Source organism: Micromonospora sp. NPDC005161 (assembly GCF_053599855.1).
Genome location: NZ_JBSFYQ010000045.1, coordinates 1 through 49,544 on the forward strand (window position 1 = coordinate 1; position 49,544 = coordinate 49,544).

Annotated in this window: 32 protein-coding genes, 4 pseudogenes and 1 riboswitch; of the genes and pseudogenes, 23 read left to right on the top strand and 13 right to left on the bottom strand. The window is 68.2% G+C overall.

All coding sequences use genetic code 11. The features are described 5' to 3' along the window. Nucleotides 1-396 (bottom strand): annotated as a pseudogene (locus ACWD5O_RS30570) (hypothetical protein); the annotation flags it as partial. Nucleotides 397-411: 15 nt separating this feature from the next. Next, nucleotides 412-900, bottom strand: a complete 489-nt coding sequence (locus ACWD5O_RS30575; protein ID WP_450087458.1) for a hypothetical protein — start codon at nucleotides 898-900, stop codon at nucleotides 412-414. Between the two features lie 252 nt (nucleotides 901-1,152). On the opposite strand from ACWD5O_RS30575, the pseudogene ACWD5O_RS30580 reads away from it, so the two are divergent. Beyond that, nucleotides 1,153-1,377 (top strand): annotated as a pseudogene (locus ACWD5O_RS30580) (IS6 family transposase); the annotation flags it as partial. A gap of 48 nt (nucleotides 1,378-1,425) precedes the next feature. On the opposite strand, the gene ACWD5O_RS30585 reads toward ACWD5O_RS30580, so the two are convergent. Further along, the gene (locus ACWD5O_RS30585) at nucleotides 1,426-2,652 is read right to left on the bottom strand and encodes an IS110 family transposase (protein ID WP_450087459.1); all 1,227 of its coding nucleotides are present in this window, start codon (nucleotides 2,650-2,652) and stop codon (nucleotides 1,426-1,428) included. A gap of 250 nt (nucleotides 2,653-2,902) precedes the next feature. Here ACWD5O_RS30585 and ACWD5O_RS30590 point away from each other — a divergent pair. Next, nucleotides 2,903-3,340 (top strand): annotated as a pseudogene (locus ACWD5O_RS30590) (IS6 family transposase); the annotation flags it as partial. Here ACWD5O_RS30590 and ACWD5O_RS30595 read toward each other — a convergent pair. Continuing rightward, the gene (locus ACWD5O_RS30595) at nucleotides 3,315-3,734 is read right to left on the bottom strand and encodes an SDR family NAD(P)-dependent oxidoreductase (RefSeq protein ID WP_450087489.1); all 420 of its coding nucleotides are present in this window, start codon (nucleotides 3,732-3,734) and stop codon (nucleotides 3,315-3,317) included. The pseudogene ACWD5O_RS30590 and the gene ACWD5O_RS30595 overlap by 26 nt on opposite strands. A 75-nt stretch (nucleotides 3,735-3,809) precedes the next feature. Between ACWD5O_RS30595 and ACWD5O_RS30600 the strand changes: the two genes are divergently transcribed. The 10 genes from ACWD5O_RS30600 to ACWD5O_RS30645 all read left to right on the top strand — a co-directional run bounded on the left by ACWD5O_RS30600 (nucleotide 3,810) and on the right by ACWD5O_RS30645 (nucleotide 16,158). Next, a complete protein-coding gene (locus ACWD5O_RS30600) occupies nucleotides 3,810-4,541 on the top strand; it encodes a helix-turn-helix transcriptional regulator (RefSeq protein WP_450087460.1) in 732 nt (243 codons plus the stop codon). Between the two features lie 175 nt (nucleotides 4,542-4,716). Further along, entirely contained in the window at nucleotides 4,717-6,042 is a 1,326-nt protein-coding gene (locus ACWD5O_RS30605) for an ABC transporter substrate-binding protein (RefSeq protein ID WP_450087461.1), read from the top strand. Nucleotides 6,043-6,044: 2 nt separating this feature from the next. Continuing rightward, entirely contained in the window at nucleotides 6,045-7,007 is a 963-nt protein-coding gene (locus ACWD5O_RS30610) for a carbohydrate ABC transporter permease (RefSeq protein ID WP_450087462.1), read from the top strand. Nucleotides 7,008-7,024: 17 nt separating this feature from the next. Then, the gene (locus ACWD5O_RS30615; protein ID WP_450087463.1) at nucleotides 7,025-7,864 is read left to right on the top strand and encodes a carbohydrate ABC transporter permease; all 840 of its coding nucleotides are present in this window, start codon (nucleotides 7,025-7,027) and stop codon (nucleotides 7,862-7,864) included. After that, nucleotides 7,861-8,964 carry a serine hydrolase domain-containing protein gene (locus ACWD5O_RS30620; protein WP_450087464.1) on the top strand — a complete coding sequence of 368 codons (1,104 nt, stop codon included), beginning with the start codon at nucleotides 7,861-7,863 and terminating at the stop codon, nucleotides 8,962-8,964. The genes ACWD5O_RS30615 and ACWD5O_RS30620 overlap by 4 nt, the downstream gene beginning before the upstream one ends. 17 nt (nucleotides 8,965-8,981) lie before the next feature. Further along, a complete protein-coding gene (locus ACWD5O_RS30625) occupies nucleotides 8,982-10,118 on the top strand; it encodes an ABC transporter ATP-binding protein (protein WP_450087465.1) in 1,137 nt (378 codons plus the stop codon). 6 nt (nucleotides 10,119-10,124) lie between these two features. Beyond that, the gene (locus ACWD5O_RS30630) at nucleotides 10,125-11,255 is read left to right on the top strand and encodes a mandelate racemase/muconate lactonizing enzyme family protein (protein ID WP_450087466.1); all 1,131 of its coding nucleotides are present in this window, start codon (nucleotides 10,125-10,127) and stop codon (nucleotides 11,253-11,255) included. Nucleotides 11,256-11,292: 37 nt separating this feature from the next. Then, entirely contained in the window at nucleotides 11,293-12,120 is an 828-nt protein-coding gene (locus ACWD5O_RS30635; RefSeq protein ID WP_450087467.1) for an alpha/beta fold hydrolase, read from the top strand. Next, complete coding sequence (locus tag ACWD5O_RS30640) at nucleotides 12,117-12,935, top strand: aspartate dehydrogenase (RefSeq protein ID WP_450087468.1); 819 nt, start codon at nucleotides 12,117-12,119, stop codon at nucleotides 12,933-12,935. Before ACWD5O_RS30635 ends, ACWD5O_RS30640 begins: the two co-directional genes overlap by 4 nt. Nucleotides 12,936-13,314: 379 nt before the next feature. Then, the gene (locus ACWD5O_RS30645) at nucleotides 13,315-16,158 is read left to right on the top strand and encodes an FAD-binding and (Fe-S)-binding domain-containing protein (protein WP_450087469.1); all 2,844 of its coding nucleotides are present in this window, start codon (nucleotides 13,315-13,317) and stop codon (nucleotides 16,156-16,158) included. 422 nt (nucleotides 16,159-16,580) lie between these two features. On the opposite strand, the gene ACWD5O_RS30650 is transcribed toward ACWD5O_RS30645, so the two are convergent. Together ACWD5O_RS30650 and ACWD5O_RS30655 are read right to left on the bottom strand one after the other, a co-directional pair. Beyond that, nucleotides 16,581-17,660, bottom strand: a complete 1,080-nt coding sequence (locus ACWD5O_RS30650; protein WP_450087470.1) for a transposase — start codon at nucleotides 17,658-17,660, stop codon at nucleotides 16,581-16,583. Between the two features lie 204 nt (nucleotides 17,661-17,864). Beyond that, entirely contained in the window at nucleotides 17,865-18,275 is a 411-nt protein-coding gene (locus ACWD5O_RS30655) for a MarR family winged helix-turn-helix transcriptional regulator (protein WP_450087471.1), read from the bottom strand. A 171-nt stretch (nucleotides 18,276-18,446) separates the two neighbouring features. On the opposite strand from ACWD5O_RS30655, the gene ACWD5O_RS30660 reads away from it, so the two are divergent. The 3 genes and pseudogenes from ACWD5O_RS30660 (at nucleotide 18,447) to ACWD5O_RS30670 (ending at nucleotide 21,013) form a co-directional block, all read left to right on the top strand. After that, complete coding sequence (locus ACWD5O_RS30660) at nucleotides 18,447-18,860, top strand: transposase (protein WP_450087472.1); 414 nt, start codon at nucleotides 18,447-18,449, stop codon at nucleotides 18,858-18,860. Nucleotides 18,861-19,047: 187 nt separating this feature from the next. After that, a pseudogene (locus ACWD5O_RS30665) lies at nucleotides 19,048-20,312 on the top strand (IS110 family transposase). A gap of 143 nt (nucleotides 20,313-20,455) precedes the next feature. Next, a complete protein-coding gene (locus ACWD5O_RS30670) occupies nucleotides 20,456-21,013 on the top strand; it encodes a DDE-type integrase/transposase/recombinase (protein ID WP_450087473.1) in 558 nt (185 codons plus the stop codon). A gap of 131 nt (nucleotides 21,014-21,144) precedes the next feature. Here the strand turns inward: ACWD5O_RS30670 and ACWD5O_RS30675 are convergent, their stop codons facing one another. The 6 genes from ACWD5O_RS30675 to ACWD5O_RS30700 form a co-directional block, all read right to left on the bottom strand. Then, nucleotides 21,145-21,804, bottom strand: a complete 660-nt coding sequence (locus ACWD5O_RS30675) for a hypothetical protein (RefSeq protein ID WP_450087474.1) — start codon at nucleotides 21,802-21,804, stop codon at nucleotides 21,145-21,147. A gap of 28 nt (nucleotides 21,805-21,832) precedes the next feature. After that, nucleotides 21,833-21,953: riboswitch (SAM riboswitch) on the bottom strand. 103 nt (nucleotides 21,954-22,056) lie between these two features. Next, nucleotides 22,057-23,646 (bottom strand): protein kinase domain-containing protein, encoded by a 1,590-nt coding sequence (locus ACWD5O_RS30680; protein ID WP_450087475.1) that lies wholly within the window; start codon nucleotides 23,644-23,646, stop codon nucleotides 22,057-22,059. A 105-nt stretch (nucleotides 23,647-23,751) separates the two neighbouring features. Continuing rightward, entirely contained in the window at nucleotides 23,752-26,934 is a 3,183-nt protein-coding gene (locus ACWD5O_RS30685) for a type I restriction endonuclease subunit R (RefSeq protein ID WP_450087476.1), read from the bottom strand. Between the two features lie 6 nt (nucleotides 26,935-26,940). Further along, entirely contained in the window at nucleotides 26,941-28,170 is a 1,230-nt protein-coding gene (locus ACWD5O_RS30690; protein WP_450087477.1) for a restriction endonuclease subunit S, read from the bottom strand. Nucleotides 28,171-28,214: 44 nt separating this feature from the next. After that, on the bottom strand, nucleotides 28,215-30,260 hold the full coding sequence (locus ACWD5O_RS30695; protein WP_450087478.1) for a type I restriction-modification system subunit M: 2,046 nt from the start codon (nucleotides 30,258-30,260) through the stop codon (nucleotides 28,215-28,217). A 53-nt stretch (nucleotides 30,261-30,313) separates the two neighbouring features. Further along, nucleotides 30,314-32,446, bottom strand: coding sequence for an N-6 DNA methylase (locus tag ACWD5O_RS30700; RefSeq protein ID WP_450087479.1), 2,133 nt, complete (start codon nucleotides 32,444-32,446; stop codon nucleotides 30,314-30,316). 318 nt (nucleotides 32,447-32,764) lie between these two features. On the opposite strand from ACWD5O_RS30700, the gene ACWD5O_RS30705 reads away from it, so the two are divergent. The 5 genes from ACWD5O_RS30705 to ACWD5O_RS30725 all read left to right on the top strand — a co-directional run bounded on the left by ACWD5O_RS30705 (nucleotide 32,765) and on the right by ACWD5O_RS30725 (nucleotide 45,444). Then, nucleotides 32,765-35,227, top strand: coding sequence for an AAA family ATPase (locus ACWD5O_RS30705; protein ID WP_450087480.1), 2,463 nt, complete (start codon nucleotides 32,765-32,767; stop codon nucleotides 35,225-35,227). Next, a complete protein-coding gene (locus ACWD5O_RS30710) occupies nucleotides 35,224-35,607 on the top strand; it encodes a hypothetical protein (RefSeq protein WP_450087481.1) in 384 nt (127 codons plus the stop codon). Before ACWD5O_RS30705 ends, ACWD5O_RS30710 begins: the two co-directional genes overlap by 4 nt. A gap of 276 nt (nucleotides 35,608-35,883) precedes the next feature. Then, on the top strand, nucleotides 35,884-39,195 hold the full coding sequence (locus ACWD5O_RS30715; RefSeq protein ID WP_450087482.1) for a hypothetical protein: 3,312 nt from the start codon (nucleotides 35,884-35,886) through the stop codon (nucleotides 39,193-39,195). Then, nucleotides 39,192-44,120: a DEAD/DEAH box helicase gene (locus ACWD5O_RS30720; RefSeq protein WP_450087483.1), complete on the top strand. Its 4,929-nt coding sequence runs from the start codon at nucleotides 39,192-39,194 to the stop codon at nucleotides 44,118-44,120. Before ACWD5O_RS30715 ends, ACWD5O_RS30720 begins: the two co-directional genes overlap by 4 nt. Before the next feature lie 439 nt (nucleotides 44,121-44,559). Beyond that, complete coding sequence (locus tag ACWD5O_RS30725; protein WP_450087484.1) at nucleotides 44,560-45,444, top strand: hypothetical protein; 885 nt, start codon at nucleotides 44,560-44,562, stop codon at nucleotides 45,442-45,444. Between the two features lie 205 nt (nucleotides 45,445-45,649). On the opposite strand, the gene ACWD5O_RS30730 is transcribed toward ACWD5O_RS30725, so the two are convergent. Continuing rightward, nucleotides 45,650-46,243, bottom strand: coding sequence for a DNA-binding response regulator (locus tag ACWD5O_RS30730; RefSeq protein WP_450087485.1), 594 nt, complete (start codon nucleotides 46,241-46,243; stop codon nucleotides 45,650-45,652). Nucleotides 46,244-46,348: 105 nt separating this feature from the next. Between ACWD5O_RS30730 and ACWD5O_RS30735 the strand changes: the two genes are divergently transcribed. The 3 genes from ACWD5O_RS30735 to ACWD5O_RS30745 all read left to right on the top strand — a co-directional run bounded on the left by ACWD5O_RS30735 (nucleotide 46,349) and on the right by ACWD5O_RS30745 (nucleotide 49,342). After that, nucleotides 46,349-46,636: a hypothetical protein gene (locus tag ACWD5O_RS30735; protein ID WP_450087486.1), complete on the top strand. Its 288-nt coding sequence runs from the start codon at nucleotides 46,349-46,351 to the stop codon at nucleotides 46,634-46,636. A gap of 105 nt (nucleotides 46,637-46,741) precedes the next feature. Continuing rightward, entirely contained in the window at nucleotides 46,742-48,838 is a 2,097-nt protein-coding gene (locus ACWD5O_RS30740) for an AAA family ATPase (protein ID WP_450087487.1), read from the top strand. A 36-nt stretch (nucleotides 48,839-48,874) separates the two neighbouring features. After that, the gene (locus ACWD5O_RS30745) at nucleotides 48,875-49,342 is read left to right on the top strand and encodes a hypothetical protein (RefSeq protein WP_450087488.1); all 468 of its coding nucleotides are present in this window, start codon (nucleotides 48,875-48,877) and stop codon (nucleotides 49,340-49,342) included. The last annotated feature ends 202 nt before the right edge of the window (nucleotides 49,343-49,544 follow it).

Here is a 49,544-nt window from a genome sequence, read left to right on the forward strand (position 1 = left end):
CACGAACATCGCCGCCGCCAACCGCCACCACGCCCGCGACAGCAAGCGACCCCTGGCCCTACTCGGCATCACCTGACGACTTTGCCGGGACCCTGGGTGGGGACCGGCGAGATGCTCGGTCCCCACCACCAGCCAGCCATCGGACTCGAACTGCCACAGGACTGCGGGCGGGTGCCGGTCGATGGCCCCGGTTGCCGCCAGCTCGTAGCGCAGCGACCGAACGCTCAACTCGCCGGTGGCCGCTTTGACGAAGACTTTTCCGGCTGGTCCGGTGACCGTCGAGGCGATCTCCGCGTGGTTGCCACTGGAAGCCGGGGTGACGTCAACGGCTCCGCCGACCCGTTCGGCGATCCCTGTCGTGACACTTTCCGGCAGAGCGGTCCAGTGGCTAGGCATCGATTCTCTTCTCTGCTATTTGCCGGGCTGAGGCGGGTTCGGCGGACAGCAGGATTCGGCCTCGCCACCCCAGAATTCCATGTCGACCCGGTAGCCGGTTTCGTGCAGCGCCGCGAGTGTGTAGGTGATGGCGGTGCCGTCCTGCATGGCTTCGGTCAGGATCGGCCGGTGGTGCACGTAGTGGCCCGCGATCTGGTTGCAGGCGGCGGTGTAGGGCTCACTGATCTGGAGGGCGGCGTGCCAGACAGCGTCGACCGGCCGGGTCGGGACGACCCGGTAGGACTCGCCGGTCGGCAGGAGCATCCCGAAGTCGGTCCTGCCCACGCGATCGGCGTATGCCTTCAAGAAGACGAGGAACTGCCCGACCGCGCGCTCGGCGTAGGTCTGGGTTACCTCCTGTCTGGTAGCGAAGTAGCGGGTGATCTTGTTGAAGACTTCGGCTGAGACGAGGGTGCAGGGATCTGCGGCGATCGTCGTGGCCGGCCTGTCTGCGGTGATACTCAAAACTCCTCCTTCGTCCTGTGCGGATCAGCGAGGAAGGCGCCATCGCGTCACCTTCGAAGCTGAATCGCGTCCGTTCATTCGGTGTCGCGGAGCGATCATGATTCGCGGAGGACTCGCGGCATGCTCGGTGCGGAGGTCCCCTCACCCGCCCCCAGTAGCGACAGCGCATGGTCACCGGCACCGTTGCATTGAGCGTTGGCAAGATCGAGGCAGGCTTGAGCAGTGAAGTCATCTACCCGGCCTGACCCGTGGCTGCCTCCGACGTCCGCGTTCGCCGGCTTCCGGTTCCCGCCCGAGGTGATCGTGGTCGCGGTGCGCTGGTATCTGCGCTTCAACCTGTCCTATCGCGACGTTGAGGAGTTGCTGGTCGAACGCGGCGTGGAGGTCGACCACGTCATGGTCTACCGCTGGATGCAGCGGTTCACGCCGCTGCTGGCCGACGCCGCCCGATTCTGCCGCCACTCGCCTGGTGACAGGTGACATGTCGATGAGACGTACGTCATGACATCCCATGAGCTTCTGTTGTCAAGCAGCGGCTTGTAGATCTTGCTGGTGGTGTGCCCATGCGGTGGTTTCGTCATAGGTGACGGCGGTCTTGAGGCAGCCGTGCAGGATGCCGACCAGGCGGTCACCGAGCTGGCGTAGCGCGGCGTGGTGGCCGACGCCGCGGGCGCGCAGCTGGTCGTAGTAGGCGCGGGCGCCGGAGGAGGCGCGTGGCGCGGCGAACGCTTGGCGGCCCAGCGCGTCGATGAGCCGATCGTTGTGCACGTAGCGGGCCAGCACGGTCTTCTTCTTGCCGGATTGGCGGGTGATCGGGCTGGTCCCGGCGTAGTTCTTGCGTGCCTTCGCATCGGCGTAGCGATTCTTGTCGTCGCCGAACTCGGCGAGCACCCGGGCGCCGAGAATGATGCCCAGACCGGGCTGACTGAGGTAGATCTCAGCGTCCGGGTGCTTGCCAAAATGCGCCTCGACCTGCTCCTGCATGCTTTGGATCTCGGTGTTGAGGGTGCTCAGGATGGCCACCTGAGCGCGTACGGTGGCCCCGTAGGCGGCGGTCACCACGGCCGGCTGGCCCAACTGTTCGGCGCGCAGGGCAGCCTGGATCGCCTGGGCCCTCTCAGCGTTGTTGCGGCGGCGGGCGTGCTTGAGCGCCGCGGTGATCCGACCCTTGGTCAGCCGGCCCGCTGAAATCGGATCGGGTGCGGCGCCGAGCAGCTGCAGCGCATCCGGGGCGGTCAAGTCGTCGAAGGCGGCCAGCGCAGCCGGGAAGAACTCCCGCAGAGCGTGGCGCAGCCGCAGCGTGTGCCTTGTGCGCTCCCAGATCAGCGTCGTGTGCGCCCGGGTGACGACCTTGACCGCCTCCGCTTCGACGCTGTCGCCGGCGATCGGGCGTAGCTGATGGCGGTCGGTGCGGACCATGTCGGCCAAGGTGTGCGCGTCGCGGGTGTCGCTCTTGCCGCCGGACACACTGTGGCGCTCGCGGTAGCGGGCCACCTGCAACGGGTTGACCGCGTAGATCTGGTAGCCGGCCGCGATCAGCGCCTGCACCCAACCGCCGCGGTCGGTCTCGATGCCGACCACCACCTGCGCCGGCTCGTCATCCTCCCCGACATGCTCGCCGATCATCGCGTGCAGCCGGGCGATCCCCGCCGCGCGCTCCGGCAGCTTCGCCCTGCCCAGCACCCGCCCGGTCTGGTCCTGCAGCTCGACGTCGTGGTGCTCCTCGGCCCAGTCATCGCCAACGAACCGCAATCCCTTGCTCCCATCCATAGTGGACGTCATGTCCGCGGTGGCCTGCGGGAGAACTACCAGCAACCTAATGAACAAGTGCTCACGCCAGAGTCAGCGGGCACGACATCCCATCAGCGCTCTGGTCTCCCGACCACCAGCAGGGGCACGATCTTGACATAGGACTGCAAGCGTCCCGGTCAACGGAGTGCTCACCCACCGGCGGCTACCGGAGCGGAGTCTGCCCGAAGGTCGACCCGGTAGCTCTCATTAGGTCAACGGCGTATGGCGCTACGTGTACCGGGCGGTCGACCAGTACGGGCAGGTCAGCGCCGTGCTCGTCGCGGCCCGTCGGGACGCTGGCGCCGCCTCGCGGTTCTTCCGCCGGGCGCTGTCGACGTTGAAGGTGACACCCGCAGAGGTGGTAACCGACGCCGCCGCGGTCTACCCCGGCGTGCTGGATGAGCTGATCCCGTCCGCGTGGCACCACGTCGAGCAGTACGCGAACAATCCGATCGAGGCTGATCACAGCCAGCTCAAACACCGGTTGAGACCGATGCGCGGGCTGCGGACGGAGAAGACAGCACAGGTAATCATCGCTGGACACGCGTTCATGCAGAACCTCCGACGCGGACACTACGAACTCGCCGTCGACGCCCCGCCCGCTCTGCGGGTAGCCGCGGCGTTCACCGAACTCGCCCAGGCGATCTGACCTCGGACCGAGAAGGGCTCAACACGTCCGCCGATCCCTCAACGCAACGGCGCCACCCGGCGCGGTGCATGGTCGAATGGCTCACCGAGATGTTGACGATGCGACCGCCGCCGGCGGCCAGCATCCGCGGCGTGACCTCCCGCGCCACCAGGAAGTAGCCGGTCAGGTTGGTCTCGATCACCGCACGGAAGCCGGCGGCCGGCACCTCCCAGAAGCCCTGCGGGTGCGTCATGAAGCGCGGGTTGACCGTGCGCATGCCGATCCCGGCGTTGTTCACCAGCATGTCGATGCCGCCGAGCCGCGACCACGCCTGGTCGACCGCCCTGGTCACCGACGACCCGTCTCGCAAGTCCAACTCGATGCCGACCGCCCCCGGCAGTTCGGCGGCAAGCAGGGATTGTAGATTCCAGGTTAGACAGGTCGTCTAAAGGCTTGACCATTTGACTTGATGTTGGTTAGCGTGCCTGCCATGCAGACGGAGCAGCCGCACGAGGGCTCATCACGATCGGACGGGCGTAGCCGGCAGCGTCCGGGCGTCGTGCCGTCCGCGGTGAAGTCGCCGCGTACCCCGGACGACTACTTGGAAACGCTGCGACCTCTCCTCGAGCCGATGTCAAAGGCGCTCGGCAACAGGTGCGAGATCGTTCTCCACGACTTCCGGCAGCCCGAGCACTCGATCGTGGCGATCACCGGCGATGTCACCGGCCGTAGCCCCGGAGGTTCAGTCACCCAGATCGGGTTGGCGATCATCCGGGCGGGCGACGACGCCGAAGATCAGTACAACTACATCACCAAGGCGCCGAACGGCCGGATCCTGAAGTCAACTACCGTGCCGCTACGCGACGCGGACGGTCATGTCTTCGGAGCGCTGTGTGTCAACGTCGACGTCACTGAGATGTGGATGATGTCGCAGGCCATCCAGGAGATGGTCAATGTTGACGCTCAAACGCCGCAACCGGTCACTTTCGTAGACGACATCGACCGGGTCATCGGCGAGGTCCTCCAGGAGGAGACCAAGATGCTCGGACGCCCCCTGACCGGACTGACCAGGGCGGAGCGCCTGCAGCTGCTAATGGCCTTGGACTATCGCGGTGTCTTTTCGCTGCAGCGGTCGGTCCCGCAGGTGGCAGAGCACCTTGGACTGTCGCGAGCGACCCTTTACAACGATCTCCGGGAGATGCGTCGGGACAACGACGGCTGACGCCAGGAGCCTGCGACATCCCCATACACAGGCACGGCTGATGTCCGCGCCCGCACCGCGCAACCCACAAATGGCCGCACCCCTATCCCTTATGCCCCTTACCCTCTTCCGCCTAGCAGTGCTCGACGCCAGCGTTTCGATCCCGCCAGCCCCTCGAACGATTCGGAGATGACCCATGTCCAGAACTGATCCCGGCATCATCGGGCGCCGGGCCTTCCTGACCAAGGGCGCGTTGGCCCTCGGGTCCGTGGCCGCCCTGCCGCTACTGCAGGCCTGCGGCGGATCCGGCGGCGAAGCTTCCGGCAAGGTGTCCCTCGACTTCGAGGGCTGGAACTACGACCCGGCGTTTCAAACGGACGTGGTCAACGAGTTCGTGCAGAAGAACCCGGCGATCCAGGTCAAGTTCGTGGGGCAGCCCGCCGACCAGTACCTGCAGAAGATGATTGCCCGGTTCACCAGTGGTAACCCGGCGGACGTGCTCTACGTACGCGACCAGGGCTTGGCCGGTTGGGCGGACGCGGGTTACCTGCAGCCCATCGAGAGGTTCGCCGGCTGGGAGGAACTCACCAAGGGTCTCATCCCGTTCCACCATAGCGGCATGGAGTACAAGGGCAAGGTGTGGGGCCTGCCGTACTACGGCGACCACATCGCCTACGTCTATAACAAGGCGATGCTGCAGAAGGCCGGCATCGGCACGCCACCGGCGACCTGGGCCGAGGTGGCTGAGCAGGCGTTGGCGATCAAGCGGGCAGGCATTCTCGACAAGCCGGTGGTCTTCCCGCTCAAGTCCGGCGGCGGCCTGCATTGGTGGTCAGCGGTGTACGCCAGCGGCGGCAGCCTATTCGACGAAGACGGCGAGCCCGTGTTCCCGGACAAGGACCCGGTGGCGCTGGAGCTGCTCGAGTGGATCGTTGACGCCGCCCGGAACAAGAAAATCCTGGACCCGACGTCCGTGCAGATGGGCACCGCCGAGACCCGGCTGGCGATCGCGGCCGGCAAGGTTGCCTTCGCCTCCGGCGCCCGTTACGACCTCAAGCTGATCAACGATCCCAAGAAGTCGAAGATCGCTGGGTCGGGGGCGCAGACCCTTTTCCCGAGCCTCACCGCTAGCGGTCCACACGCGACGGTCGGGTGGACCCAGATGTTCTCCATCGCCGCGAATACCAAGCACGCCGATCAGGCGTGGACGCTGCTCCAATACATCAGCAGCCCCGAGGTGGCCAAGCGCTACTACCTCAAGAACGGCGTCGGCTACGCGTACCAGGCGCTCGACAAGGACCCGGGCATCACCGCCGAGACGGCCAAGTGGAGCGACCAGGACATGTTCGTCAAGCAGGCGAGCCTCGCCAAGGCGCGCGAGTCCCTGGCGCTGCCGTGGGCGACCGAGTGGGAGGACTTCAACATCCAGCAGATGCAGGAGGCCGTGCTGGGCAAGAAGAGCCCGCGGGAGGCCCTGACCGCGTCGGCCGACAAGGCCCGGCAGCTGAAGAAGACCGCATAACCATGGCCATCCTGCAAGACGACCCACCCGCACCCGCCCCACGGGGGGAGCGACGCGCCCCGTCGCGCCCCCCGCGCCGGCTCGTCGAATGGCGAGAACGGGTCTTCCCGTACGCGCTGAACCTGCCGGCGATACTGATCCTGCTAGCGCTGATCGCATACCCGATCGGGCTGTCCTTCTGGATCAGCCTGCACGCCAAGAGCCTGCGCCGTCCCAACGACTTCCCGTTCGTCGGGCTGGACAACTATGTCACCGCGATCGGCTCGTCGGAGTTCGTCTCCGCCCTGGGCGTAACGCTCAAGTTTACGGTGGCCTCGGTCGTCCTGATCGTTCTCTTCGGCCTCGGACTGGCCCTGCTGCTCAACGTGGACCTGAAGGGCCGGGCGGTGCTGCGTGCCCTGGTACTCGTGCCGTGGGCCGTGCCCCCAATCATCAACGCCACGCTGTGGCGGCTCATCTTCGACTCGCACGTCGGGGCGCTCAACGGGCTGCTCCTGCAACTCGGCCTCATTGACAGTTATCAGTCCTGGCTGATCGACCCGAATCTGTCGCTGGTGATGGTCGTCATGGCCCACGTCTGGAACCACGTGCCGCTGGCCACCATCATCCTGCTCGCCGCGTTGCAGGCGATTCCCCGCGAGCTGTACGAGGCTGCGCAGGTGGACCGGACGAGCCGGTGGCGCGTGTTCCACCAGATCACGCTGCCGTGGCTGTTGCGCCCGATCCTCATCGTGATGATCCTGCAGACGATGGGAGCGCTGCGCGCCTTCGACCTGTTCTACGTACTGACCGGCGGCGGTCCAGGCAACTCCACCACCGTGCTGTCGTGGCTGACGTACCGGACCTCGTTCGTCAACCTCGACCTCGGTCTCGGCAGCGCCTACTCGTACGTGATTATGGCGATCACGCTGGTGGTGGCGCTGTTCTACATCCGCGGCCTGTACAAGCGGGGAGACGTGGAATGAGATCCCGATACCGACCCATGCTCTACATCTTCATGGCGATCGCGGCGGTCTACCTGCTCGCACCGGTCGGCTGGATGGTGCTGCTCAGCATCACGAACCAGAACGAGGCGCTGGCCGTGCCTCCACACTGGATCCCCGAGAACCCGACTGCCGACAACTACCGGGCGTTCTTCCGGCCCGATGAGAGCCAGGCCCTGGTCGGCGCCGATGCGATCGCGGCGATGCCACGTGCGATCTTGAACAGCGTCATCGTGGGAGTCAGCGTGGCCGTGGTGAACGTCGTCATCGGCTCCATGGCGGCGTACTCGTTCGCCCGCCTGAAGTTCCGTGGCAGCGGCACGCTCATGGTGGTGTATCTCGCGTCGCGGATGGTACCCGCGATCGGCATCATGATCCCACTCTATGTAGTCATGCAGAACCTCGGCCTGCTCAACAACCTGGTGTCGCTCGTCCTGGTCGAGACCGCGGAGACGCTGCCGTTCAGCATCTGGCTGCTGGCGTCCTACTTCCGCACCATCCCGCGCGACATCGAGGACGCCGCCCGCATCGACCGCTGTAGCTGGCTGCGCGCGATGGTGAAGGTGTTCCTGCCGGTCGCCGCGCCGTGCCTGGTCGCCACCGCGGTCTTCGGCTTCATGTCCTCGTGGGGTTCGTTCCTCTATCCACTGCTGTTCACCTCTGGCCCAGAAAACGCGACCTTGCCCGTTATCATCTCGAACTTCGCCACCGACCTGAACGCCGACTATGGTCTGTTGTCGACCTCGGGGGTCTTCGCAATTCTACCGCCGTTCCTGCTGGCCCTGTGGTTCCAGCGCTGGATCGTCAGCGGTGTGGCGTCCGGGGCGGTGAAGGGATGACCGCACTTCCCGTGGACGACGGCCACCCGGGGTTCGACGCCGGCCGGCTGGCCCGGGTCAGCGACCTGCTCGACATCGGCGCAAAAGACGGCACGTACCCCGGTGCAGTCGCGGTGGCCGCCCATCGCGGCCGCGTGGTCTACCAGCACGCCGCCGGCCGGCAGCAGGACGGCCCGGAGCCTCGCGTCAAGATGCCGCTCGACGCGGTGTTCGACCTCGCGTCGGTCACCAAGCCGGTCGCCGGCACGGCACTGTTGCTGATGATCGAGGACGGGCTGCTGACGCTGGACGACTACGTCGTGGATCATGTGCCCGAGTTTCAGGGGCGGGACAAGGGTGCGGTGCGGATCAGGCACCTGGTCAGCCACACCTCCGGAGTGGCGTCGAACCCGAAGCTCTACCACGAGCACAAGTCCTGGGAGACGCTGCGGTCGGCGTACCTGACGCTGCCCCTGATCGGCGTACCGGGCAGCGTGTTTCTCTACTCGAGCATCAACTTCATCCTGCTGACGCTGATCGTCGAGCGGGTCTCCGGCAGGGCGCTTGACGTGCTGCTGCGCGAACGTGTGTTCGGGCCGCTCGGCATGACCGACACTATGTTCAACCCGCCCGAGGAGTTGCGACCGCGCATCCCGGCGACCGAGTACGTCGACTGGCGCGGTAGCTACGACTGGGGCGTGGTCAACGACAAGACCGCGCAGCTGATGGGCGGCGTCTCCGCCCACGCCGGGCTGTTCTCCTCCGCACAGGATCTGGCGCTGTTCGGCCACACGCTGCTCAACGGCGGCCGGTACGGCGACGCGCGGGTGCTCAGCCCCGCGGCGGCCAAGCTGTTCCTGAGCGGCTGGCCCGACGAGCGCGGCGCCAGCCGTGGCGTCTGCTGGCAACCGGAGAACAGACGGACCTTCGGTGACCTGATCGGCGGCCACTCCTTCGGACACACCGGCACCACCGGCACGGCCATGTGCCTGGTGCCGGCCGAGGACCTAGTCGTCGTCCTGCTCACCAACCGCGTCCATCCCACGCGGAGCAACGATCTCATCGAAAAGTTCCGACCAAGGTTCTTCAACGCGGTGGCCGCCGCGCGGACCGGGAACTAGGGCAAGGAGCCGGAAAAATGGCAAGAGTAAAGATCGAGTCCCTGGTCAAGAGGTTCGGCACCACCACCGCGGTCGACGACGTAAGCATCGACATCAGTGACTGCGAGTTCCTCGCGATGGTCGGGCCGTCTGGTTGCGGCAAGAGTTCCACGCTGCGCATCGTCAGCGGCCTGGAGAAGCCCACCGCGGGCCGGATCATGTTCGACGGCAAGGACGTGACCCGGCAATCGCCCGACCAGCGCGACGTGGCGATGGTGTTCCAGAGCTACGCCCTCTACCCGCACATGTCGGTGCGTCGCAACCTCGCGTTCCCGCTGGAAAACATGCGGCTGCCACGCGCGGAAATCGAGTCGCGGGTGGCGAAGGCGTCGGAGATGCTCGGGATCGGCGACCTGCTCGACCGGCGGCCACGGCAGCTGTCCGGCGGTCAGCGCCAGCGCGTCGCGCTCGGTCGGGCGGTGGTGCGCGACGCGTCGGTGTTCCTGCTCGACGAGCCGCTGAGCAACCTCGACGCGCAGCTGCGCGTGAGCATGCGCTCGGAGCTCAAGCGCCTGCACGGCGAGCTGAAGCAGACGTTCATCTACGTCACCCACGATCAGGCCGAGGCCATGACGATGGCCGACCGGATCGCTGTGATGGCCGACGGCAAGCTCCAGCAGCTGGGTACGCCGGACGACATCTACTTCCGGCCGGCGAACCGGTTCGTCGCGCAGTTCATGGGTACGCCGGCGATGAACTTCCTCTCTGGCAGGCTCACGCTCGAGGGCGGTCAGGCCGGCGTCCTCGTCGATGGCACCACCCACACCGTCAGCGTGCCCGAGTCGGTCGCCCGATGGACCGGCCCGCACGAGGTGACCCTGGGCGTGCGGCCAGAGGCCATCCAGCTGGTGCCGGCGGGCAGCGGCTGCCTCACCGGGGTTATCAGCCTCGTCGAACCGCTGCATCCGGACGTCTTCGTGACCGTCGACGTGGGCGGCCAAGCGCTCGTGCTGCGTACCGGCACCGGCGACCGGCCGGCCGTCGGCCAACGCGTCGATCTGCACCTCGCCACCGCCGCGCTGCATGTCTTCGCCGCCACCGGCGAGCGAATCGGCGCGGATCCTGTTGTGCCAGTCGACACCAGCGTGCCGGTCAACGCGAGCGCGGAGAGGTAGGAGGCCATGCGGATCACGGCCATGACCGTCCAGGTGGTCAACATACCGCTGACCACGACATGGCACACCTCCTTCGACCGCCGCACCGGCACGACTCGTACAGTGGTGCGCCTCGAGACCGACACCGGCCTCGTGGGGTGGGGCGAAACATTCCGCGGCAGTCCCACGGCGGCGCTCATCGAGCGCTACCGAGACATTCTCATCGGCTGGAACCCGTACCAGCTGGAGAAGCTGCGGACCCGGTTGCGGATGACGCCCTTCTTCTACGGCTACCTCGGCTACGCCGCAATAGCCGGCATCGAGATGGCCTGTCTCGACCTGATCGGCAAGGACACCGGGCGATCGCTTACCGAACTCCTCGGGGGTCCCGTGCGTGACCACGTGCGGGTCTCCGGGATGGTGACGCCCGGCATGCTGCCGGCCGGCACCGGACCGGTGTCGCCGCAGGCGCTGGCCGAGGCCGCAGCGGAACTGCGCGACCAGTACGGCTTCGACGTGCTCAAGCTCAAAGGATCGACCAACGCCCGCAAGGATGTCGCTGTCGTGGCGGCCATGCGCGAACGCCTGCCCGACATCGGGTTGCGACTGGACCCGAACGCGGGCTGGTCGGTCGCCGACTCGATCTGGGCCGCCCGCCAGCTGCTCCCGCTCGACCTGGAGTACCTGGAGGACCCGTGCGCGGGGATGGAAGGCATGGCGCGGGTCCGACAGGCGGTCAAAATTCCATTGTGCACAAACATGTGCGTCGTCCGGCTGGAAGAGTTCGCCCCGGCGATCCGCACCGGCGCGATCGACGTGATCCATGGCGATGTGCACAAGTGGGGTGGTGTCGGTGCCGTGCGCCGGCTCGCCGCCCTGTGTGACGCGTTCGGCATCGGCATGAACCTGCACAGTGGAGGAGAGCTGGGCATATCCACCGCTTGCCACTTGCAGCTGACGGCCGCGACCGCCGAGATCGGGTACGCGGTCGACAGCGTGTACTACCTGCTCGCCGACGACGTGATCGAGGAGCCCTTCGCGGTGAAGGACGGGATGCTGCCTGTACCCACCGGTCCCGGCCTCGGCGTGACGGTCGACACCGAGAAGCTCGAGCGCTACTCCCGGCTGCACGCGATCGAAGGAGACCTGGTGTGGTAGCCCGTGACCGATGGCCAAGAGCGAATAGGTGCACACTGTGACCGACCCAGCCGCGGTGTCCGTCAACGGAGCGTCGCTGGCCGTCGCGGACGGATCCCTGCACTACACCTTGTCCGGCCACGGGCCCGTGGTGGTCTTCGCCCACGGGCTCGGCGGCAACCACCGGTCGTGGTGGCAACAGGTGCCCTACTTCGCTCAGCGCTACACCTGCCTGAATTTCAGCCACCGCGGGTTCGCTCCGTCGCGCGACGATGTCACCGGCCAGCCGTCGCCGCAACGGTTCGCCGATGACCTGACCCGGCTGCTCGACCACCTCGACTTCGAGCGGGTGGCCATCGTCGCGCAGTCGATGGGTGGCTGGACGGCGATGGAGTTCGCGCTGAGCGCTCCGGACCGGCTCACGTCACTGGTACTGTCCGGCAGCACCGGCACGCTGAGACACCCCGGGCTCGCATCGCTCGGCGCGACCGGCGGTGACCCGATGATCCGCAGGCTGCGTGCCCGCGGCGTGCATCCGGCGGCCGGCCATCGGATGGCGCGGGAGCAACCTGAACTTCACCGGCTCTTCGTCGACATCGACCACTCAAGTGGCAAATGGGACCGTGATGCGGCCCGGACGGCCTTGGACGCCATGCGCGTCCGCGACCCCGACGAGCTGCGGGCCGTGCGCTGCCCGGTGCTCGCGCTCGTAGGCGCGGAGGACGTCGTCTGCCCTCCCGCCAACGTCGAGATCCTGGCAAGCGGGCCGCTGCGGGTCAGCGTCTCAACGGTCCCGCGAGCCGGTCACTCGGTGTATTTCGAAAGATCGGCGAAGTTCAACGAAATCGTACGGAATTTCCTGCGTGACGCTGAGGTGAACCGATGACGGGCGTGGGGGTAATCGGCACTGGGGCGCTCGGCCACGGTATTGCCAGCCGGCTCGCGGCCGGCGCGATTCCCGGCGTCACCCTGGCGGCCGTCGCCGGCCGGCCAGGATCGGAGGCCCGGCTACAGGCGTTCGCGCGCCAGTGGCGGTGCCAGGCCACCACCAGGCCGTCCGACCTGCCGGCCATGGGGGCAAGACTCGTTGTCGAGGCAGCCGGCGTCGAAGCGGCTCGGGAGTTCGCCCCGCCGCTACTCACCGCCGGGGCCGACGTCATCCTCATGAGCACTGGAGCGCTGGCGAGCCGTCAGTTCGTCCTCGATCTCGAACACGCGGCGGTGGCCGCCGGCCGGCGGGTGCACCTGCCGTCGGGATCGATCGCCGGGCTGGACGGGCTCCTTGCGGCGATGGAGGGCGGGGACGTCGAGGTGAGCATCACGACCCGCAAGCATCCCTTGGCGTTGCGCGAGGCGCCGTACCTTGCCGGCTCCGACCTCGACCTCGACCACCTCCACGAGGCAATGGTTATCTTCGACGGCAGCGCGCAGGACGCCATCGCTGGGTTTCCGTCGAACATGAACGTGGCCATCACGCTGGCCACGGCGGCCGGCGACCTCGACCGGGTGAAGGTGCGCATCGTGGCCGACCCGGCGGCGACACTCACGGTCCACCGGGTGAAGGTCAAGGCGAACTCCGGCACCATGACGATCGAGCTGGTCAACCGTCCGTCGCCGACCAACCCGCGGTCGAGCTGGCTCGCCGGGCTGAGCGCGCTCGCGACCATCCGGCGTATCGCCTCGTCGCTGCACGTCGGGTAGGTCCGGTCCCCGGTCATTCGGCGGTAGGCGACCGTCGGCCACGACAACCCATTCAAAGGAAGCCCGTGATGCTGCTACCTATCAGAACCCCAGGCGCCGAACATGGGCAGCCACAGCTGGGCGTCAGTGAGATCATCGATGTCCCGGAGGTGGTGGCCGGAGACATCAAGCCCGTGTTCTTCAGCTCCGACGGTCCCGCGAGGCTCGTACTCGACCCAGGCGACATCATCAAAACCGGGACGCCACCAAGCGTCGCCCTAGGCCGGATTACCTCAAGCCGGGTGACGTCTTGGAACTGGGCATCACCGGCCTGGGCCGGCAGGGGCAGACCGTTGTCGCGGTGCCCTGAATCACCGTCTCAGCCACGAACGACGCGGCCATGACATCTATGCATCCGGACACCGCTCAGCCACCTGCCGAAGCGCTGCTGGACACGCTCCGGGCGGCCGTCCCGGGAGGTGAGGTCAAGGACCGCAACATCGACCGGATCGCCTATGGGTCGGACGCGTCGCATTACGCGCTCGTCCCGCGGGCGGTCGTGGTGGCGCGTGACAGCGCGGACGTCGCGTCTCTATTCCGAGCGAGCGCCGCCGCCGGGGTCCCGCTCACGTTCCGGTCCGGCGGCACCAGCCTGTCCGGTCAGGGCGTGACCGATGGCATCCTAGTCGATACCCGACGCCACTTCCGCAGCGTTGACGTCATCGACGGGGGTGCCCGGGTACGCGTCCAGCCCGGGGTCACCGTCCGTCAGGTAAACGCCCGGCTCGCACCGCTGGGGTACCGGCTCGGCCCCGACCCCGCCAGCGAGACCGCGTGCACTATCGGCGGCGTCATCGCCAACAACTCCAGCGGCATGTCGTGCGGCACCGAGTTCAACACGTACCGCACCATCCAGTCGATGGTGTTTGTGCTGCCGAGCGGAGCCGTGATCGACTCGGCCGCGCCCGACGCCGACGCGCACCTGCACGCCCGGGAGCCGGATCTCCACGAGGGACTGCTACGACTGGCGGCGCAGGTGAAGGCTGATCCGGACGCCGTCCACACCATCGAGTCGCAGTTCTCGATGAAAAACACGATGGGGTACGGCCTCAACGCGCTCCTCGACTACGAGCGGGCGATCGACATTCTGGTCCACCTCATTGTCGGCAGCGAAGGCACCCTCGCCCACGTCGCGGAGGCGACCTTCGAGACGGTTCCGGTGCTGCCGCACGCCGCGACCGGGCTGCTGATCTTCCCGGAGCTACGCGCGGCGACCGACGCGCTGGAGGCCCTGCGCGACAGCGGTGCCGTGACCCTCGAACTGCTCGACCAGGCCTCGCTGCGCGTCGCGCAGTCCGATCCGACCGTCGACCCGCTCCTGCGGTCGTTGACGATCGACCGGCACGCGGCCCTGCTCGTCGAGTACCAGGAGGCCTCCGCCGAGGCGCTGATGCGGCGCCGCGCCCGGGCGGATCCGGTCATCGGCGGCCTCGCCCTAGCCAAACCCGCCGACGTGTCATCGGACGCCGCCGCCCGTGGTCGGCTGTGGCGGCTGCGGAAGGGCCTGTACGCGGCGGTCGCGGGGAACCGGCCGCCGGGAACGACGGCGCTGCTGGAGGACATCGCGGTGCCGGTGCGGGCCCTGTCGCGCACCTGCGAAGAGCTGACCGCGTTGTTGGCCCGGCGCGGCTACGAGGGCAGCGTCATCTTCGGCCACGCCAGGGACGGCAACATCCACTTCATGCTCACCGAGCGGTTCGCCGAGCGTGGCCAGGTCGACCGGTACGCCCGGTTCACCGAGGAGATGGTGGACCTCGTCCTCGCCGAGGGCGGCACCCTCAAGGCCGAGCACGGCACCGGACGGGTCATGGCACCATACGTGCGGCGGCAGTACGGCGACGCGCTGTACGAGGTCATGCGCGAGATCAAGCGGCTCTGCGACCCAGCCGGTCTCCTCAACCCCGGTGTGGTGATCAGCGACGATCCGCAGACCCACCTGCGGCATCTGAAGGTGACGCCGACAGTCGACCCGCAGATCGACCGGTGCGTGGAATGCGGGTACTGCGAGCCGGTGTGCCCCAGCCGCGATCTGACCACCACGCCCCGCCAGCGCATCACTCTGTTGCGCGCCATCAACACCGCACGGGCGACCGACCCGGCGCTGACGGCTGAACTGGAACGCGACTACGGCTACGCCGGCATCGACACCTGCGCCGCGGACGGGATGTGCCAAACGTCATGCCCGGTGTCCATCAACACCGGCGACGTAGTCAAGCGGCTGCGTGCTCAGCGCACCGGCCCGGGAGAGCAGTGGGCGTGGCGGACGGCGGCACGCCACTGGCACGGTGCCACCCGGGCGGCCGCGTCGGCGCTCACCCTCGCGTCCCGGCTGCCCGGCGTAAGCACGCGAGCGAGCCGGGCGGGCCGCGCGCTGCTCGGCGCCGATACCGTCCCACTGTGGACATCTGACCTGCCCAGCGGGGGCCAGCGGCGACCGGCGGCTTCCGCGCCGCTCCACGCCAGCGCCGTATTCTTCGCCGCGTGCATCGGATCGATCTTCGGGCCGGCCGACGGCGCCCAGGGCGCGGCTCGTGCCTTCCTTTCGTTGTGCCGCAAGGCGGGCGTCGAGGTGGTGGTTCCCGCTGGGCTCGACGCATTGTGCTGCGCAACCCCCTGGCAGTCGAAGGGGTTTACCGACGGGTACGAGCAGATGCGTGCCAGGGTCGTGCCGGTCCTGCTCGCCGCCAGCCGAAATGGCGAACTGCCGATCGTATGCGACGCGTCGTCCTGCACCGAGGGTCTTGCGCAGCTTCTCTCCGACCCGGCTGGCCATGGCCAGCTCGGCGTCATCGACGCAGTCAGCTTCGTCCACGCCCAACTGCTGCCGCGCCTAGCCGTCACCAGCCGCCTCGACTCCGTCGCGTTGCACCCAACCTGCTCGTCGACCCGGCTGGCCATCAACGACACGTTGAGCCGCCTCGCGAACGTCATCGCGGTCAAGGTACGAGTGTCGGAAGACTGGAGCTGCTGCGCGTTCGCTGGCGACCGGGGTCTTCTCCATCCCGAACTGACAGCGTCGGCAACGGCATCGGAAGCTGATGATGTGGCCGGAACGCCGTCGGTCGCCTACGTATCGTGCAATCGGACCTGCGAGGTAGGCATGTCGCGGGCGGTCGGTCGCACCTACCGCCATCTCATCGAGCTGGTCGACGAAGTGACCGCACCCCGCAGTGAGGTGCAGTAAGGATCCTGGACATGTCCTCCGACTTGAGAGGATGATTCCATGCCCGAGCCGCCCGACGTCCCGTGGCCTGGGATCAACGCCCTACATATCAGGTGTTCTGTCCATGGACGTTGGCGACGTGCCGCAAATAGTGGTCGGCGGCGTTGAAGGGCAGCTGGGGCAGTAGCGAGGCGGCCCGATAGGCGATCAGCTGGCGTTGGGTGCGGTGCCCGGCGGTTCGGCTGCCTGGCGTCGAGGGCGGCCCGGGCTTCCCGAAGCCCCGGGAACGAGGACGACCCGGACGGAGAGCTCGCCGATGGGCCTGCGGAAGGGGTGCGCTCGTACTTATTCGGCCCAGGGCTCGAAGCCGGTGTGGAGGACGGCTTCGAGGGATTCGCGAAGTTCGGCAGCCTGACCGGCTCCAAAGGACGCTCCTATGTTTGTCAAGCGCCGTGCGCGAGGTTGATGGAGGGTGTCGGCTGGCGGGTCGCGGCTTGGATGCGGCGGTAGAGCCGGCGGGCAAGAATGCGTTTGAGGCTGCGACGGACGTCGCGGTGGGTTTTGCCCTGGACGGTGCGGTTGGCTTCGTAGTCGCGTGACTCTTGGTGGCAGCGTAGGCGGGTGATCGCGATCGTATGGAGGGCGCGGTTGAGGTCACGGTCCCCGCCGCGGCTGAGCCGGTGGCGGGTGCGTTGCCCGCTGCTTGCCTCCAGAGGGGCGGCGCCGGCGAGGGTGGCGAACGCGGCCTCGCTGCGGACCCGGCCGCGGTGCGACCAGCTCACCAGCAGCTGGGCGGCGACGACCGGACCGACGCCGGGCTCGGCGAGCAGGACCGGGCCCGCGGGGTGGCTCTTGACGAGGGCGAGCAACTCGGGGTCAAGCTCGGCGGTCTGGGCGAGTAGGAACCGGATCCGGGCGGTGATCGACTGCAGGGTCAGAATCGTGATCCGGTGCTCGACGCTCGGGCCAGCGGGGCTGCGGAGCTGTTCGACGCGGTCCAGTTGCTTGATCAATCGAAGCCCTCGCAACTGTGCGCGTAGATGCTCGGGCGCGACCACGATCAGACTCTTGAGTTCGTTGATCGCTTTGGTTCGGCTGACCAGGACCGCCTGCCGGGGGAACGAGAATCTGACGCAGCGCTTCACGCAGGCCCCGTTCACGGGGCGCGGCTTGGTCTTCCTGGGCCAATGCGGTTCGAACGGCCTGGACTGCGTCGATACGGTCGTTCTTCGCGCCGCGGGATCGCTTTCACCGGTGATCTCCACGATGTCTTCGCCTGCCTCGGCCAAGACCATGACCAGTCCGGCGGCGAAGCTGCCAGTGCCCTCCAGCGCCCAGACCCGACGGCCGGGCGCGTGTTCGCGGGCCCAGGCCAAGAGCCGCAGATAGCCGAGTCCATCCGCTCGGTCGGCGAGGTGGCCACGGACCCCGCCGGTGACCGTGTCGAGGATGGCCAGGTCGATCGTGTCGCGGTCGGGGTCACCACCGATGACGAAGTCGTAGTGCTCTGCCAGCATTACCATCCGGTTGTCCTTCCCGAGGGCGAGCGCGGTCGACGCCGACCTGGGAGAGGTCACCTGTCGCGGCAGCACTGTGAGGAGTCACGCCTGCGGGCGGACAAGCTCCTGATCAAGCCAAGACGAGTGGGTCAGGCCGGTGTCGGCTGCTCGAGGGACGGGTCCAACGCAAGGCACACCTGCCGGTGGCCAGTGTTCTCGAGAGTCACCTCATGCAGCCGGCACCAGCCTGCCGGTCTGACCCTCCCGGGCCACCAACAGACTCACAGTGTTCTCGAACCGGGCCTGCGCCGCCTGCCACAGGGGCAGCGCCGCCTCCAGTCGGGACAGGCCGTCCGGCGTGATGGCGACGATCCGCGCGCGGCGGTCGGTCGCCGAGGGCTCGACGGTCACCAGGCCGTCCCGCGCAAGCGGCTTGACATTCGAGGCCAGCGTCGTGCGGTCCATGACGATCACCTCGGCAAGCTTAGTGATCGTCATTTCGCCATGGATGCCAAGTTTCTGCAAAATCGTCAACTGCGTCGCGCGAAGACCCACGGGCGCCAGGGCCTTGTCGTAGGCCGCGGTCAGATACCTGGCCGCCTTGCGGAGCGCAAAGCAGTTGCAGGGGCACTGTTGCATTGAGCGTTGGCAAGAGCGAGGCAGGCTTGAGCAGTGAAGTCATCGACCCGGCCTGACCCGTGGCTGCCTCCGAGGTCGGCGTTCGCCGGGTTCCGGCCCTCTTGGTCAGGATGGTGTGAGACACCGCGTGTGAGTGCGGGGTGCTGACCGAGGGCGGGATCGGAGATCCTGGTGTATGTGTCGACATCTTCTGCGGACCAGCCCGTGCCGGGTGGGTCTGATCCGGCGCCGCGGCCGTCGCGGCGGGCGTTCAGTCCGGAGTTCAAGCTGCGGTTCCTTGCCGAATATGAGAATGCCCCGCATGGGGAGAAAGTGGCGGTGTTGCGGCGGGAAGGGTTGTATTCGTCGCATCTGATCGAGTGGGCGAGAGCCCGCGACGCCGGGGCTCTGACCGGCGGCGACAGCGACGGCGATTCATCCTCGGGATCGCGGCGGCCGGCTCGGAAGACGGCTGAGCAGATCGAGTTGGAGAAGCTGCGCCGGCAGAACGAGAAGCTGCAGGCTGATCTGAAGAAGACCCGGATGGCGTTGGACATCATGGGAAAAGTTCTTCGCTGCCCTGTGGGCGGGCCCGTTCCGGGCTGAAAATGGTGGTGGTCGCCCGCCGACGCCGTGTGCGCTTGGTCTTTGAGGCCGTGGAAAAGTCGGGTGTGGGGAGCTGCGCCATGGGCCCTTCAATGTTGCTTCGAGCACGCGGATCAGCTTCGCTTTCGTCTCCAGCAGCTCCTGCGGGCGACCACCCTGGACGTCGGGTGGGAGGAGCGAGCAGGTGTTGGAGTCGAGTCAGGACAACGAGGAGATCATCGAGCGGGTCGCGGCGCTTGATATCGGCAAGGCGGAGTTGGTGTGTTGCGTGCGGGTGCCCGGTCAGGGGCCGGCCGGCCGCCGCCGGCAGGAGGTGTCTACCTACTCCACGATGACGCGGTCGTTGCTGACGATGGCCGACCGGCTCCGGACGCTGGGGGTCACCAGAGTCGTCATGGAAGCGACCTCGGACTACTGGAAGCCCGCGTTCTATCTACTCGAAGCGGCCGGGTTCGACCCGTGGCTGGTCAACGCCAGAGATGTCAAGCATCTACCCGGGCGTCCCAAGACGGATCGGCTGGACGCGGTCTGGCTGTGCAAGGTCGCCGAACGGCAGATGATCCGGCCGAGTTTCGTGCCTCCGGCGCCGATCCGTGAGTTGCGGGACCTGACCCGGTACCGGGTCGACCTCATCGGCGCGCGTACCGCGGAACGCAGCCGGGTCGAGAAGCTGCTGGAAGACGCACAGATCAAGCTGAGCGTGGTGGCCAGCGACATCTTCGGGCTCTCCGGCCGCGACATGATGGCCGCGCTGATCGCCGGACAGCGAGACCCAAAGATCCTGGCGCAGATGGCCCGCAGCCGCCTACGCACGAAGATCACACAGCTGGAAGAGGCGTTCGTCGGGCGTTTCACCGACCACCACGGGTTCCTGCTGGCCAAGATGCTGGCCCGCGTCGACGCGATCACCGCGGACATCGCCGACGTGGACCGGCGCATCGAACAACACATCGCCCCTTTCGCCGATGCCGGGCGGCGTCTGGACGAGATCCCCGGCGTCGGCCCGGCCACCGCCCACGTGATCATCGCCGAAGTCGGCGTCGACATGAGCAGGTTCCCGACCCCCGCTCACCTCGCCTCGTGGGCGCGGTTCGCCCCCGGGTCAAGGAATCCGCCGGTAAGAGCAAGGGCACCGGCTTCACCGGCCACGGCAATCCCTACCTGGCCCGAGTCCTGGGCGAGGCCGCCGTCGCCGCGGGCAAGACCGACACATTCCTCGGCGAACGCTACCGACGCATCGCCAGACGCCGCGGTAACCGCCGCGCCATCGTCGCCGTCGGCCGATCCATCCTGACCATCGTCTGGCACCTGCTGACCGGCCCGACGACCCGGTTCACCGACCTCGGATCAGACTTCTACGACACCCGCGTCAACCCCGAACGCCGCAAACGCAACCACGTCCGACAACTCGAAGCCCTCGGCTACACCGTCACCCTGCTACCCGCTGCCTGACCGACTCCCAGCATGATCCATCCCGGCTCCGCCGGGATGCCGACGCCTGCCCACCCAGGGTTCATTTTCGGATCAGCACACGCGCTCTTGGAAGAACTCTCCGAGAGCGCGGACAACGATCCGCCGCCGAGTAGATCCTGACCATGGCGTTGACCGACCTGCGTTCGGCGGGGATAGGGGTGCAACGCGGCTGCGAGTTGACGGGGACCTCCCGCGCGACCCACTACCGCCGCCGCAGCGGGCTGGGGCCGGTGCACGGGCCGTGGCTGCCGCGGACCCCGCCGCCGTCGGCGCTGTCGGACACCGAACGGGTCCGCATCCTCGAGGTGCTCAACAGTGCGGCGTATGCCGATTTGGCGATTCCGCAGGTCTGGGCTCGGGAACTCGACGAGGGCCGGTACTGGTGCTCCCTGTCGACGATGTATCGCATCGCCCGCACGGCCGGGCAGGTCCGCGAACGACGCCGGCAGGCCACCCACCCGCCGCGGGTGCGTCCCGAGCTGGTCGCGACCGGCCCGTCGCAGGTGTGGTCGTGGGACATCACCGCGTTGAAAGGACCGGTCAAAGGCATCCGGTATCGCTGCTACGTGGTCATCGACATCTACTCCCGTTACGTGACCGGGTGGCTCGTCGCGGCCGGCGAAGACGCTGTCGTGGCCCGCGATTTCCTCGCCGACGCGGTCTGGCGCAACGGCCCTTAACGAAGGGCCGAGGCTAACGATGGTCATGCGTCGACCACCATGCGCCGACGTCGCTGTCCTCTCCGTTTGTCCGCCATGGACGAATGTTAACGAACCGCGCGGCATTCGAGCTGCCCGTCGTCACCGGACCGTCAATGAGGGAGGGCCAGCGCGGCTGCCGTTGGCAATGCCGGGCACCACCACCAACAGCAGCCGGCCGGACTGGCGATCAACGAGCGGTGGACAGGAATTGGGATTGGGCTTGCCGGAGGCTGCTGAACGCCGTAGCGGTCGAAAGCGTCGACGCTCGCTCCGAGCGAGGGCGGCCACCGCCGCTGCCACTCGGCCAGCGGCACGCTTGGGCCGACTGGGCGTAGTGGCTCGGCGAGCCAGTCGAACTCCACCTGCTGCCACTCGCGCACCTCGTTGTACCGCCGTCCGGCAGCCATCAGCGAGGCGGCGACCTCGGTGGTCGTGGCCGTCTGCGGCTGGACCACGTCGCCGTTCATGATCGAGTGCCGGCCCAGCGGCAGTGCGGCGCGGTGGCCGTACCGTTCGCCGACGACCTGCGAGACGTGTCGGCAGGTTTCGCAGGCCAGCCACGACCACCGGGTTCGGGTGGTCACCGTGTCCCGGACGCACAACACACACAGGTCGAGGTCACTGGCGATGTCCTGCCTCTGCCACTGCTGCTCCCACTCCGGCGTACGCGGCTGGCAGCGGCACCGCTGCTCACGTGGGGCGCCATCGCGGAGGCCTCCGCAGGTCAGGCAGACCGCGAAAGCGGCCAGGTCCAGTTCTTCGAATGGCACGGTGAACTCGCCTTCCGGTGCCCCGAGGCACCCGCTCTTGCCGGGCCGCAGTTCGCGGTCGGCCTGGTCTTCTCCCGGGGGCACCGTGCGCGGGTGGCGCGGTTGCCGGGTCAGCAAGCCGGGAGGCTTGACGCTGACCACTCTTGACGCTCACGGAGCATAAAGATCAGCGATGTCGAGAGCAACCCCGGGCAACACGCGGGGGAGACCTGAGCCGACGGCGGTAGGCGGGTGGCGGTGGCGGTGGCGGAACTATTCGCCGGCGGCGAGTCGGAGCCGGGCAAGCAGGTCGGCGACTTCCCGGGTCAGCTCATGATCTGGGCCGTAGACGACGCAAAGATCGTCGTGCAGCGGTTGCAGCTCGTCCGTGGCTTCGGTGGCCTTGTCTTCGGAGATCAGCAGTATGCCGATGTTGCGGCGTAGGTCGAGGGCCGTGGGGGAGACGTCGCCGGAGGCGGCGCGTACGTGCGTCAGTACCTGCCGGAACTGACGTAGGGCTGTGGTGGCCTGGCCGAGTTCCGCTCGGCAGTGGGCTGCCTGCCGGAGGCATCCCAATGCGTCCTCGCTGGTGGGGCCGGCGGTGCGGGCGTACGCGGCGGCGAGGGCGTCGAACTCCGGCAGCGCGCGCCGGAAGTCCCCGCCAATGATGAGAATGGCGGCTCGCCGTGAACGCAGTCCCAGCACGCGGGGACTCTCGGCGCCGAGTGCGGCGCTGGCGGGAGTGATCACTGCCTCGAGTACCTCTGCGGCCTGAGCGAAGCGTTCGTCGTCCAGCAGCTCGTCGGATTGCGACACGGCGACCTTGATCGCGTCCCGAAGCCCGGTCTCCAGGATCGCCGCCGGGCCGACGGTCGACGTCTCATTCTGCTGCGTTGGGACCGCGGGCGTCGGCTCGGGCCGGCGACGCGGTGCGTTAGGTCGGCGGTATACGAGCGTCGGGTCCGGCATGGTGCTGCGCGCGGGCTCGGAGGCGGGCGGTGCCGATCCGGGCAGGGGCAGGAAGGGCACCAGCCGCTCGTAGACGTCGTAGGCGTCTGCGGGCCGGTCCTCGGGGGATTTGGCCAGCAGCTCGAGCACCAGCTCCTCGATCGCTGCGGGCACGTCGGGGCGGAGCGTCCGCAGAGGTGTCGGCGGCTCGGTGACATGCTGGCGCCATACTTCGAAGCCACTGCCACCGCCGAAGACCCGTCGCCCGGAGAGGAGTTCGTGCAGGACGCCGCCGAGGGCGTACAGGTCGCTCTGCGGAGTGACCTGCGCATTCTGGATCTGCTCGGGCGGCATGTAGTGGTGGGTGCCGAGGGCGCTGCCGGTCGCCGTGAGACGGGTGACGTCGGTGCGCAAGATGGCGGCGATGCCGAAGTCGAGGAGCTTGATCGCTCCCTCCGCGGTGACCAGGACGTTGTCGGGTTTGAGGTCGCGGTGCACGACGGGGATGGCGTGAGCGTGGGAGAGGACGGTGCAGATCTGCGCAGCGATCGCGGCGGCCCAGGTGACCGGCAGCGGCTGCTGCGGGTCGATGAAGGCCCGCAGGGCAGTGCCGCGGACGAACTCCATCACCAGGTAGAGCCGGTCGTAGGAGTGGTCGAGGACCGCGTCGTACACCTGGGGCACGCCGTGGTGTTGGATGCGTGCGGTGACGCGGGCCTCGCGGCGGAATCGCTTGGCGAACTCTTCCGCCTGCTGCGGGGTTTGGATGGCGTCGACGCGGATGAGTTTGATGGCGACCTCGCGGTCGAGGACGCTGTCGTAGCCGCGCCAGACCTGCCCCATGCCGCCGGAGCCGATCTCCTCAACCCGCTCGTATCGACCGGCGATCGGCTCTGCCCGCACCGTTGCCCCCACCCCTGCGACTGTCCCAGCCAGATGGTCAGTGTTGCGGTCGAACCGACCATCGTCCAGACTTGCCGCCGCGGCGCGTCACGTTGGCGCCGCGGCGGCATCGGCCGGTCAGGCGGCCTCGTCGTCGATGACACCCTCCTGCCGGCGGATCAGCCGCCAGGCGGCGCTGCGGGCGCTGCGGTTGAGCGAGCTGCGGAAGTCGGGCTCCGGACCGAAGTAGCGGCGACCGAGGTCGGCGGCGGTCTCGAAGTGGTCCATCATCTTTTCCTCGAAGACCGGCCCGAAGACGTGGCCGAAGTTCTCCTCGTCGTTGGCGACGGCGGCCTGGCGGACCTTCGGGTCGGCCATCGCCTCGTTCAACGGCTTGACCACATCGTCGTCGGTGAAGCTGGTGCCGAACCGCTCGTTGAACCGGTCGACCAGCTCAGAGAGCAGGGATTTCTCCGGCTCCTTCGCCGCGCCGGAGCCGTCGCCGAAGCCCTTCATCTCGGCGGCGCCCTCCGGGTTGAGGCTGACGTCGTGCTCGCCGGTCTTCTCCACCCGCAGGTGACTGAGGTCGACCTCGCCGACGTCGACGCCCCCGTCGCCCCGCCGGCCCAACCGGTTGAGCAGATGCCGGCCATAGAGGTAGAGCCGTTCCAGCTCCGAGTCGGTGTAGGGGACGATCTGAGCGAGGAAGCCGTACTTGCGGACGTAGTCGGTGAGGTCGGCGCGGAAGGTCTCAGCGGCCTCCCAGTCGGACTCGTCCTCGCGGTTGATCAGTTCATCGAAGCGGTCGACGGCGGGCTGGAGGTGCCGGTAGAGCTCGGCGTGCAGCTTCTCCCACTTCGCCGCGTTGCCGGCGGCCTGCTCCTCGGCCGCCAGGTACGCCTCGACGAACTCCTGCATCTCCGCCTCGACCAGCAGCTGCGCGGACATCACCCGGCTCTGCGCGGTGTAGAGCAGGTTGGGGTCCGAGGGAAGGGTCTCGGCCTCTTCGAAGTACGGCCGGAACGCCTCCTTTATCTCCTCGGCGTCGTTGACGAAGTCCAGCACCGCCAGGTCGCCCTGGCTCTTGCGGTCGGCGGTGCGATTGAGCCGGGACAGCGTCTGCACAGCGGAGACACCATGAAGCTTCTTGTTGACGTACATCGTGGTGAGCAGCGGCTGGTCGAAGCCGGTCTGATACTTCTCCGCGACGACCAGAATGCGGTATTCGCGCTGGCCGGCGGCGGTGCCAGCCCGGGCGGTCTTGTCGTCGGCCCGGGTGTAGGCGAACGCCTTCGGTAGGGCGGTCTCCGGCAGGCCGCCGTTCTCCTTCGACTCGGTGACTTCCGCGCCTTCGTAGGTGAGGGTGCCGGAGAAGGCGACCAGGACGCCCGGGTCCGGGTAGTCACGGTCGTCGAGGTACCGCTTGATTGCCCGGGACATCTGCACGGCGCTCAGCCGGGAGGAGGTGACGACCATGGCCTTGGCCCGGCCGCCGAGCCGCCCGGCGGTGTGCGCCCGGAAGTGCTCGACGATGATCTGTGCGTGCTGGGCGACGGTGGACTCGTGGGTCAGCGCGTAGCGGGCGAGTTCCTTGTTCGCCTTGGACGAGTCGACTTCCCGTTCGTCCGGGTTCGCGTTGACCAGCTTCCAGTAGGTGTCGTAGGTGACGTAGTTGCGCAGCGGGTCGAGGATGAAGCCCTCCTCGATCGCCTGCCGCATTGAATAGACGTGGAACGGGTGGTACTTGCCGTCCTCGCCGAGCGTGCCGAAGAGCTCCAGAGTCTTGTGCTTCGGCGTGGCGGTGAAGGCGAAGTAGGAGAGGTTCGAGCTGCGCTGCCGCTTGCGGACGCTCGCCGCCAGCTTCTCCTCGGTGGTGCGCGGTCCGGCGGCGCTGGTCGCGCCCGCGTCGTCGGAGTCGGCGTCCAGACCGAGGTCGCGCAGCACCCGCCGCACGTCGGTGGCCGCTTCACCCGCCTGCGAGGAATGCGCCTCATCCACGATGATCGCGAACCGGCTGCCGCGGATCTCGGTCGGGTTGCGCTGGAGGTAATCCCTCAGGGCCGGGAAGGTGGCCAGGGTGACCGTGACGATCTTGCCGGTCTCTTGAGAGAGCGCCTTGGCGAGCTGCTCCGACTTCGCGCCGTGCTTCTCGTCAATCTTCACGACGAGCCCGGCGGTCTGCTCGAAGCTACCGACGGTGTCCCGGAGCTGGGAGTCCAGATTCCGCCGGTCGGTGATGATGATGACCTTGTCGAAGACCGGGCTGCCTGGCTTGACGCCGGCCGCGCGTGCGTCCGGGTCGAGTGCCGCCGGGTCACTCAGGGTGTGCAACGACGAGAGCCGGTGGGCGAGCCAGGCGATGGCGTTCGACTTCCCGGAGCCAGCCGACGCCATCAGTAGATAGTTGTGCCCGGCACCGTGCCGGGCCGCATGCGCGGTCAGTTGCTTCACCGCATGCCACTGGTGATAGCGCGGGAAGACCAAGGTCTTTCGGGTACGACCACCCACGCCCTTCTCCTGATGCAGGTGGACGAATCGTTCCAGCAGGTCGAGCCAATTGTCCCGCTGCCAGATCTCATCCCACAGGTAGGAGGTGGCGTACTTCCCGTACCCGGTGGCGGGCGGGTTGCCCTTGCCGCCGGGACGCCCCGGCCCCTCGCTGCCGGTATTGCACGGCAAAAACCGAGTCTGCGCCCCCCTTAGCTGCGTCGTAACGAAGACCAGGTCCGGGTCGATAGCGAAGTTCGCGACCACCCGGCGCGAGAAGATCAGCTCGGTGGGGTCGCGGTCGGTCCGGTACTGCTCCTTGGCATGCTCCACCCCGGAGCCGGTGAGCGGGTTCTTCAGCTCGGCGGTGGCGACCGGGATGCCGTTGAGGAAGAGCGTCAGGTCGAGCCGGTGGCCCCGGTCGGCCTGCTTGGTCGCGTACTCCAGCTCCCGGACGACGGTGAGCCTGTTCTTGCGGTAGTCGGCCAGGATCGCCTCCGACTCCACGAAGGACGGCTTGAAGTACGCGAGCCGGATCCGCACTCCGTGATCCTTGACCCCTTTGCGGAGCACATCGAGCAGCCCGTCGATCGCGATCGCCTGGTCGAGCCGCTTGGCGAACCCGCGCTGGGCCGCGTCCCGGTCCCCGCCGTAGTAGGTGACCAGGTCCTCCCACTCCTGCGCCTGGGTCGCCCCGATGAAGGTGAAGAGCTGGCCGGTGTCGAGGCCGAGCTCGGCGCGGTAGTCGGCCTTGTCGCCCTCCGCCCAGCCGTTGGCGAGGAGGGCGGCGACGATCGCGTCACCGAACGTGGACTCGTGATGGATGGGGCTCATCGCAGCTCAGTCCTCGATTCCTCGTCCACTCGCCGTCGAGACATCAATCTGCCCGGTCACCGCCGCCGTAATCAACGCCTGCCGCCGCTCGAAGAGTAGCCGGAGTTGTTGTTGCACGCTGTCCACCAGTCGATCGATGCGCTCGTTCTGTTCACGAATCTCGCAGACGATCGTCCGCTGTTCGCTAATCCGTGGCAGTGGGATCCTTAGCATTTGCAGGTCGGGCACGTAGATGGTCTTGTGCGTTGATCCCATGGCAAGGCGGCCAAGTAGATCCTGCCGCATGGCTCGAAGGCACCAAAGTAGATAGTATGGGTCCATCAGAGGGCCGCACGTCCACGTGACGATATCTTGACTTGTCGCCATGTCTGTGCCCATGACCGCCGAATAGCCGGCGGAGGCCGCCGTGCGACACAGAACCACGGTCCCGGCCGGATGCAAAACGGCGGCCGAGTTCTCCAAGCCAAGCTCGCTAATTTTCTCACGAGTCTCGTGTAGTTCCTCGCGACGGTCGTTGCGAACTTGACTCACTTCTCCTGTTGTGACCCATGGGATAGTGCAGTCCACCCACCATTCAGGGTGAGATCGGCTCGGGGTGTGACCGCTACCCATACGTGCGACCAGCCCTAGCCGAATTTCGGGCCACGCTGTCGGCAGGGTGTCGACCCATGGAAGGTTAGAGATCTTACGATCCGCGTGAGGCTGACCGGTAACGCGTGCAAACACCCCAGCGGTTCTCCTCTCACCAAGGATTGCAACAACCTTCCTTTGAGTCTCAGCCAGCCTATCGATGCGGGCACTCTCGCCGTCGAGGAAGTCGCTGATGCGCTGCTGCTCCTCCTTGGAAGGGAGGCTGATTCGGAGATCCCCAATCTCGCTGGCGTTGATTGCGGGATAGCTAACGCCAACCGATCTGGCCACCACCTCATTGATGAAAGGTTCGGATCGGCAATGATATACGAGATAGCGACTGTCTATTTCATCTCGTGCTTCTAAGACGGCGAACCCCGTGGAGAAGACTAGCGGCTCCTCGTTGGTGGGCACGGGGGCAACCGCGCGCAGGTAGGTGCGCACGGTTGATACGATAACGGCTCCCTTAGGGGCAAGCCGTCGGGCGCGAGATGGAGCCGCCGAGAAGGAAGTATCATCATCGGGAACCGTGATATTACCGAGCCCGTCGACCGATCCGATGTCGATATACCGAAACTTGTAATCGGGATCGGTGGTCTCCGGCACAGTCCTAGCGTTGATCCGTGCTATGTCCTTAATTCTGTAAGACCTCATTTCGTCACCTCGCCGAGTAGGGTTTGGATTTCGGCTTCGAGGGCTTTGAGTTCGGCGTCAATCTCGGCGAGCGGCCGCGGGGGCTTGTACACGTAGAAGTGGCGGGTGAAGGGGATCTGGTAACCGATCTTGGTCTTGGTGTGGTCGATCCAGGCGTCGGGGACGTGGGGGAGGACCTCGCGGCGCAGATAATCCTCGACGTCCTCGTGCAGCGGCACGTTCTCGTAGTCGCGCAGCTCCGGATCGGGCTCGGGCGCGCCTTTGACCAGCTGTACCTCGCCCTCCGAATCCCGGACACCGAGCAGCTCGCGCAGTGCCTTCTGGAAGGGGGCGCCGGTCGGCCAGAGCACGCCGGCCTCGGCCATCGCCGAGCGGACCCCGTCCCAGGCCGTCCGCTTGGTGTTCCACGAGCGGCCGAGCAGCGGCTTCAGCGCGGTCTCGAACGCGGCGGCGTCGAGGGCCTTCTGAATCGGCTTGGACTCGCGTACCTGGGTCAGCGTTTCCTCGGTGACCTCGAAGCGGAGCTTGAGCGGCCGTTCGACGGTGATCCGCCGGTAGCCGAAGTCCTCGTTGGCGAAGACCTTCACCTTCTGATGCAGCGGGTGCTCGGGGTCGTCGGCGACGTGCAGCGCTTCGGTGTAGAGCCGGGTGATTTCGGCGATCTGCTCGCCCGTCAGGTATTTGCGCTTGTCGCCGAGTGACTTGCGCATCTTGGCGAACTGGTCCCGCGCGTCGAGCAGCACCACCTTGCCCTCGTGGTCGGGCGACTTGCGGTTGGTTACGATCCAGAAGTACGTGGAGATGCCGGTGTTGTAGAAGAGCTGGTCGGGCAGGGCGACGATCCCCTCCAGCCAGTCGTTCTCCAGGATCCACTGGCGGATTCGCGACTCCCCGGACTCGGCCGCCCCGGTGAACAGCGGCGAGCCGTTGAAGACGATTGCGATCCGACTGCCGCCCCTGCCGTCGCTGGTGACGGGCTTCATCTTCGAGATCATGTGTTGGAGGAAGAGCAGCGAGCCGTCGTTGATCCGGGGCAGGCCGGCACCGAACCGGCCGCTCTCGCCGAGCTTCTCGTGCTCGGCCTCGACCTCGTCCTTGACCTTCTTCCACTCCACCCCGAACGGCGGGTTCGCCAGCAGGTAGTCGAAGTTGGCGCTGCGGTGGCCGTCGTCGCTGAATGAGTTGCCGAACTTGATGTTCTCCGGGTCCTGGCCCTTGATCATCATGTCGGATCGGCAGATCGCCCAGGACTCCGGATTCAGCTCCTGACCGAAGACCTCGACCGTCGCCGACGGGTTCAGCTTGGTGATGTGCTCCTCGGCGGCGCTCAGCATGCCGCCGGTGCCGCAGGCCGGGTCCATCACGGTCCGCACCACGCCGGGGATGCTCAGCGCGTCGTCGTCGGGGGCGACCAGGAGATTCACCATCAGCTCGATGACCTCGCGCGGGGTGAAGTGCTCACCCGCGGTCTCGTTGGACTGTTCCGCGAAGCGCCGAATCAACTCCTCGAAGACGTACCCCATCTGGTGGTTGGAGACGACGACCTTGGGCTGCCCGCGCTCGTCCGTGACGACCTTGCCGTGCTCGTCCCGCTCGACCGGCCGCAGGTCCAGGTCCGCGAAGCGGCCGACCACCCGGTAGAGCAGGTTCGCGGCGTCGAGTCGACGGATCTGCTGCGGGAACTCGTAGCGGTGCAGTACCTCCTGGGCGTTCTCCGAGAACGCCCCGATGTAGGCGAGGAGGTGCTTGGCGGTCTGGCTGGAGTCGTTCGCGATCGACTTCAGGGTGTAGCGGCTGGTGTTGAAGAAGCTGTGGCCGGAGGCGCGGCGCAGGAAGCGGGCCACGTCGACGTCCTGGCCGCTGAACTTCTCGTGTGTCTCCAGCACCTTCTCCCGGGTCGGCTCCAGGACGCACTCCAGCCGGCGCAGCACGGTGAAGGGCAGGATCACCTTGCCGTAGTCGGACTGCTTGTAGTCGCCGCGCAGGAGATCGGCGACCGACCAGGCGTGGTTCGCCAGTTCGGTGTGCTTGCTGCTGTTCAACGGGGTCCTTCCGAGGAGCCTGTGCTGGGGTGGCTGGGGGAGTCGGGTCAGGTTCAGGATGGCGTCTGGTCGGCGCCGGGTGGTTGCAGCGCGCCGCCGGCGAGCCCCGCCGCAAGGGTGCGGGCGGTTTCGTCGGCGAGGCGGTTGGCGATGTCGGCCGCGGTGCGCAGGGCGTTCAGTTGGCGGAATGCCCTGCCATATCGCTGCTGCTCGGCGAGGGGCAGCAGCGGCACCCGCAGGCGGCGCGGGTCGAGGCGGATCACGGTGGTGCCGGACGACGCTGCGCTCAGGTTCTCCTCGGCGGCCAGGAAGCCGGCGAGGAACCACGGGTCGAGGCGGGCGGGATCGGGTCGCAGCAGATGCAGGTGACGACCGAGGCGCAGGCCGGCGTCGCGGGCGCCGGCAACCCGGGCGGTGCCGGCGCCGTTCTGCAGCAGCTCCGGAAGGATGACGTCACCCTCGCGGATCTCGATCGCGGTGCCCGAGGGCTCCTCCTGGGCGGGACCGGAGGCGGGGCGGTGTGACATCACGTCCCGGGCGGTCAGGGTGGGCGGCGCGGACGGGTCTGTCGCGACGGGGGTTGAGCTGCGGATCGCCGCTGGCACCCGCAGCAGCTTCAGCGCGTCGCCGCGCAGGAGGTCGGCGATGCTGGCTGTCCGCCAGGACAGGGGAGCGGCGCCGACGGGCGGCCAGGCCTCGCCGCCGCTCAGAGTGATCAACCCCGTGGCTGCGCGCCGTAGCCTGGCACGTAGCTCGTGGCCGATCGCGGCGAGCTCGTCGGGCAGCGCCGGCACCGGGGTGGCCCGGACGTGACGGGCGGGCGTGAGGTCGACCGTCTCGTCGAGCAGGTCGATGACGGGGACGGCCTGGGCGAGGCCCGGAAAGGGATCGAAGTTGTCTGGATGCCGGTCGTAGTCGTTCCAGGCCTTCAGGACGTCGTCGCGCAGGGCGGGCCACTCCAACGTCTGGCGCTTGCTCGGTGGCTGGTCAGGCCGGGAGACGTCGGGCGTGGCGGTGTCCACGATGAGAATGTTCAGCGGCAACGTGGCCTGCGGGTGCGGGCGTTCGATCACCCACAGGTGAAGGCCGACGTGCAGGGGTTGCGCGACCCCGGGCGGAAGGGCGATGACGGCTCGAAGCACGCCGGTGCGAAGGATCTCGGCTCTGATTCGGCGGCCCGAACCGCGTTCGGCGGTGGCCGGCGGCATGAGGAGAACGGCGCGTCCACCCTCTGCAAGGTGTGCGAAGCAGTGCTGAAGCCAGACGAGCTCCGACTCGCTCTTCGCCGGCAGGCCAAACTCCCACCGCGAGTCGTACGCCAGCTCGTCGTGACCCCATTCGCGGTCGCCGTAAGGCGGAGCACAGAGCACGGCCTCGGCCCTCCGATCCGGGAACGCGTCGGCACGGATGCTGTCGCCAGCGCGCACGCTCACCTGAGCGGTGTTCTCCGCAGGCTGAAGGGCGAGGCGTACGGCGGCCTGCGCGGCCTGCGCGGGGACAATGTCCTGGCCGTACAGCTTCTGTGTCCCTCGGGCGGCGGCAGCGAGAAGGAGGCCGCCGGTGCCGCAGGCAGGGTCGAAGACGGCCGCTGGGTACGGCTCGCCCGGCTCCGCGAGCAGGTCGGCCATCAACGCGGCCACCGGCGCGGGGGTGTCGTACATGCCGCTGGTGCTTGTGGTGTCGAGGTCGCCTTCCGCGAGCACGTCCGCGGCCCGCAATGCTCCCTCGTCAGCGACGCAGCGCAGCAGCGCACGCAGCAGCGGTGCCTCGCCCGCTTCGTAGGTGAGATTGACAGTCCCGGGGAGCTCGGCGATGTGTGGCCGGATCGCCTGCTGTGCCCGCTCTGCCAGTTGGCTGTCGGGAAGATCGACGAGTTGCTTCAGGTCGCTGTCGGCCATTCGGGCTGCGGCCAGGACCAGCGGTAGCAGTCTGCTCAGCGTGCCGGCGCCGGCCTGAGTGGCGCGTATGCCGGTGCGCAGGTCGTCGGCGGGTGAGGCGGCGGGCAGCTGACCTCGCGCGGCGAGCCAGGCCTGGACCGCGTCCAGGTCGTAGGCCGGGCTGGTCTCGGTCCCGCCTGTTGGGGCCGGGAAGTCCGCGTGACGCCGACGCCAGTTGCTGACGGTGGCGCGCGTGACCCCGGCCAGCCGGGAGATCTCGGCGGCGGTCACCTGGGCATGTCTGGGCATCGCTGTCCTGTCATTTCATGCATCGTCCTGCTCGCGGCTCACTCTACACGACTCCTGAGGCGTGTAAACGGTTTGACACTGCTTTCACTCCCGAGTGTGCTACTGTCGTTTTCAGTGAGCGGGACGAGGTTGCCTCGGCTGCCGCCGATGCTTCCTGTCCGGGTGTCGACGCCCGGGCGCACCACCCCCAACTGCAGGACACGCAGGTACCACGTCCGGCCCAGCACCTCCGCCGGAAGATCCCTCATGCCGACGTAGCGAGTAGCCCGGCCTTCCGGCACGGCCACTCGTCACCCCTCCCACGAGAGGAGGCACCACATGAGCACCGACCCCCAAGCCGACACCGTCGACCAGCTCATCCTGGACCACCTAGACCACTCCGACCTGCCCGAGACCGCCAAGGACCTCGTCATCGCCGCCCTGCTCGGCGGCGAAGAGCTCTCCTCGGTGCTCGGCGGTGCGGCACCGCGCCGACCGGCACCCCCGTCGCCCGACACCGAAACTCCCGAGCCGATTGGGACCTACCTCGCCAGCATCGAGGTGACCGGGTTCCGCGGCATCGGACCCACCGCCATGCTCAACCTCGTACCCGGCCCGGGACTGACCATCGTGACCGGTCGCAACGGCTCGGGTAAGTCCAGCTTCGCCGAAGCCGCTGAGTTCGCCCTGACCGGCGAGAACAAGCGGTGGGCCGGCCGCAGCTCAGTCTGGCAGGAGGGCTGGCGCAACCTGCACGCCACCGAAAGCCCTCGCATCCACGTACGACTCGGGGTCGAAGGCCACCGCAACGGCGCCACCGTCGAATGCAACTGGGAGCCCGGCGCCGGTCTGGACGACCGTACGGCGTTCCTGCAGATCGCCGGCGAACGCCGGCAGTCCGTCGCCGACCTCGGCTGGAAGCAGCCGTTGGAGCTGTACCGTCCGTTCCTCTCCTACGCCGAACTCGGTGGCCTGCTCAGCGGCCGCCCCAGTGAGATGCACGACTCGCTGCACCGCATCCTCGGCCTCGGCCGGCTCGTCGAGATCGAGACCATGCTCAAGACCGCGCGTAAGGAGATGGACGATCGGCGCAAGCTGGCCGGCGCCCAGCTGCCGCAGCTGCGGACCGCGCTCGCCGCCCACCCCGACCCGCGCGCCCGCCGCGCGGAGCAGGCGCTCAGTGGCAAGGTCGCCGACCTCGACGAGCTTGCGGCGTTGGCCACCGCCGACGAGCCGACCAATGACACGACCCTCGTGCCGCTGCGCCAGCTCGACGTACTTGGCCTTCCCGAACGAGACGCCCTGGTGCGCGAGCTGGAGCGACTCCGTGGGGCGTTGCAACAGATCGGCGACCTGGCCGGCACGCCGGTGGAGGAAGCTCGGGCGCTCGCCAAGCTGCTCGGCGACGCCCTGCGCCATCACCACAGCCACCCAGGCCAGTCCTGTCCAGTGTGCGGGGGTCGCACCCTGGACGAAGCGTGGGCCGAGCAGGCACAGGCGCAGCTGCGACGACTCACCGAGCGGGCCGAGCGCCTCGACGAAGCCCACCAGATCGAGCGGGGTTCGCGTCGCGCACTGCGGAGCTGGCTGCCCCAGCTGCCGCCCGTACTCGCCGTCGACCTCACCGCCGAGGGGGTGGACACCGGCGACGCCCGGGCCGGATGGCAGCACTGGGACGAGCTGATCGGGTCGGCCGACTCGCACAAGATCGCCGAGGCGGCTCTCGTCACCTTCGACGCGCTCACCACCGTTCTGCAGCCGGTCAAGGCGGCAGCACGGCAGGCGCTCGAGCGCCGGCAGGCCGCCTGGCAGCCGCTCGCCGACCAGATCCGCGCCTGGATCGACACCGAGCAGGCCAGCCGGCAGGCCGCGCGGATGTACGTGGCGCTGAGAGCGACGGTCACCTGGCTGCAGAAGGTCGGCGGCAAGATCCGCAATGACAAGCTCGCACCGGTGGCTGCGGAGGCGACCGAGATCTGGAGCACGCTGCGGCAGGAGAGCAACGTCGACCTCGGCGCGATCCAGCTCGCCGGCACCGGCCCCAGCCGACGGGTGGACCTGAAGGTCAACGTCGACGGCGTACCCGGAGCGGCGCTGGGGGTGATGAGCCAGGGCGAACTGCACTCGCTCGCCCTCGCGCTCTTCCTGCCCCGCGCCACGATGCGCCAGAGCCCGTTCCGGTTCCTCGTCATCGACGACCCGGTGCAATCCATGGACCCGGCCAAGGTCTACGGGCTGGCCAAGGTTTTGGACCAGGTGGCGAAGCACCGGCAGGTCATCGTCTTCACCCACGACGACCGCCTCCCGGCCGCAGTGCGACACCTGCAACTCGACGCCCGCATCCGAATCGTCAGCAGGCTGGCGCAGTCCCAGGTCACCGTCACCGGTGACGCGCACGGCGACCCCGCCCGGCGCTACCTCGACGACGCGGCGGCCATCGTCCGCGACGACGACCTGGCCGACGAGGTCCGCCGCCCGGTTGTCTGCACCCTCATCCGCGACGCCCTCGAATACACCTGCCACGAGCGGATCCGTACCCGTGACTTCCGGGCCGGGCGGCCGATCGCGGAGACCGAGGCGGCGATCAGCGAGGCGCACGGTCTGCGGCCGACCCTCGCGCTGACGCTCCTGTCAGACCACCGCCGGGTGGGCGAACTGAAAGCCCCGCTGGAACGGCTGCACCCCGCGGCCCCGCGGGTGGTCGCCTTCGCCAACCGTGGCGCACACGGCGGGAGCTCCGGCGACCTCGCCGGGCTCGTGTCCGACGCACGGGCGGTGGTGGGGAGGCTGAGCCAGCCGTGAGCCCACACAACTATCTGAATGCCGCCAGTGAGCTGCTGCTCCACCCGCCGTCCAGCATGCGCCGCTGCTGGCAACGCGGATCCGCCTGCCTGACCCGCCTCGCCCTCGAACAGGGGCTGCGGCACTACTGGGACCAGGTCGCCCCGTCCGTCGTCGACCGCCCCATGCGCAACCAACTGCTCGTCCTGCCCACCTTCGCCGGTGCCGAGGCGGCCTCGACGGCGCGCACCGCCTGGCACGGCCTGTCCCGCGCGATGCACCACCACACCTACGAACTCGCACCCACGGTCGCGGAACTCCGCGGCTGGCACCAGGACGTCACCGCACTGCTACCCCAACTCGAGCAGGCCGACCCGACCGGCCCGACGGACACGGCCTGACATGTCCGAGATCCAGTGATCCGAGTGCCGGGCCGGCCACCTGCCCGCCAGGTGACCGGCCCGTCAGGCGGGCGAAGTCAACGCAGCCAGTCCTCACTCCCCTGAGTGGGGCCGGTGTCCGATCTGACCCGTCCACCGCTGCCGCCGACCGGGCCCACCTCGATGACCGATCGGGCAGGGCGGATGCTGAGGCGTCGGTTCGGTCTTGAAGACGCCTTGGCTTGCTTGCATAGTCGCCCTACCGCGCTGACGACCCCAATCCACAAGAGGGAGACCGTGTCACACGCATCCGAGATACTTCGGCTCCGGGAAGCCGAGTGGGCGCCAGCCCTGCGCGCGGTGTCGCTCGTCGCCGAGATTGACGCACCGGAGGACCACGCCAAAGAGGTCATCCGCGCCCTGGGACGAGTCTTCTGGTACAGCGCACCCCGCGAACGGCAGCTGCTGCTCACCCGTCACTACCCCGCGTGCTTGGTCGTCGGCCTGGCCGGGCTCGGTGCCGTCGGGTACGAACACGGCGACTACTGGAGCGCCGTCCACAACGAGGCGCCGGGCCAGGTTGACCAGACGTTCTGGGGGAGGGCCTTCCGCGGCAACCTCGACTACTTTCGGCTGGCCCGGTTCCCTGGTCTGCCGCAGGTCTACGTCGGTGAGATCCTCATGCATGCCGGGGTCCCCGCGTACTGCCTCGGCGACCTGTTGAATCTCCTCCTGCACCGCCAGTCCCGCGAGCCCGGACTCACTGGCGAGAGCTTCCTCGCCTGGGCGCTCGCGCCCGGCCGTGAGTCGCGCCTGAACGGGACCGACAAGCCGGTGCAGCGGTTCATCCAGCGCGGCGAGGACTACGCCGCGGACCTTGTCGACCGCTGCCTCGACCTGTTGGAACGGCTGCGGCAGCCGGGGTTCACCGCCGACGGACTCGGACTCTCCCCACATCTGATTGCCAAGGCCCACGCGCTCGCGGAGGCGAAGCAGCTCGACTGGACGGGCAGCTCAGAGCGCATGGAATCGGCTGCGGTGGCGGCGCAGCAGCGCCCCCACCTGGAGTTGGAGCCGTTCGGCCGTGGCCTGATGGTGTGGTTGCCGCCGGTCCACGACGCACCGGACGGTCGCGTCATGTGGCAGTTGCGCTTCGATGGCGAGGTCGAGTCGGTCGTCAGCCAGTCGCGCTGGCCTGGCACCAGCGAAACGGCGCCCGCAACGGCGGTAGCCATCGCACGCCCCGCGCGCCAGGTGATGGTGGAGTTGGCTGGCTACGACCAGGAGTACGAGCTAGACGTTGTCGACCCGCGGGATCCCCTGTTGGTCTTCACCGAGGACGGCCGGCGGGTGCCGGCAACCAGCGGCCTTCCGCCCGAGCCGGTCTGGTTGCTGTATCCGCAAGAGAACGACGGCGGTGGGCCGCTCGAGCTGCAGGTGGAGGGCGACCTGGTCGACACGTACGACGTGCCGGCCCCGTACGGCTGGCTCGGCTGGACGCTGCGCCGCGCCGACCTTCGCCAGGTGTCGCAGCTGCGGCTTGGTGGCGGAACACCCCGCCGGGTCAAGGGTGCCCGCCGCGCCCAGCTGCAGCTCGCCCAGCCGTTGCCCGGAGCGAGCAGCCTCGCCGGCGCACCGGTCATTGCGACGGCCCCGCGGCTGACCCTGCCGACCGAGCCCGGCGTGAGCACCGACTGGTCGATCCGGATCCGCCGACCCGGCTCCAGTCAGCTCCTGCACACCGAGAGCCTCTCCGTCGACCACGACACGACGGTTGACCCGTGGCGGCACCTGGCCCGCCCCTTGGTCGGCGCCTACGAGATCACCGTCCGAGGTCCGCTCGGCCGCGGCCTGGCCCGCACGTTGGAGTTCGCCGAGGGATTGTCCGTCATTTCCTACCCCGCCTGGCGGGAGATCACGGCGGACGGGCTGGAACCGGCCACCGTAGGGGCCGACGCCACCCTGCCCGGCCTGTCGGTCACGCCCCCAATGACCCACCTGGGCCCCGCCGACACCGCTGTTGAGCTGCAGCTCAACAGCCCGGGCGGCGCGACCACCGTACGGGTCACGCCCGCGCACATGGCTCTCCAACGGCTCGGCGGCGGCAGCCGCGGCGAATGGTCCCTGCAGCCACTGCGTCTGGACACCGAGACAATCGGCGAGGGTGAACTGCTGGTGCGGCTGCCGCGGGCGGCGGACACGCGGCTGATCGTCCGGTCCGGGGGCCGCGAGCTGCAAACCGTTCCGTCCGGAGAAACCTACGGGCAGCCGATGGCCCGGTTCCGGCTCGCGGCCATCGCCGACACGGTCGGCGCCCACGGGCTCGCCCAGCTCGACGTCCGCTTTGACGGGCAGGACTTCCCGGCAGCGCGCTGCGTACCTCGACGCCTCGCCAGCGCGGTCCACCTCGAGGACGACCGGCTGGTGCTGGTCGACGGCGTACGGGCCGAGGGGCTGACGGCCGCGCTGTACCAGGTGTACGCCCCGTGGGAACCGCCGTACCTCGCACGCCTCAGCGAGGACCTGGTCAGCGACCAGCTCCCCACGCGGGTCACCACGGCGGGGCCCCTCGTGGCGCTGTTGCGCATCGAGGATCCGTGGTTGCCGTCGGACTGGCCGGAGTGGCCCGGCCGCGACAACGCCTTCGACCTCGCCGAGCTGAAGTGGCAGCCGACCGGCCAGGACCCGGCGGGTGAGGCGGTCTCGGCGTACCTGGCCGGAGCAGGTGCCCTGCCCGACCGACCGGACATCGCGCCGCTGCTGTTCGACCTCTACCCGCGCGCGGACGACCTCCGTGCCCGAGGCGTTACGGCCAACATTCGGGGCGCCGCAGCGCTCCTGCGCCCGCATCCCGCCGCCGCGCTGGCCGCGCTCACCAAGCACCGCGCCTCGGCCGACCAGGTGGTCGCGCCCCTGGTGCACTCCGGTCTGATCGCCCTGCCTCCCGGCACGTACGTCAGTGCAGCCGACGAGGCGCGGCTCTGGACGGCCAGCCCGTTGGCCGCAATGCTCGCCTCGGCCCACCGGCTCCCTGACATCGCCTCCCACGCCGATCTGCGCGAACAGATCGCCGCGGTGTGCGGGGAGGTGGCAGCACATCTGCTCGCAGGCCGCCCCGATCCGTACGAGACGGTCGGCAGGTTCGACCAGTCGGCCGAGGTGTTCGCGTTGCTCCCGGCCGAGGAACGCGACCGGGTGTGGCGGGCGATGCGCGTCGTTCCCGGCGGCCTGCTCGACGCCGACGAACGGATGGCTGCGGCCCGCCACCTGTTCGAGGTACGGGTGCGGCCCGGCCTGGGACGGCTCTCCAGCAACGCGGAGGGTCTGCTGCGCGCCCTGCAAAAGCCCTTGGCCGAGTGCGGTGGGCCGCGGGTGGTAGCGGCGGTGCAGGCCCGCAACCCGACTCGAGGGTGGCTCGCTCTCCCCGCGCTGTCGCTGGCGTTCGCCTTCGTGGCGCGGCTGGCCGCCCGAGGGCACGCGGCCCCGGCCGGGCCGCTGCCACGAATCCTGCCCCTACACGCGACGCTCGCCCGCAGCGCACCGCGTCTCGTCGCGATCGACCTACTCCTCGCGGAGTTCCTCCTGACCGGAGCCGGAGCAGCCGAATGATCCTCGACCCCCTCGCCACCAGCGACGCGATCGTCTCCACCTACCGGCGCTATCTGCGTACCCTCGTGGAGCCGAAGGACCCCCGGCTCGCGACCGCGCTCGAAACTGCGATCGGCGACGCGATCAACCAGGAAATCACCAAGGGTCCGCTGCTCGAGGCGACCCCGCCCTACGTCACCAGCGCCACACCCCGTCAGCTCATCGACGCGGGCGTGCTCGATCCCGGCATCGCCAGCCTGGGCGCCGGGCTGGACATGGACCGTCCGCTCTACCAACACCAGGAGCGGGCGATCCGGAAGGCAACCGCAGGGCGCAACATCGTCGTCGCCACCGGCACCGGATCCGGCAAGACCGAGAGCTTCCTCATCCCCATCCTGAGCCGGCTGATGGCCGAACGTGCGGCGGGCAGCCTCGGGCCCGGCGTGCGGGCGCTGCTGCTGTACCCGATGAACGCGCTGGCCAACGATCAGATGAAGCGGCTGCGGGGCCTGCTGGCCGAGGCGCCGGACATCACCTTTGGCCGCTACACGGGTGAGACCCGCCGCAGTCGCCGGGAGGCCGTGGAGGTCTTCGAGCAGCAGAACCCTGGCGAGCGGCCGCTGCCCAACGAACTGCTCAGCCGGGAGGAGATGCAGCAGCGACCGCCGCACCTCCTGCTGACCAACTACGCCATGCTCGAGTACCTGCTGCTGCGGCCCTTGGACATGGACCTGTTCGAGGGTGAGCACGCCGGGCACTGGCAGTTCATCGTCGTCGACGAGGCGCACGTCTACGACGGGGCTCGCGGGGCCGAGCTGGCGATGCTGCTGCGCCGACTCGCCGACCGGGTGGATTCGGGCCGGCCGGTGCAGTGCATCGCGACCAGCGCGACCGTCGGTAGCGACATGGCAGCCGTGGTCGACTTCGCTGCCTCCCTCTTCCCCGTCCCCTTCGAGTACGACCCCGCGGATGAGGCGAGGCAGGACGTCATCACCGCCGACCGGGTCCAGCTGCCACCCGGGCCCGAGTGGGGACCCCTACCCGCCACGGCGTACGAGAAACTGCTCAACGCGCCGGACCCCGCCGGCGCCGTCGTGACCCTCGCCCGAGAGCACGGGTACGCCGGGGACGACCCCGCCGAGGCGCTGGCGTACGAGCAGCGCGTTCGCCGGCTCAAGGCGCTGCTCGCCCACGGGCCGATACCGCTGCACGAGGTCGCCCAGGCCCTCTTCCCCGGTAGCGGCGCGTCCGAGACCGCGTCGATGGTCGCCCTGGCCAACAGCGTCCACGACAAGGACGGCACACCGGTGCTCTCCGCCCGCTACCACCTCTTTGCCCGCGCGACGGAAGGGGCTTTCGCCTGCCTCGGAGCCAACGGGCCGCACGTCAGTCTGACCCGGCACGAGCGCTGCGGACGGTGCGGCGACGCCGCCTTCGAGTTCGGCACCTGCCGGCGCTGCGGCACCGTCTACCTGATGGGCACGCTGGAGCGGGTCGGCACCTTCACCGTGTTCCGGTCCCGCCGCTCCCGCGACGAGCAGCAGGTGTGGATGGCGCTGGTCGACGACGTGGCGACCGACGAGGACGAGGAGATGTTCAGCGGTACTGCCCAAGCGGCCGGCGAGCTGGGCGCGCTGTGCACCCGCTGCGGGGTGTTCCAGATCGGTAAGGCAGCCAAGTGCCCGCGCTGCCCGGACGGCGCCATGCGAGCCGTACGTTTCCTTCGGCAGCGCAGCGACGAGCTCACCGCATGCCTCTCGTGCGGGGGACGCGGAGCCGGCCTGATCCGGCTCTTCGCCAGCGGCAACGAAGCCTCCGCCTCGGTCCTGGCGACCGCCCTCTATCAGAAGCTGCCAGTGGCCTCCGATCCCGTCCAGCGAGGGCTGCGAGGCGGCGGGCGCAAACTGCTGCTGTTCAGCGACAGCCGGCAGTCGGCGGCCTACTTCGCGCCGTACCTCGAAGACTCCTACGAGCGGGTGCAGCGCCGGCGGCTGCTCCACGAGGGTGCCGTCGCCGCTGCGGCGGCCGACGACGAGGTGCGCCTCACCGATGTCGTCTACCACACCTCACGAGTAGCCGACCGGTACGGCATCTTCGAACGACGGCAGAGCCGCCAGACCCGGGAGAGGCAGGTCGCCCTCTGGGCACAGGTCGAGGCAGTCGGCGTTGACGAACGCAACTCCCTGGAGGGCAGGGGACTGATCGCCTGGGACATGTCCCGCGACCCCGCCTGGCTACCACCCCAGCCGCTGCTCGCCCTCGGCCTCAGCGACGAGGAGGTCTGGGCGTTGCTCGCCGAGTTGATCCGCTCGATTCGGCTCCAGGGCGCCGTCGGTGCCCTCGACGGCGTGGACCCCCGCGACGAAGCGTTCCAGCCGAGGCTCGGCCCGATCTACGTACGCGGCACCGGCTCCGACAAGCGCCGCAAGGTGCTCAGCTGGCTACCGACCAGGGGGACCAACCGGCGGGCCGACTTCGTGACCCGCGTCCTTGCTCGGCTCGACCAACAGACGGACCCGATCCAGCTGCTGGAGGGCGTGTGGCGCCTGCTGACCAAGGGGCCACAGGCCGAGTGGCTGATCGCCGGCACCGAAGCCGGCATCGGACAGGTCCACCAGCTCGACTCCGCTCTGATCACCTGCACGCCTACGGCCGGCGGCCTGACCATGTGGCAGTGCAGCAGGTGCCGCAAGCTCACCCCGTTCAACGTGCGCGCCACCTGCCCCACCATGGCCTGCACCGGCGACCTCGAACCTTGGACGTCCCCTGCTGCGGACATCGACCCGGACCACTACCGCAACGTCTACCGCGACATGAACCCGGTGCCGCTGCGCGTACTCGAACACACCGCCCAGTGGACCAGCGAACGAGCCGCCGAAATCCAGCAGCAGTTCGTCCGCGGCGAAGTCAACGCACTCTCCTGCTCCACCACGTTCGAACTCGGTGTCGACGTCGGTGAGCTGCAAGCCGTCATGCTGCGCAACATGCCTCCGACCACCGCGAACTACGTCCAGCGGGCCGGTCGGGCCGGACGCCGAACCGATTCAGCCGCGCTCGTGCTCACCTATGCCCAGCGCCGCTCGCATGACCTCTCCCGTTTCGCCGAGCCCGACCGGATGATCGCCGGGGAGGTCCGGGCGCCGTACGTGCCCCTGACCAATGTGCGGATCGATCGGCGGCATGCCCACTCCGTCGCGCTCGCTGCATTCTTCCGGCAGCAATTTCGGTTTTACGGCACCATCTGGCGTACGGCAGGGGAGTTCTTCCTGCCAGGTGACGACGGGATCGCCCCGGTCACGTTGGTCCGCGACTTCCTTACACCGGTGCCTCCGCAGGTCACCGACTCGCTGCGGCAGGTGCTGCCGGCCGAGGTGCGCGACATCATCGGCGTCGACTCCGAAGAGTGGGTCGAGCAGCTGGTTGACCTGCTGGAGTCGGTCCGGGCCGAGCTGCAGCAGGATGTCGACACGTACGAGCAGAAGCGGCAGGAGGCCTTCGCTGCCCGCCAGGACGACAAGGCCGCGCGGTACGGCCGCGTGATGAACACGATCACTCGCCGCGAACTGCTCGGGCTGCTCGCCAACCGCAACGTCCTGCCAAAGTACGGCTTTCCCGTCGACACCGTCGAGCTGCGGCTGGCCTTCGCGGACGCCCCCATCGCCAAGCAACTGGAACTCTCCAGAGACCTCTCGTCGGCCATCTACGAGTACGCACCCGGTGCGGAGGTCGTCGCCGGGGGACTGGTCTGGCAGTCGGCCGGCCTGTACCGGCTGCCCGGGCGCGACCTTGAGCGACGCTACTACGCGGTGTGCGACGGATGCGGCCACTACCGCGACTCGATCGACCGCCTCGATCAGGAGTGCCCGGCCTGCGGCTCCGCCCTCGTCGGCGTGCCCCGTCAGTACGCCATTCCCGTCTTCGGGTTCGTCGCGGCACGCGGTACCGGCCGGCGACCCACCAGTGCGCCGCGCCGGGCCTGGCACGGCGCAACCCATGTCGTGTCTCCCGGCGCTGAGCTCTACGCGGACAAGCTGGATCTCGCCGGAGGCGCGATCACCATCCGGGCCGGTGCCCGGGGCGAGCTGGTGGCAATCAGCGACGGCGCGATGGGACGCGGCTTCCTCGTCTGCGCGACCTGTGGTTTCGCCGGCCGGGCCATCGACGGTCGGGTTGACCACCAGAGTCCACTCAGCGGCCGCGAGTGCCGTGGCCGCATGGAGAACCTGTCGCTGGCCCACAAATATCAGACGGACGTCCTCGACCTGAGCTTCGACGGTGCGGTCGTGATTGGAGTCGAGGACAACGCCTGGCGATCGGTCGCGTACGCGCTGGTGGAGGGGGCGGTGCGCGCGCTCGAGATCTCCCGCGACGACATCGACGCGACGGTCTACCGAACCGAAGCTGGCCGCAGCGTGATCATGCTCTACGACACCGTGCCCGGAGGAGCCGGCCACGTCCGGCGCATCGCGGAGCGGCTGCGGGACGTACTCGACCAGGCCCTGCAGCGGGTCCGCGACTGTGAATGCGGCCCGGAGACCAGCTGCTACCGCTGCCTGCGGGTGTTCCGCAACGAGCGCTACCACGAGCAGCTACGTCGCGGCGTAGCGGCGGACGTGCTCAGCCGCCTCCTCGGCAAGCACGACCAGGCGCCCGTCGGAGCGCTTCGGGTCTCGCTCGCGGACGTCGGGCCCGCACTTACCGCGACTCGCCGATTCCTGGTGACGGATGCGCCCGGCGAGGTCTTCGAGCCGGTCACCTCCGGCCAACTCGACCTCTACGAAGGTCGTGTCGTCCTCGCCCGCCGTGACGGCGACGCCGCGGTAGGGCGGCTCTGGCTCCGACGCGATGCCGACGGTGTGGTCGGGGCGGGCCTGCAGCCGATAGCTGGAGCGCCGTTGGATGACGGTGCAGACGATCTCATGTTGATCGGCGTTGCTGTGTGGTGATGTCGAGCTGGCCTCGGTTTCACATACCCGTTCCTGGTCGCGCCGTGGGTCGTGGCCCCCGCGGCGGCCCCCCAACACCGGCACCACTGTCGTCGGCTACGCCACCGCAGCCTCTCGTGCGGAGTGCGGCATCGCGACAGCCGACGTCATCCGACATGGCCCGACAGCCCGCCCCGCCGCAGCAACTTGATCAAGTGGGGCTCGCGACGGCGTCAACCTTCCGCACCGCCATCGGCCATGAGGCTCGGGGCGCCACCGTTCTGCGCCAGAGTCGTTTCTTACAGTCTTTGGCACTGACGTGAACGGCTCGGCGGCGACCAGTCGCCGGGCTTGCCGGCCGCCCATCTGCCTCATCCTCGATTCCGCTCGTTCGGGCGATGTCGGGCGGGGTCGCGAGGCCGGATAGTGGCCGGGGAACCGCAACAGAAGTGGGTGGCTGGTGGCTGAGGAAGTCGTGGACGTGCTTGCGCTCGAGTACGCCGAACGGCGGCTAATCGTCGTGCAGCGGGACGAGGAGGTTCTGGTTCAGCGACGCGGGCTCGGCGCTGCCCCCGGCTTGGACGAGGGCGTCGCGACGGCGGCCGGTAAGGCCTTGAAGAAAAGCGATGCTTTGCTTTCTTTGGTCTTGACCAATCCTGCTGTGGCGGCCGCCGGGGTGGCGGTGGCTGCGGGTGCGGCGGTGACCGCCGGCGCGGTAATGGCATGGAAGCGGTCGTCGGCCAGGTCGCCCGTGTCCGGCATGCTTCCGATGCGGATGTCGGAGATCGGCGGGCTGCAGCTTCCGCTGGGACACCCGCAATTCGATACGGTCTACGTCGGGCATCCGGCGCGGCCGGTTGTCTACTATCCGTTCGCTGATTTCCATCGGCGGACCTTCGAACACAAGTTCAGTGAGGCCCTGAGGCTAGTGACCAGTCTCGGCGCGACCACCATCAAGGTCTCGGCGGTGCAGGGGTGGGGACGGGAGTTTTCGACCGATTTGCGGGTGGGACTGCCAACCGCAGACGGCGGCAGCGCCAAGGCGGCGTCGAACCCGTCGCGCAAGGGTGAGTTCCTGTACTCGGCCGAACTTGCCGGGTCGGCTGAGCCGGTCGTCCCGGCGGACCTGGTGTGGTTTCCTCACGAGGACGCTTGGCAGGAGATTGCCCGGCAGCGGATCGAGCACGGATTACGGTCGTTCGAGATGCGGGTGACTTACCAGGACGACTATTCGGTGACCGCCGAACTAGCCGCCGACGTCGTCAATGCGAAGCTCAAGCTTGGCGGCAAATTCCAGCGGCAGCAGTCGACCATTTGGGTGATCAACGGGAAGTTCGCGCGGTGATTCGCTGGCCCGCTCGATTGTTCTGCGGGTGCTCGGGGTCTCGCTTGCCACGACCGGCGTCACCGGCGGGCTGGTGCTCGCCGGTGTTGCTGGCTGTGAGCGAGGCTAGATCCCCTCGGCGTAAGGGCGCGGACACGGTCGGACGCGACTTCGCGGCTACGACGTCGGTAAGAGTACTACCGGCGTAAGCGGTTCATTGTCAGTGTCACCTAAAAAGCAGCCAGCCCTGTTCCTGAGCGTGGACGATCGCCTCGATCCGCGTACGGGCGCCGAGCCGTCGGTACAGGGCCTGCAATAGGCGGTACATCGCGCGCTCGGAGTAGCCGGCCAGTCGGGCCAGTTCGGCGACCGTCATTCCGGCCGCGAGGTGGCGTAGCCAGGTCAGCTGATCTGCTGTGATTACGGGGTCGGCCTCCGCTCCCGCGAGTGCGGCGGCCACTGCGGCGGGTACGACCGTTTGCCCGTCGATCGTCGCCTCCACGGTCCGTCGAAGGGCAGCCGCGGAGACCTCGCGGTGCAGCACCGACCGCGCCCCGGCGCGTACCGCCCGCGCGCCCAGGCCTGCCGACTCCTCGCTCAATACTGCGATGACGCTGCGTTCCGGAGCGTCTTGCCTTAACCGTTCGAGTAGGTTCCAGTCCGTCGCGTTGGCCAGTGTCAGCAGCATCAGGCCGGCATGGCTCTGACGGGCCCAGTCCAGGGGGTCCGTCGGGATGCCGACCTGGTATCCGGCTGCGGAAAGCACGGCGATAACCCCGTGCCGGTACATCGGCAGGGGGTCGATCACCGCGAGATCCATGGCGACGAGGGTAGGGAGCGCGGCGCGGTACCGGCGCATACCCGGCGGGAACCCGCCGCATTCATGTCGTGGTTCTGCCCGGTCTCTCGGCCCTAGCGTTGAAGGATGGTCGTCGACAACGACCTCGGGCTCGGGTCGTTTCTCCCGATCACCGAGGAGGACCGGGAGATCATCCGGCAGGCGAAGATGCTCCACATCCGGGTCGCCCTGCAAGAGCGGAATGAAATCTTGTCCGTCGTCCGAGAGCTCAGGGAGTGGCAGCACCTGCCCGACGCGGATTTTGACCAGCGGGTTTTCGACGAGGTCGCAGTCCGGAGGTATCCCCGGGCTGCGCCGTCGCTCTTGGACGTCCGGGTGGTCATGGCCGCTCTGCGTGCCGGTCACATCTCGTAGCGACGGTGCCCTGCAGAATGCCGGCGCGTGAGAGGAGTTCCGGCAGGCGATCCAGACCCTCATGATGACACTATGGTGCGGCTAGTCAGATCTCGATCACTTTGGGTGGCCGTGGTGGCGCTCGCCTCGGGCACGGTCCTGATGGTCGGCGACGTGCCGCGATGGTGGGGCCTGCTTAGCGACGAACGGGACAACGGGCTGCTGCGGGCACTCGACCGCGGTGACAAGTTCGCCAGTGTCCTGTCGTTACTGGTCGGGATCGCCGCCCTGCGGGTGGCGCTCTCACAGCGTCGCCAGGACGGTCGAGGGACCGGCTCCACCTCGAGGGCGGCCGAGCAGGCCCGGCAGGTGTTCGGATTCTTCGTGGACCGCCGCGGCGAGCGCTTCCGGCTCCGGTGGGCGTTACGCGACCCGCGTTCGCGGCTGATCGTGGTGCACGGCCCGGCCGGTGTCGGCAAGACCGAGCTTGTCCGACGCGTCCTGGCCAACGCCACAGTCGACCACCGATGGTACTTGGTGACCCCGGCCTTTTCTCCGACCGTGGACACCCTGGTGCACGCCCTGAAGATGGGCGGGGTGGACGCCGCGGCCGAGCTACCACTGGACAGCTCGCCGCTCGGGCAACTGGAGGCCATCTTGCGCGGCAGAACGAGGAAGCCGTACATCATCGTGCTTGACTCGGTCGAGCGATTGCTCGATGACGACCACAAGTTGACCGACCTCGCCCTCGACGAGGCCCTCGACTTGATTGCCACTGGTCCGCGGCACGGCGTCAAGGTCATGGTGATCTCCAACGTGGTACCGATGACGGGGGCCGGCGGGACCTGGGTCGACTCAGCCTGCCGGATCGCGGTGGATGGCCTACCGCTTGACTATTTCCGCACGTTCGTCGAGCGGAGCGCGGGCGGCCGCACCGGCCTGCTGTCCTCGCTCGACGACCGCAGGCTGGATGAAGTTCGCAGGGATCTCGGCGGCAGACCGCGCCTCGCCCAGCTGTTCGACGCGGTCCTGGAATCGGACCAGGACACGACGCCGCTCGACTTGGCCGGCGAAGTGCATGGCTGGGCTGCCCGGATCGGCGTGGACGGTGTCGGTGACCGTCTGCGGAGCCGGATGACCGCGGCATTCCGCTCCGACCGCCGGCAGGTTTACCGAGCCGTCGCCGCGTTCGCTACTCCGGTCGACGCCAAGATGGTCACGGCTTTGGCCAACGAATTCCGCCCACAAGACGACCATCTCGAGATGGACTTCGTCCGCAGCGAGTTGATCGAGCTGAGTCGACATGCTGTCCACACTGACCGTCAGCAGCAGACCTTCTTCCTGGGACCGGCCGAGGCGAGCCGGGTGCTGGCCTGGCGGGAAAAGATTGACCGGGAGAGCATGGCGGCTGATCGGCGGCTGCTGATCAGTGCTGCCTGGCGGCTGCGGGCACGACGCCAGGCCGACCACCATGGGGACTGGGCCAATCCCCTGCCGTATCTGGCCGAGGTCGACGCCTGGCTGCGTGCCGACCGGGTAGACGGGGCCTTCAGGTCGATCGAGGACATAGAAGCCAAGGCCGCAGACGGCAATCCGCTTATGCTGTTTCGGCGGCCACGGCGGCTGATTGCGGAACAGATCGAGGCCACCGAGCGACCGGCCAACTACAACGTCCTTGGCTACCTGCACCACGCCAGCGGTCACTTCGGGCGGGCGGCGGACTTCTACCGGACCGCGTCTGCGCTCGTCGGCGACGACAAGCCGGGCTGGCGAGCCAGAATTCTGGTCAATCTCGCTGGCCTTGAGTGGGCCCAGGGGAGCGTGGGGCACGCGTTCACCAATTTTGAGAAGGCGCTCAAGATGGCGCCGGACGATCCAGCGGTACGTGCTGGATCGCTCGCCGGGATGGCCCGGTGCCGGCGACGCGACGGCCAGTACACCCTCGCGCGGCGGTACCTGGCCCAGGCGCTGCGTGCGGCCGGACCGCATCCCGGCCGCCGGATTCCGATCGAGTTGCGGCTGGCGCGTCTGTACATCGAGATCGAGCAGTTCCGGGAGGCCGAGTCGCTGCTTGATGGCGTCCGGGACGAGACCGAGGAAGTTATGTCGCTGCGGGCGGCCTACCTGGACGTGCAGGCAGACCTGCGGCTGGCTCAGGGTGACCACCAGGGTTCCGGCAAGGTAGTCATATACCCGTTTTCAGGTGAGTCCGAGGAGTTGTAGCGGTCGGTATGGGTTTCGGCTGTTGTGGCGTAGGGCTTGAGCGATGGTGGTGATTCCGGCCAGGCGGAGCAGGCTGATCGCGGTGTTGCGCAGGGTGGCCATCACGCGGGGTGCGTTGCGGGTGCGGATGCGGCTGGCGTCTTCGCCGTAGGTGGTGTCGCGGATGTGATGCAGGACTTCGATGGCCCAATGTCCGCGCAACCCGTCGGCCAGGTCGGCGGGGCCGGCCTGGGCGGCGGTCAGGTTCGTGATCGCGTAGACGGTGACGGTGGACCAGCGGCCGGTGGCCAGGTTGAGCCGGCGGCGGCGGATCCGCAGGGCTTGAACGGCGTGTGGGAAGTCCAGGGCGAGCGCCCCGGTGCACGTGACCGCTTGCAGGCGGCGGATGTCGTAGCGGCCGTGGCCGCGTTCGCCGGTCTCGTCCTGGACCGGGATCTTCGCCCAGGGCAGGGCTTGAGCTGCCGATACAAACGCGGCTGGTTCTTCTTCACGGTGAACAGGTAGCCGGCCTGCTTGTCCTCGGCGAGCCAGCGGGCATGGTCGCGCTGGGTGTGTAACGCATCGGCGGTGACGAGCGCCGCGGTCAGGTCGAGGGCGGCCAGCAGCGGCTGGAAGCGGGTGATCTGGCTCGAAAATGTTCAGTGAGCGGGCATGGCGAGATGGACCCGGGGCTGCTCCGAGCCGCCGGATTGGGAACAGGTATCAA

Excerpts from the sequence above, each read along its gene's own strand:
- ACWD5O_RS30600 (WP_450087460.1), top strand. The coding sequence starts at position 3,810 with ATGCAGACGGAGCAGCCGCACGAGGGCTCATCACGATCGGACGGGCGT.
- ACWD5O_RS30605 (WP_450087461.1), top strand. The coding sequence starts at position 4,717 with ATGTCCAGAACTGATCCCGGCATCATCGGGCGCCGGGCCTTCCTGACC.
- ACWD5O_RS30610 (WP_450087462.1), top strand. The coding sequence starts at position 6,045 with ATGGCCATCCTGCAAGACGACCCACCCGCACCCGCCCCACGGGGGGAG.
- ACWD5O_RS30615 (WP_450087463.1), top strand. The coding sequence starts at position 7,025 with ATGCTCTACATCTTCATGGCGATCGCGGCGGTCTACCTGCTCGCACCG.
- ACWD5O_RS30620 (WP_450087464.1), top strand. The coding sequence starts at position 7,861 with ATGACCGCACTTCCCGTGGACGACGGCCACCCGGGGTTCGACGCCGGC.
- ACWD5O_RS30625 (WP_450087465.1), top strand. The coding sequence starts at position 8,982 with ATGGCAAGAGTAAAGATCGAGTCCCTGGTCAAGAGGTTCGGCACCACC.
- ACWD5O_RS30630 (WP_450087466.1), top strand. The coding sequence starts at position 10,125 with ATGCGGATCACGGCCATGACCGTCCAGGTGGTCAACATACCGCTGACC.
- ACWD5O_RS30640 (WP_450087468.1), top strand. The coding sequence starts at position 12,117 with ATGACGGGCGTGGGGGTAATCGGCACTGGGGCGCTCGGCCACGGTATT.
- ACWD5O_RS30645 (WP_450087469.1), top strand. The coding sequence starts at position 13,315 with ATGACATCTATGCATCCGGACACCGCTCAGCCACCTGCCGAAGCGCTG.
- ACWD5O_RS30650 (WP_450087470.1), bottom strand. The coding sequence starts at position 17,660 with ATGGTAATGCTGGCAGAGCACTACGACTTCGTCATCGGTGGTGACCCC.
- ACWD5O_RS30655 (WP_450087471.1), bottom strand. The coding sequence starts at position 18,275 with ATGCAACAGTGCCCCTGCAACTGCTTTGCGCTCCGCAAGGCGGCCAGG.
- ACWD5O_RS30670 (WP_450087473.1), top strand. The coding sequence starts at position 20,456 with ATGGCGTTGACCGACCTGCGTTCGGCGGGGATAGGGGTGCAACGCGGC.
- ACWD5O_RS30685 (WP_450087476.1), bottom strand. The coding sequence starts at position 26,934 with ATGAGCCCCATCCATCACGAGTCCACGTTCGGTGACGCGATCGTCGCC.
- ACWD5O_RS30700 (WP_450087479.1), bottom strand. The coding sequence starts at position 32,446 with ATGCCCAGACATGCCCAGGTGACCGCCGCCGAGATCTCCCGGCTGGCC.
- ACWD5O_RS30705 (WP_450087480.1), top strand. The coding sequence starts at position 32,765 with ATGAGCACCGACCCCCAAGCCGACACCGTCGACCAGCTCATCCTGGAC.
- ACWD5O_RS30720 (WP_450087483.1), top strand. The coding sequence starts at position 39,192 with ATGATCCTCGACCCCCTCGCCACCAGCGACGCGATCGTCTCCACCTAC.
- ACWD5O_RS30730 (WP_450087485.1), bottom strand. The coding sequence starts at position 46,243 with ATGGATCTCGCGGTGATCGACCCCCTGCCGATGTACCGGCACGGGGTT.
- ACWD5O_RS30735 (WP_450087486.1), top strand. The coding sequence starts at position 46,349 with ATGGTCGTCGACAACGACCTCGGGCTCGGGTCGTTTCTCCCGATCACC.